Below are 55417 nucleotides of genomic sequence, written 5' to 3'. Positions count from 1 at the left end.
CGGCATGGCCACCGGTGGTGCAGCGCTATACGGGGGCGCGCAGATGCTGGCGCCCGGGATCGAGTACGGCGAGACCATGAGCCGCGTGCAAGCGCTCACCCGGCTCGACAAGAACAGCGAGCAATTCAAGGCGCTGAAGCAGCAGGCGCGCGACCTGGGCTCGAGCACGTCATTCAGTGCCAGCGAAGTCGGCCAAGGTCAGTCGTTCCTGGCCATGGCCGGCTTCACCCCAGAAGCGATCCGCACCGCGATGCCGGACATGCTCAACATGGCGCTAGCCAACGGCACCGACCTCGCCCGCACGGCCGATATTAGCTCTAACATCCTCTCGGGCTTCGGGCTCGACCCGGATCAGATGGGGCACGTTGCCGACGTGCTGACGGCGACCACCACCCGCGCCAACGTCGACCTAGAAATGCTCGGCGAGTCGATGAAATACGTGGCGCCCCAGGCGCGCCAGATGGGGCTATCGCTGGAACAGGCCGCCGCCATGACCGCCCTGCTGGGTAACGTCGGGATTCAGGGCAGCCAGGCCGGCACCACCCTGCGCGCCATGATGACCCGCCTCGCCGCCCCCACGGGCGCCGCCGCCGGCGCGCTCAAGACCCTCGGCGTCAGCGCCAAGGACGCCCAGGGCGACATGCGTGACGTGCCGGCGATCCTCGCCGACGTGGCCAAAGCCACCGAGAACATGGGCAACGCCGACCGCGCCAAGTACCTCAAGCAGATTTTCGGCGAAGAGCCCGGCGCCGGCATGGCCGAGCTGATCGCCCAGCAGGGCGCCGCCGGCATCGAGAAGTTCGTCGAGATGTACAAGAACGCCGCCGGCGAAAATGCCCGCGTTGCCCAGACGATGACCGACAACATCGGCGGCGACCTCAAAGGGCTGCGCTCGGCCTGGGAGGAGGTCGGGATTTCGATCACCGACACCAACGAGGGGCCGCTACGCGAGCTGGTGCAGAGCGTGACCGGGGTCACCCGGGCGGTCGGTAACTGGATCAAGGAAAACCCCGAGCTAGCCGGCGGCATCGCAAAGGCCGCGGCCGGCCTCGCGGCGCTGGTCGCCGTAGGCGGTGCCTTTACGGTCATGCTGGCCTCGATCCTTGGCCCCATCGTCACAGTCCGCTATGGAATGGCCATGCTGGGCCTGCGCACCGAAGGCGCCGGCGGGATTATCTACCGGTTCACCAGCAAGATTTTGCCCGCCTTGGGCAAGGGGCTGGTCGGCCTCGGCCGGGGCTTCATCGGCCTGGCTGGCGCGATCGGCAAAGCGGGCCTCGCGCTGCTGACCAACCCGATTACGTGGATCGTGCTTGGCATCGTCGCCGTGGTCGCCCTGCTCGCCGGTGCCGCCTACCTCATCTACAAAAATTGGGACGCCATCGCCGGCTGGTTTAGCGACCGTTGGCAGCAGGTCAAGGATGCCTTTAGCGGCGGCATCGGCAGCGTTATGCAGCTCTTGGCAAACTGGTCGCCGCTGGGGCTGGTGTGGAAAGGGATTACCACGGTGCTTTCCGCCATGGGCGTCGAGATCCCCGAAGAGATGCGCTCGCTCGGCAGCGCCATCAAGGCAGCGTGGAGCGGCCTAAGCGGCTTCTTCGGCGGGCTGTGGGACGGCATCAAGAGCAGCGCCAGCACCGCCTGGGGCGCCGTGAGCGGCACCATCACCACCGCCTGGGACGGCATCAAGAACCACATCGCGAACCAGTGGGAAGGGTTCAAGCAGATACCCGCGCGGCTCGCTGGCATCGGCGGCGACATCATGGATGGCCTGATCGGCGGCGTAAAAACCAAGGTCACCGCACTCAAGGACTCGATTACCGGGATCGCGGGCAACGTGAAGAGCTGGTTTGCCGACGTGCTCGGCATCAACAGCCCGTCGCGCGTGTTTGCCGAGTTCGGCGGCTGGATCGGCGAAGGGCTGATGAATGGCCTCAAGGACAAATGGAACGCGCTCAAGGATAGCGTCACCGGCCTGGCCAGCGCCGTAACGGGCTGGTTCAAGGAAAAGCTCGACATCCACAGCCCGTCCCGCGTGTTCGCCAGGCTGGGCGGCTATACCGTCGACGGCTTGAACGTCGGCCTCGATCGGCAGCGCGACGAGCCCGCTAAGCGCGTCGCCGACATCGCCAAGCGCGTCAGCCAGGCCGGTGCCGGCATCGCCCTGGGCGCCGCGACCCTGCCCGCCGCGGCGATGCCCAGCTTCGACGCCGGCGAGCCGATCCGATTCGACACCCGCCCGCCGATCAGCGCCGCCGGTGGCCAGCAGCCCGCCGACTACAGCATCCACATCGGCGCCATCAATGTGACCCCAGGCCCAGGCATGGACGAGCAGACGCTCGCGCGCTACGTCGCCCAGGAAGTGCAGCGCGCCCTGGCCGACGCCCAGCGCCAGCAGGCCGCCCGCCGCCGCTCGTCGATGTGGGATCAGGAATAGGAGAACGCCATGCTCATGGCCCTCGGCATGTTCGTGTTCGAGACGCGAACCGTGCCCTACCAGCAACTGCAGCGCGCCACCGAGTGGCGCCACGCATCGCAATCCCGCGTCGGTGACCGACCGGCGTATCAGTTCGTTGGCCCGGGCTCGGACAAGATCACCCTCTCCGGCACCCTGCTGCCGGAATTCACCGGCGGCCGGCTGGACCTCGACGACATCCGCGACATGGCGGACCAGGGCAAAGCCTGGCCGCTGGTCGAAGGCACCGGGCGACAGTACGGGCTGTGGGTCATCACCCAGGTCGACGAGACCTCGAGCACGCTGTTTCGCGACGGCGCCGCCGGCAAGATCGACTTCACGCTATCGCTCGAGCACGTCGACGACGAGCGCACCGATCTGATCGGCGACCTCGGCACCTCATCGCTTGCGCGCCTCGCCGGGGCCTACGCATGACCCGCGCGCCCGAGTACCGCCGCCCCGGCTACCGCATCACTCTCGCCGGGCAAGACATCACCCCGCGCATCAACGGCCGGCTGATCAACCTGCGCATCACCAGCCAGCGCGGCGAGGAAGCCGATCAGCTCGACATCGCCCTCACTGACTACGACGGCCGCCTGGCGCTACCGCCCCACGGCGCCACGCTGCACGTCGCGATCGGCTGGCGCGATGAGGGCCTGATCGATCGCGGCGTGTTCACCGTCGACGAGGTCGAGCACAGCGGTTCCCCCGATCAGATCACCATCCGCGCCCGCGCCGCGGACATGCGCCAGCTCCTGCCCGGCAAGCGCTCGCAGAGCTGGCACGACATCACCCTCGCCGACATCATCAACACCATCGCCAAGCGCCACAGCCTCACACCGGTAGTCGGCGAGACGCTGGCCGGCATCCGCGTGGGGCACATCGACCAGACCGACGAAAGCGACCTCAATTTCCTCACCCGGTTGGGCAAGCGCTATGACGCCATTGCCGCGGTCAAGAGCGAGCGGATGCTGTTCACCCTCGCCGGCGAAGCGCTGACGGCAAGCGGTCTCGCCCTGCCCCGGGTCACACTCACCCGCCGAGACGGCGACCAGCACCGCTACAGCCAGACCGACCGCGACAGCTATACCGGCGTGCGCGCGTTCTGGAACGACACCAGCGGCAGCAAACGTAAGATGGCCATCGCTGGCGAGGGCGAGAAATTCAAGGATCTGCGCAATACCTACGCCAGCGAGCACGACGCCCTACACGCCGCCAAGGCCGAGCTTCGGCGACTCAATCGCGGCAAGGCCGAGTTCGAGCTGACGCTATCCCACGGCCGCGCCGACCTCACCCCCGAAACCCCGCTCACGCTCACCGGCTGGAAGGCCGGAATCGACGGCGCCGACTGGCTGATTACCGAGGTGGAGGACTCGCTGAGCGAAAGCGGCTATGGCACCCGGGTGCGGTGCGAGGTGCTGGGAAAAGAGCAAGGCGAGAGCGAAGAGTGAAATAGATAGAGAAACCGCTTGCATGGTCCTACCTTGGGTAGTACCTTTAGAAGCGTAGGGCGAACGGAGCCCACACCCTGAGCGAACTGGCCCACCCCGGGCGCAGAACCAAGGAGACCTACCATGAACAACGCTATTCGCAACATCGCCGACGACACGACCCGGGCTTTCGCCGAAGCCTGCTACAACGACAACTCCATCAAGGAGCTGATGAGCGAGCCCAACGACTATAGCGATGGCGTTGACTGCAATCAGTGGGGCATCTCTATCGATCAACACCGCGAAGCATTGGCCGCGGCTCTCAATGACCGCCTGCATGACTGGGTGTTGGAGTATGTCGAGGGCTGCGAGTCCAACGGTGTCGATCCCCGCGAGCCTATCGCCGAGCAGATCAACGTCGATGTCGAGAGCGTTGAAATCGACGACGAGGGCGATATTCATGCTGGCCACTGGCTGACGATCGGGCAGATGGCCGAGTTCGTCGAGTGGCACGAGCGCACCTACAACTGATTTGAGTCTCGCCCCGGAGCCGCGGGGGCCATTGCTGCCGAGTAGGCAGCGCGCCATGCGGCGCAACCATCCTACGGGAGCAAGAACAATGGACTTCATCATCTGGAAAGACGGTGGCAATAGCGAGGCGGTAGTGATCAGCGCAGCAGATATGCCAGATGGCGTTGAGCAGGCAGCAGAACTCCTTGGCGTGGAAGCAGAACAGGTAAACATCATCGAGGCCAGTCGAATCGGGGAAGCCGATTACTATGGCGTGTCGCACGCCTTGAAAGGGTGACCACTGATACTGATGCCCCGGCACCGCCGGGGCCTTACGAACTATCTGAAAGACAGGGGATGGAAATGTATAACGGCAACGCAGTCCAACACACGCTATACGCCATTTTCGCTAACGGCGCCTACTGGGGAACCTGGGACGCTGAGAATGCAGAGCAGGCACTGAGAGATGCGGCGGGCGAAGTCGGAACAGATGGGGTGACGGAGGGGCTAGAGGCTTTTGAAATCACCGCTCAAGAGCACAAAGAAGTCGAGGAATGGTGGGAAGACGGCGCCGATGCGGCCACCACCCCCGCCTGCGTCGAACACTAACCATACACGCCCCAGCGGCCGCGGCAGCGGGGCAAGCCTGAGAAGCCAATCCATGACTGAATCACGCAAAGCCAAGCGACCGAGCATCTACCTAAGCCCGCCATTACAGAGCGTCGCGGACGCTATCAAAGAGGGGCAAAGCCTGAGCCAGCGCTTGGCCACGATCGCCGAGCGGTACGAGCTGATATGCAGACAGGTGCCGGCGCTGACTGAGGCCGAGCGGGACATGCTGGGCAATACCCTATCCGGCTCATTCGTCGAGCCGCTGCTGATCAAGCACCTCGACGCCGAACTCGAGGATAGCGATGCCGGCGACCCCTCGGCGCTGCGCGATCTGGCTGCCCGGGTGCGCGACATGAGCTATGCCGAGCGCGTCGCGATGGTCGAGTCGCTGGGGTTCTAAGGCGCCCACCTAGCACAGCCCTTGCCACCCGCCGCGGGGTCACAGGATACTGTATGTACAAACAGTAAAAAGTGACGCCGCCATGCAAGACCCCGCCCATACCCGCTGGCTCGAGCAGATGATCGAGCGCGGCTGGATCGACCGATTCAAGCACTCACCGCCCCATTACGACCGCATTGAGTATCACTCGGTCTGGAATGGCCGGATCTACTCGGGCCGCTGCACGCTGGGCGACTACCCGTGGAGCGATGCGAGCACCCCCGGGCACCACTGCTTTCTGATCGGGGCCGCGCTGCCGGTGGGCGTCGGCCCGCGCGTGTGGAGAATGGCCAAAGGCTCAGAGTGAGGAATCTATGAAGCGCCGGATCATCGTCACGCTACTCGCCGTCATGATCGCTACGCCCGCCCTGGCCGACTACGGCAGCGCCAGCGTGGCGCGGGTGACCAGCATCTACGACGGCGACACCTTCCGTGCCGACATCGACGGATGCCCGCCCATCATCGGCGAGCGTGTGCCGATCCGCGTGCGTGGGGTGGATACCCCAGAGATGCGGGGGCACTGCGAGCGCGAGAAGCGGCTGGCGCGCCAAGCCAAGCAGTTCACCGTAGCCACGCTACGCGGCGCCCAGCACATCGAGCTGAAGGAGATCGACCGCGGAAAGTATTTCCGGCTTGTGGCCAAGGTGGTCGCGGATGGCCAGGACCTGGCCACCGCGCTGATCGCCGCCGGGCTGGGTCGGCCCTATCAGGGCGGCACCCGCCAGGGGTGGTGTGACTAGCGCAGCGCTTGCTGCGTGTCGTGTAGATATTCGCTGATCGCCTCGGCGCACTGCGCGCGGTGCTGTAGCGCGCGCTCACAGTAGTCATCCCACCGCCCGCCGTGGCGCCGGCGGATCGCCCCGCGCAGCGACTCGGCGAAGCCCTCGGCCTGAACCTGAGCGCCGTGGTCCTGCAGGTAGTCGCGGCAGCAGTCATGAAACCGCCGGGCGTCCGCCGGGCTCGGCGTGCTCCACGTCGGCAGCGAGAACCAGGGCGCGAAGGCATCGACAAGCGTCTGGTCGATGCCTTCCACGGGCTCGCCATCGCCGCTGGGGTGGCGAGCCCGCCGCACCACCACGGCCGTGGCGGACACGCGCGAGGCCATCACCGGCGCCCCGCCGCCGACCGGTACCAGGCGCAGGTCGGCACCCACCCGGTGGGCGCGGTAGGCGCACAGCCGCGCGCCATCGTCCCGCGCGACCACCAGGTCGCCATGGCCAGCGACGCGCCCCTCGTCGGCGACCAGAACGTCGCCTTCGATCAGCTCCCCATCGACGCCTGCCCCCGCCACGACCTCGGCGAGATAGCAGGTCGGCGGTAGGTCGCTGACGGGCATGTGCTGGATGGCCGGATGGTCACGCACGACCAGCGCCGGCCCGAGGTAGGTCACCCGCATGCGTCAATTAACCACCAAGTACGCGACGCCCAGCAATACCAGTAGGAATGCCCCGAAAAAGCCACCCGCAAAGCACCCAATCACAAAGCTTGAAAAGCCGCCTTTGCCCTTCCGCTTCTGATCTTTCATCGCATTGATTGCGACCACGAATGCGATCGCGATGCATACGAGTACACCGGCAAACCACATAGAGACTCCAAGGCTAGATTTTTTATCGTCGAGCCCTAGGCGATATCGCCCAGGCGCGTTCTGACCCGACCCAGTACCGCGACGTCCTCCATCCGATCCGGCGGGATCATCTCGGGCTGATAGTGGGAGTTGTCGCTGATCAGCAGCATGGCGCCGCCGGCGAGACGCTGGACCCGCTTGATGCGTAGCTCGCCGCTCACCCAGATCAGGAACACCCCGCCCGGCATCCAGTGGGTGTCGGCGAGATTGACGAACGTCCAATCACCGTCGAACAGGGTCGGCTCCATCGAATCGCCGCGCACGCGCACGCCGGCGAGCCGCGCGTCGGCCAGGCCGAACTGGGCGACCAGCTCCGCCGTCAGCGGGAAGTGCCCGATCACCGTCTCATGCTCCAGCGAGCGCCCAGCACCAGCCGCCCCTTCAACGTCGTAGAGCGGAACAGAGAGGGCTTCATCTGCGGCACCGAAAGAATCCGAAATGCCCCCGCCACCGGGATTCGATCGAATCCCGGTCAATACGAACTGAACGTCAACGCCAATCGACGCCAAAGAGGACAGATAGTCACCCTTGGGGCTTCTCTGGTCTGCCTCGTAGAGGCGCTGCGTGTTTTTGGTCACGCCCGCCCGTTCCCCGATTTCGGTCTGAGTCAGCTCAAGACGAAGCCTTTCTTCGCGCAACCGGCTCCCAATAGAATCCATTTAATTCCTCAATCCTGTTGACAGGGATTCAAAGCGAGCCCTATCCTCCGTCTTACAGTCTTTAACATCTAACCGCAAAGGAAGTCACTGCCATGACTGCCCCAGCTACTACCTGCCCCCTGGGCGAACGACGCCGACTTCGCAAGGAAGAGCTAGCTCTCTTCCAGGGCACGGCATACATGCCGCAGCGCGAGAGGCCAACCGGCATCAATGTGACCAGCGTGCAGGTGATTCAGCCCCCGGAGTCAAACCTGTTGGGCGATCACGGTCACGTCTACGTGGCCAAGCACTTGGCCCGCTGCGACACCCTGGAATCCCTCTCCTGGGCGATGCGAGAAGCGGAGCACGTGATCGGCGGTTTCGTTCATGTCACCTATCGCCTGGCGGGCGCAGACGGATGTCGTAATCAGCCGTGGACGATGAGTTATGGCTCGCGTGAAGAACAGCTGTGAAGTCCATCAGCGCCAGTTCCTCAAGCGCCGCGTCGAGTTCGGACTGACCATGCATGGTGAAGACGCGGTAGACGACTTTCTTGTCGTTCTCGATGCCCAGCCGCTTTTGGGCGCCGCCTTCATCACAGGCCAGGTCCTCCATCAATGCCTCGGTCAGCGTCTCGTCATAGCTCGGAACGTCAACACCATCGATGTATCGGCTTTGCATTGCTGACCCCCTTTAAACGTCTTTAGGAGCTTAACACATGACCCAAACCCGTCGCCGCCAATCTCCCCACGGCTGTAGCTGCCCGATCATGGCCATCGTGACGCCCGAAGAGCGCGCCCGTGTCGAGCAGCTCGCCGAGCAGGAGATGCGCTCTCTCTCCGGCACGTTGCGAATGCTGATGCTTCGCGGCCTGGAGAACTACCCCAGCGCCCGCCCCGAACCGACAAACCAGACCGTCCAGTAACGCAAGGAATCGCAGCCATGTACCCCATTCACCGCGGCAACAAGAGCAAACGGGTTCAGGTCAACCTCAGCGAAGCGGAATTCGCGCTGCTGGAAGCCCTGGCCAATCTCAACGGCCTGCAGTTGGCGACCCAGCTCCGCTACCTCGTCATGAATGAGGCCCTGGAATGCCTGGGCGTGCGCGACATCCATGAATTCGATGCGATCAGTGTCGGCGATTTCGGCGTTGCCGCGAACCTTCATTGATGCGTCACCCGCGACCCACCGATGACTCATCGAGGTGAACATGCCCCATCACAAAAGCGTGAGCGTGGACATCGACCCGGACACCCAGCGGCTGCTAGAGGCGGTACGCCAGCAGCAAGGGCTAGACACGCTGGACCAGGCTGCCGAGTTCCTGACCCGGCTGCGCATGCGCAAGGCAGCGCGGCGAGCGGCCGGCCCACGGCATCTGGCACCGGTGCGAGGTAACCGGTAATGCGCAACCTCTGGACATGCCCCGAGTGCGGATCGCCGAGCCGCCTGCGCCACTCCCGGCTGATGCCGGGCGCGCCCGGCTCCTCCTACCAGCAGTGCACCGAGCCGGCATGCGGTTGGTGCGGCAATGCCACCCACGTGGCCAAGAAAACGCTCACGCCCTCGGCGCTGAGCGAAGACGACAAGACCGCCGCCCGCCGCGAGGCCGCGGCAAACCGCGATTCGAGCCGGCCCCAGTGGGAGTGCTTCGAGTGCCATTCGCGCTGTGTCGTGCGGACCTCAAAGCAGCTACTGAGCGACTACCGCGTGACCTACCTGAAGTGCACCCGAGAGGGCTGCGGCTGGCACGGCATCGGCGAGTACGTCGTCGACAAGACGATCAGCCCCAGCGGCATTCCGAACCCGGAGTATCAGCGGCGTCTTGCCGGGCATCTGCCCTACGAGTTCAAGCCGATGATGAAGCCGCCCGTCGATTTTTTCTCCGAGCTGTTGAAACCCCAAAAAATCTGAGGTGACCCCATGACGATCGACACCCTCACCGTTGGCCGTGCTGCCCAGCGGGCTCCCCAGCTCGACCCGCAGAACGCCGCCACCGCGTATCTGCTGCGCCACTGCCGCGGGCTGGACCGCGCCGCGGCGCTCGAGGATTGCACCCGGCATCTGATGAGCGAGCACGCGATGACCGAGGCGCGGGCCGAGTTGGCCGCGCTGCACGCCAGCGCCGAGCTGGAATCGCTCAATCAGGTGGCGTGGCTCGATCTGAGCGCGAGCACCGAGCACGTGGTGGTGCTGCGCACCGCCGGCGGCGCGCCGATCCCGTTCACCGTCGGCGACCTGCTCGCCGCGCGCGAGCTGGCGCGGGACCGCGGCGCGTTGCGTGTGGTCAATCACCGTCCGCTGCCGGCCGTCCAGTAACCCAGCCCCACGGGAGCCGATCATGACCGCGACCCAGCACATCACCACCACCACCCCGCCGCATCTGTCCGTCGTCCAGCCGGATGGCCGCGCCGGTTTCGGCGCGCTGCGCGCCGAGCTACATGCGCGCTGTGCGGATGAAGACCTCGCCGCGCTGTGGGCCGGCTTGAAGCTGGCCGAGCGCAAGGCGCTGGCAGCCAGCGCCGGGCTGGAAGCGCGCGATGCCCTGCGCAGCATCGAGAGCATGAGCCAGACCGACCGCGACGCGATCCGCGCCGCGATCGGCCGGATGAGCCATTACGCCCAGGGCTTGCGCGGGCAGCTCATGCCGCGCCAGGTCAGCCACCCCAGCCGGGCGCTGGCTGCCAACGCGCGCCGTGCACTGGATGACGGCGACACCCGCGCCGCGCGCCACTGGCTGGATCTGATCGAGCAGGGGGCGAAGTGAGCGCGAGCGCGATCGAACAGTCCCTCAGCTTCGGCACCGCCGAGTGCCACCGGTGGCGTCAGGCGTTCTTTGATCGCCTGCCGTCGCTGGCCGAGGATCTGGCCGCCGGCTTCGTCGAGGTCGCCCAGCGCCACGGTAATGCCGCGGGCAACCGCTGGCTGGCGCGGCATACCGGCGGGCTGATCGAGCCCGGCCATGTGTTCCGCCGCTTCGAGAGCATCGCCGACGATCTGCGCCGGGCGTTTGCCGAGATTCGCCGCCAATCCGACGCCACCCTGCCGGGGCTGGTGGCCGGGTGCGACTGGCTGGCGACTGTCGAGAAACGCCTCACGGTCGGCTCACTCAACGCCACACACGACGATGACGCCCTTGTCGACTACGCCAAGGCGCAGGCCCTGGGTGTCGAGGATGTGCGTAACGCGGTCATTGGCAACATCGCCAGCCACAACCGCCGCTTGCGCCTGGGCCTGCTGCCGCCGCCGCGCCGCTTGCCGCCGGTGCGCGGCGAGTCCATCTCCGCCCAAGCGCGCCACCTCGCGTGGCTGATCGCCCAGGCGCCCAACCCGTTGACCTCGCCGCTACCCACCATCCCGCTGCTCGCGGTGTTCAGTTGGCAGCGCGCGCCGGTCATGACCATCGCGGTAGCCGATGAGCTGGCGCTGGGGCGCGCGCGGGAGCGCGCCCGGCTGCACGGTATCGCCCCGCCTAGCCCGCGGCTCAAGCCGGCGGCACAGCTTGCCCGGCTGGGCTGCGATAAGTGGTGGCGGCGCAAGCTGCGCCGCGCCGCCGGGCGTCGTCTCGAGCAGGTCATGCGCGAGGCGCGCCGAGTGCACAAGCGCGCCGGTATCTACTGCAGCGACCTGACGGTCGAGCGTCGCCGCGCCCAGAAGGTGCGCAACCGGGCGCTGCTGGAAACCCTCGAAGCGATCAATCAGGACGACCAGACCTACACCCTGGCCGAGCTGGCTGAGCTGGGGCTGGCCAACCCGGACCACCGCCGCGCCGAGCTGATGCTGCGCATTCGCGATACCGAGGTCGAGGCCAACCGCCTGGGGCACGTCGGGCTGTTCTTCACCCTGACCACGCCGAGCCGCTTTCACCCGGTGCTGGCTGCCAGCTCGCAGCGCAATCCAAAGTACGACGGCAGCACCCCGCGCGATGCCCAGCAGCATCTGCAGGCGCTGTGGGCCAAGGCGCGCGCCTCACTGGCGCGCGATGGCCTGGGCATCTATGGCATCCGCGTGGTGGAGCCACACCACGACGGCACGCCGCACTGGCATCTGCTGGTGTGGGCGCAGCCGGATCATGTCGAGGCAGTGACCGAGACCCTACGCGGCTACGCCGAGGCGGAATCGCCGGAAGAGCTGTTCGACCGCTTCGGCCAGAAAACCACCGCGCGTTTCAAGGTCGAGGTCATCGACCGCGCCCGCGGCACCGCCGCCGGCTACGTGGCCAAGTACATCAGCAAGAACATCAACGGCGAGCAGTTCACCCGCGCCGGTGTCGATGGCGACAACCTCGACCGCTACGGCCACGACCTCGCCGACTCCGCCCCGCGCATCGAGGCGTGGGCGGCTACCTGGGGGATTCGCCAGTTTCAGTTCATGGGCCTGCCCAGCGTCACCGTGTGGCGCGAGGTGCGCCGGCTCACCGATCAGCAAGCGGACGCACTGCGCCGGTGGGAAGAAGCGACCCAGCCACGGGCGTCTATCGCCCGGGTGCTGCACCAGGTGCGCGCCGCCGCCCTGGCCGGCCAGTGGGATCAGTTCGTGCGGCTGATGGGCGGCCCGAACGCGCCGCGCAAGTTGCAGCCGATCAAGCCGTGGTCGATCCCCGCCTACCGCCTGGACAGCCACGCCGACGACATCAGCCACGCCACCGGCGAGGTGAACCGTGGGCTCATCGAGCGCGGCCGCTACGGCGACGAAATCAAGGTGCCCAAGGGGCTGGTCGTCACCGACCGCAAGGGCCGCACGGCCGAATACCTCACCCGCCTCTATCGCTGGGACGTGCGCCCCAAGCGTGCGGCGGCGGGTGGTTTTTCGGGAGGCGGCGCAGCCGCCGACCCTTGGACTTGTGTCAATAACTGTACGGCCCCCGCCCCGGGGGCCGGCCAAAGCCTCGTTCCCAAGGGCATTTTGACCCCGCGAGAACTATCGCCCGCGGAGATCGAAGCCCAGGTAGAGCGCTACCAGCAGTGGCGAGCGAGCGAAGAGATGCGCGCCGAGCTGGAAAACGCCGACCTCGAGCATCGCCACATGCGCGAAGCAGCCCAGCAGCACGCCAAACCCACCGCCCCGCCGCTGTGGCAGGGCGAGTATTTCCCCGACGGCATCTGATCAGGAGACCGACCGATGCAGACCCAACGAATGATCGACACCACCGCCCGCGATGCGGAACGCCAGCGCCTGCTGGCCCGCGACGAATGGTGCCGCCGCTTTGCGCTGCGCATCCACCGCATGACCGGCGTCGGCAACGACGCAGCCAGCCAGGTAGCGGACACCGCCTGGCGCGAGGCCGAGAACGAGCGCCAGGCGTACCCGGCCGGCGGCCAGGTCGAGCCCGAGACCGCCGCCGACGAAGAACTCAACAACTGGGAGGAATGACATGGCTGACGCAGTAGACAACGCCGGTGCCGCGATCGAGCACCACCTCGCCACCTCTCTAGCGCGCCACCGGCTGCCGGTGGCCACGCATGTCGCCGCGCACACGCCGGCGGACTGCGAGGAATGCGGCGAAGAGATCCCAGCAGCGCGGCGAGCGGCCGCGCCCTGGGCCGCTACCTGTATCGACTGCCAGTCGATCCGAGAAGAGAAGCGCCGCCATGTGCGATAACGATAGAGAAAGCCTGATCCGGCGCACCCAGGAGAAGGCGCGCCACCACTTCGGGCGGAGCGAGCAAGCCGCCCCGCGCGACCCGTCAGCGATCCCAGAGGACATCCGGCTAACGCTGGTCGCCCTGGTGACCGAACGCCTAATCCGTCTGCGCGAACGGCCGATGCGGCCGGGCAAGGCGGAAGAGTTCGAGCGACTGAAGCCCGCCGCCGAGTGGCTGCTGGGTCAAGCCGAGGGCGCGCGATGAATGCCATCACTCAACTAAAAGACTGGCACACCCAGTACGGCCTCGACTTCGACGACGGTATCAATGTCGACCTGTTCTCCGGCGGTGGAGGTGCATCGACCGGCATCGAGATGGGGCTCAAGCGCCCGGTGCATATCGCGATCAATCACGACCCGGATGCGATCAGCATGCACGAAGCGAACCACAGGCATGCAGAGCACTACCTGAGCGACGTCTACGAGGTCGATCCCAGGGCCGCCGTTCGTGGTCGCCGGGTCAATCATCTGCACGCTTCGCCTGACTGCACTCACCACAGCCAGGCCCGCGGCGGCCAGTCACGCAAGCGCGCCATCCGCTCGCTGTCGTGGGTGGTGCACAAGTGGGCGGGCACCGTGCGCCCGGCGAAAATCACGCTTGAGAACGTCGAGCAAATCCTGCAGTGGTCGCCGCTGGTCGCCAAGCGCGACAAGTCCACCGGCCGCGTCGTCACGCTGGAGACGATCACCTGCCCCGAAACCGGACGGAAAATCAACCGCGTGGCCGAGCCCGGAGAGCGCGTCCTGGTCGGAAACCAGTTCCTGGTGCCCGACAAACGCCGTAAGGGCCGCAACTGGCGGCACTTCGTCGATGGCCTGCGCGCCATGGGCTACGCCGTGCAGTGGCGCACGATGAAAGCCTGCGACTTCGGCGCACCTACCACCCGCGCCCGGCTCTATATGATTGCCCGGTGCGACGGCGTGCCGATCACCTGGCCGGCACCGAGCCATGCGGCCAAGCCGAAGCGCGGCCAGCAGCGTCACCGCGCCGCTCATGAGTGCATCGACTGGTCGATACCCTCGCGCTCGATCTTCGACCGCGAAAAGCCGCTGGCCGCCGCTACCATGCGCCGGATCGCCAAGGGCGTCGACCGCTTCGTGCTCGACGCCGCCGACCCATTCATCGTGCCGATCGCCAACTATGGCGGCAGCGGCGACCAGGTGCAGAGCATCCGCGAACCGTTGCGCACGGTCACCGCCTGGCCGAAGGGTGGCAGCTTCGCGGTGGCTGCGCCGACTCTGGTTCAGACCGGGTACGGCGAACGTGCCGGCCAAGCACCGCGCTCGCTCGATCTCGACCAGCCCCTGGGGACCGTCGTCGCCGGCGGCGTGAAGCATGCCTTGGCCACCGCGTTCATGGCCCAGATGAACGGCGGGTTCAACGAAACGCCCGGGCACGACTTGCGCCGACCGACCAGCACGGTGACCAACAAGGGCAGCCAGCAGCAGCTAGTCACCGCTCACCTGATGACGCATCGGCATCACAGCGTTGGCACGGAAGCGGGCGAACCTCTCGCTACGATTACCGCGGGGGGAGGCCATCACAGTTTGGTCGAGTGCACGCTCTCGCCTGAGCACGAAGCCGGCGCGCTGCGCGTCGCGGCGTTCCTTGTGAACTACTACGGGAAGGGCACGGCGAGAGATCTAGAACAGCCGCTAGATACAGTGACTACCCGCGACCGCCTCGCCCTGGTCACTGTGTGGATCAAGGGCACGCCCTACGTAATCGTCGATATCTGCCTGCGCATGCTGGTGCCGCGCGAGCTCTACCGCGCCCAGGGGCTCCCCGACAGCTACATCATCGAGCACGGCCACGACGGCCGCCGCTTCTCGAAGTCGAAGCAGGTCAAATTCTGCGGCAACTCGGTGTCGCCGCTACCGATGGCGGCCATCTATCGCGAGCTGAACAGACCCGCCGAGCGCTTGGCGCAGGGGGTGGCATGAGCCAGCACCACGCCCGCGCCGCGGGCATGCTCTGCCGAGATCCCGCATTCCGCCGCTACCTCGACCAGCGCGCCCGCGCCCGCGCCCGCTTCGGCGCGGACGTGCCGGACGGAACACACACCGAGGAAGACGCCGGCGACTGGCTGCGCCGCGCTTGCGGCGTCGCCAGTCGGTCGCAGATCGACGGCAACCCCAGCGCAGCCGCGACGCTGCGCATGATCCAGAACAGATTCCAGCGTTGGAGAGCCAGGGAGAACCACCAATGAAAACAGAATTCATGCTGCTGGCTTGCTACGAAAAGCCGCTCATCCCGCTCGACGTTTTTTGCCAGGACATCATGGGCGTAAGCCTGCAGACTGCAAGAAACCGCATCGCCGCAGGCACCTTTCCGGTGGCGTTGACCCGCACAGCGCGCCAGCCGATGGTGCACGTCGCAGACGCCGCCAAGTACATCGACAGCCAGCGAGGGAGCGCCGCTTAGGCGCCCCTCGCCCTCTCTTTCCGCACCAGCTCGCCAGGGCGCAGATTGACGTAGCGCTTGAGGCTCTTCCAGTCGCGATGCCCCGATACCATCGCTACCTCTTGTATCTGATAGCCGCGCTCGAAAAGGCGGCTGATACCCTCATGCCGCAGGTCATGAAAGTGCAGATCCTCGATGCCGAGAAATCGGCAGATACGACGGAAGCCGTTAGACACCGAGTCAGAATTGAACGGAAAAATCCGCTCGCCATCTCGCGGCTGCGCGCCAATGATCGCCAGGCTCTCACCCATCAGCGGCACCACCTCGTCGGTGCGCTTCGTCGGGTGTTTCCTGAGCCGGACTATCACCGTTCCGGCCGCCTCGTCCAGATCGGCCCATCGTAGCGAGCATATCTCGTCGAGCCGCATGCATGAGTCAATGGCGAAGCGGATAAGCGCGTGGTAACCAATTCTCCGCAATGCCTTGTTGTGCCGAGTGTGCGATAGCAGCTCGTCCAGCTCATCGGCCGATGGCCGCCGGTCGCGCGAATCAGGGTCGCCGATCAGCTCAGACCTTTGCAGGCCCTTGCGCCAGTTCGACATTTTGACTTGCAGCGTTGCCGGCAGGACTTCCTCGACAACACACGTCGTCACCGCACCCGAGAGAAACATGATGTCGCTTTTGACGGTCGCCGGCCTCACGCCATCGACGTTAATCCGCGTCGCACAATACTCGGCAAGGTCGGTATATTCGAGTCGACCGATCAGCGCCTCAGCATCCAGGCCCCGGCAGAGATTATTGACGGCCGTCTGATTCTTGCGGCCCCGCGACGACGTGCGCTCAAGGTGGGCGAGGTGGCGCTGCAGCGCATCCCCTATCGTCAGCGCCGGCAGTGCCCCGGCCTGCCGATTCTCGATTTCCCCCTCGGTCTCCTTTGCCCACGCCTGGGCGCGCGCTTTCGTCGAGAACGTCTTACTCTGTGAAGGGTGGCCCGTCTTCCGTACAATGGCGCGCCACCGCGTGCCTCGCCGCTGAAAAGTCGCCATGGTGTACCACCTCGCTCGCTCGAATGGGTATCAAGGGCCAACTGGTACAATCACGGTACAGTGAGCCCGGTTATCGGCGGGATTAGATGGTATCAAATAGTGGATATTTAAACAGTAGTGCGTAACGCAAGTGCCTGATATGCCGACTCAAAGCCCCGCAGACCGCGCCCGCCGCTTTTCAGTGGCGCCCATGATGGATTGGACCACGCGCGACTACCGCGCCTTCGCGCGCTGCCTGACCCGGCGCACGCTGCTCTATACCGAGATGGTCACCACCGGAGCGCTGCTCCACGGCTCGCCGCGCGAGCGCTTCCTGGGCTACAGCGAGTGCGAGCACCCGCTGGCGCTGCAGCTCGGCGGCAGCGACCCGGGCGAGCTGGCGGCGTGCGCCGAGATCGCCCAGGCGTGGGGCTATGACGAGGTCAATCTGAATGTCGGCTGCCCCAGTGACCGGGTGCAGAACAATCTGATCGGCGCCTGCCTGATGGGCCACCCCGAGAAGGTGGCGCGCGCCGTTGCCGCCATGCGCGCGGTGGTCTCGATCCCGGTGACGGTGAAGTGCCGTATCGGTATCGACGATCAGGATGAGGACGCCGATCTCGAGCGCTTCGTCGAGCAGGTCGCGGCGGCGGGCTGCGAGACCTTCGTGATCCATGCCCGCAAGGCCTGGCTGCAGGGTCTCTCACCCAAGGAGAACCGCGACGTCCCGCCGCTCAACTATCCCCGGATCTACCGTCTCAAGGCGCAGCATCCCGAGCTGCACATCGGCATCAATGGCGGCATCAAGAGCCTGGAGAGCTGCCAGGCCCACCTCGACGCGGGGGCCGACAGCGTGATGATCGGCCGCGAGGCGTACCAGAATCCGTGGCTGCTGGCGGCGGTCGATCAGGCGCTCTATCAGCGTCCTGGGCCGGCCCCCAGCCGCCATGCGGCCGCGCGCGCCTTCCGCCCCTATATCGTCGAACGCCTGGCCGAGGGGGCACGGCTCAACCATGTCACCCGCCATCTGCTGGGGCTGTTCCAGGGCTGCCCCGGCGGGCGGCGCTTCCGCCGTCATCTCTCCGAGCACGCCCATCGCGACGGTGCCGGCATTGCGGTCTATGACGACGCCCTGGGCCTGGTCGACGAAGAACGCCTGGCCGCAAGCGCCTGAGCCTCGCTCAGGCGCCGGGGGTGTCGAAGCGTGACTGGAAACTCTCCACCGCACTCTCGACTTCGTCGATCTCCTCATAGCGCGCCACATGGAAGAGCGCCTCGCCCTCATTGGCCAGCGGCAGATTGCTCATGCCGATGACGATACCGTCGGCGCTCGCCACCACCTGCGCTTCATCGTTGCCGAAGGGATCGGCGACCACGCCGAGCACTTCCCCCTTGGCGACCCGCGCCCCCAGCCGTGCCCGCGGACGCAGAATGCCGTCGATCGGCGCGCGTGCCCAGCTCGAACCGTTGGCGACCTCGGCCGCCGGCGGCGTGCGCCGCCGCCCTTCGGCCGGCAGCATGCCGATCAGCCGCATCACCCGCCGTATGCCGCGCACTCCGGGGGCGATCGCCCACTCTTCGAAACGCAGCGCCTCCCCCGCTTCGTAGGTGAGCACCGGCACGCCACGACTCTGGGCGTACTCACGCAGGCTCCCCTCACGTAGCTCGGCGTTGAGAATCACCGGCACGCCGAAAGCCTCGGCCATGGCCTGGGTCTCGGCATTACGGCGCAGCTGTGAGCGGATCTGCGGCAGGTTGGTGCGGTGGATCGCCCCGGTGTGCAGATCGATGATATGGGTGGCGCGATCGACCACCTCCTCACGCAGCAGCGCGGCGATCCGTGAGCCCAGTGAGCCACTCTCACTGCCCGGAAAGCAGCGGTTGAGATCGCGGCGGTCTGGCAGATAGCGCGACTGCTGCACGAAGCCGAAGACATTGACCACGGGGACCGCGATCAGCGTACCGCGCAGACGCGACAGCGCCGGCAGCTTGAGCAGCCGGCGTACGATCTCGACGCCGTTGAGTTCGTCACCGTGGATCGCCCCGCACACCAGTAGGATCGGCCCGGGCTGCCGGCCGTGGACGATCTCTACCGGAATGTGCAGAGGCGCGTGGGTATAGAGTTTGGCCACCGGCAGATCCACCTGTCGCCGGGTGCCGGGTTCGATGCGCTCGCCACCGAGCGAGAAAGCTTCCTGCACCATGTGAAACCTTAGCTAGTTGAGCCTTGCGGGGTCGGTATCGCTTGCAGGGCCGATCCTATAGCGAGTCGCGGGGCAAGGCGAGCCCGAGGCCGGCGGAGACTGGGTCGTGAGCTAGAGTTTGCGCGAAAAGTCAGCGAGCGAAGGCAAGACAAGGCAAAAATCGGCAAGAACGTGGAGTTTACGGAGAGTAAATGAGCAGTTTGAGCCGATTTTTAACGCCGTATTGCCGAGCGTAGGTAGTTTTCGTACAAAGTCTAGAAGACGCTGTCGCTCAATGGCGCCCCCCTCCGCCGCCACAGCCACACCAGATCACGCCCGAAGGAGAGCGCCAGCAGCGCCGCCGCCAGTGAGGTCAACGCCACTGCCCAAGCGGATGTCACCAGCGGCAGCAGGCATGCCAGCAGCGTCGCCACCTGCCACACGCAGACCGTCTTGCGCAGATAGCTGACCGGCAGCTCGCGATGCAGCCAGGGCCAGTAGAGCCCGGCACCGACGAAGGCGTAGCGGGCCAGACCGATCACCAGCACCCAGCTTCCCACCTTGTCCAGCGCCACCAGCGCCGCACACAGTACGACGATGAAAAAAGCGTCGAGCTCCATGTCGAAACGCGCGCCGAAGCGGGTCGCCGAGTGCGTATGACGTGCCACCCAGCCGTCGATACCGTCGAGCAGCAGCGCCAGCAGCGCCAGTGCGGCGATGCCCTCGGCGTGGCGCTGAATGAAAGCGGGATAGGCGATCAGTCCGGCGACCAGCGCGATAAAGACCGCGCGCAGCAGCGTGATGCGATTGGCCCAACCGATGCCCTGGCGCGCCGCTGGCCAGGCCCACAGTACCGCCGTGGCAATGGCGACATAGACCCCGCCGGCGGTGAGGCGCAACCCGCCCGGCGCGGAAAAGGCCCAGTGCACCCACTCCACCAGCAGCGCCACCAGTGCCAGTCCGGCGCCCAGGTCCACCCATCCCCACCAGCCCCGCCGCCTTTTGGGCGTCAGCGCGCCCACCCTTACCGGTCCATCCGCCATGACGTTTCTCCTTCTTCTTTCCCGGCGTCCCTGTCGCTCTCGATCCATACGTCAGCCGTACAGGTCTGGATGCACCCATGCCGGCCCGCCACCAGACCGCGAAAACGCTCTCCGAGTATTGCTATGGCAGCGATGATAAGCGTATGCAGCGGGTAGCGTCATACGGCAAAAACGATGCAGAAATAAAAAAGTGTATAGCTATTGTATAAATGACAAACTGCCATGCTCTGCCATACTCCCCTCATCAGCCCGGCGTTTCGTTGAGGCACAGCGCTAATCGGACTTGCCACCCGATTCACGGCCCGGCGCACGGAGGTGAGCCTCGGCACCCGGCAAGCATTAGAAATTATTGAACAGAAAGTTGGCCCAGGCGAGTAGCGTGCACCCTGGCCGCAGCGACAGCCGCTACAGATCGGCTCAAGGCCATAGGTCGGCTAGAGAGAGACGTTTTATGACAATCCCCTACGCACACGCCTTCTGGTCGCTTGGCGACGGCAGCGGCGAGATCAGCCAGGCTGACCTCAGCGACGCTGGCGAGTTGATGGTGCGAACCTGCTACAGCGCGATCAGCCGCGGTAGCGAAACCCTCGTCTTCAACGGTCAGGTGCCGCCCAGCGAGTACGCGCGCATGCGTGCGCCTTTCCAGAGCGGCGACTTTCCCGGCCCGGTGAAGTACGGCTACTCCAATGTCGGCGTGGTCGAACAGGGCGCCCACGACTGGCATGGGCGTCACGTCTACTGCCTCTATCCGCATCAGACCCACTATCGGATCGCCGCCAGTGACGTGGTACGTCTACCCGAAGACGTGCCGCCGCAGCGCGCCGTGCTCGGTGCCAACATGGAGACCGCGCTCAACGCCATGTGGGATGCCGCGCCCGCCGCAGGCGACCGTATCAGCGTGGTCGGCGCCGGCGTGGTCGGCGCCCTGGTCGCCTGGCTCTGCGCCAAGCTCCCCGGGGCCCAGGTGCAGTTGATCGACATCGACGAGCGCAAGCGCTTTCTGGGCAGCGCGCTGGGGGTCGAGTTCGTCACCCCGGAAGACGCCGCCGACGAGCGCGATCTGGTGATTCACGCCAGCGCCTCGGACGCCGGGCTGCAGACCGCACTGGCGATCGCCGGCTTCGAGGCGAGCGTGGTCGAACTCAGCTGGTACGGCAGCCGCGGGGTCAATCTACCGCTGGGCGAGGCCTTCCACGCGCGGCGTTTGACGCTGCGCTCGAGCCAGGTCGGCAGCGTCTCGCCCAGCCACCGCGCGCGCTGGGATCACAAGCGCCGGCTGTCGCTGGCGCTATCGCTGCTCAAGGATGAGTGTCTGGACGTGCTGATCAGCGGCGAGAGCCACTTCCGCGATCTGCCGCAGACCCTGGCTAGGCTCAGCCGCAGCGACGACGATACCCTGTGCGAGCGCATCCGCTACGCCTGAACCCGGCACGATTCTTGCCACACCGCTACCACGCCGCCGAGCCGGCACGAGGAGACAAGGAATGTTCAGCCTGACCGTCCGCGATCACATGATGATCGCCCACAGCTTCAACAGCGAGACCTTCGGCCCGGCGCAGAAGCTGCACGGCGCCACCTATGTGGTCGACGTCACCTTCAAGCGCCCGGAGCTGGATCACGACGATCTGGTGGTCGACATCGGGCTCGCCAGTGACACCTTGAAGCGGATTCTGGCCGAGTTCACCCTCACCAACCTCGATGACGTCGACGAGTTCAAGGGCCGCAACACCACCACCGAATTCATGGCCAAGGTGGTCTTCGACCGCCTGGCCACCGCCATCCGCGAAGGCGAGCTGGGTGAAGGCGGCCGGCATCTCACCGCACTCGCGGTCACCCTGCACGAATCGCACATCGCCTGGGCCAGCTACGAAGGCGGCCTATGAGTGATCTCACGCTGATCGTCGCCGGTGACCCGCAGCAGCTCACCGGCGGCTACTTGTATGACGCGCGTATCGTCGAAGCGCTGCGCCACCAGGGCTGGGCGGTCAGCGTGGTCGGCCTGGAAGGGCGCTTCCCGGAGCCCGATGCGGTCGCTTCGCATGCCCTGGATAGCGCCCTGACCGCGCTGGTCGACGGTAGTAGGGTGGTGATCGACGGTCTCGCCATGGGCGGGCTGCCGGCCATCGTCGAGCGTCACGCCGCGCGCCTGTCGATCACCGCCCTGCTCCATCATCCGCTGTGTGACGAGACCGGCCTCGGCGAGCCCGAGCGCGCGCGCTTTCGCATCAGCGAGACCCGCGGTCTGGCCGCGGTGGAGCGGGTGATCGTGACCAGCGTCTACACCGCGCGGCGGCTCGCCGATTTCGATGTCCCCGCCAGCAAGATCGCCGTGATCGAGCCCGGGGTGATCCGCGGCGAGCTGGCCCACGGCGATCTCGATCCGCCGCGACTGCTGTGCGTCGCCACGCTGACCCCCCGCAAGGGCCAGGGCGTGCTGGTCGAGGCCCTCGCCGGACTCACTCACCTACCCTGGCAGTGCGATCTGATCGGCGACCTCGACCGCGCTCCGGACTACGCCGCCCAGGTGCAGGCGGCGATCGCCCGCCATGGCCTGCAGGGGCGTATCCGCCTGCTTGGCGCCCAGCCCAGTGCGGCGCTGAGCGAGCACTACCGCAACGCGACCCTGTTCGTGCTGCCCTCGCACTACGAAGGCTACGGCATGGTCATCACCGAGGCGCTGGCCCACGGCCTGCCGGTGGTCACCACCACCGGCGGGGCGCTGGCCCAAACCCTGCCCGAGCAAGCCGGCATCAAGGTACCGCCGGGAGACAGCGCCGCACTGGGTGACGCCCTGGCCACGCTGCTGGGCGAGCCCGAGCACTATCGGCGCTGCCGCGACGGGGCGCGGGCGCTGCGTGACACCCTGGGAGACTGGGACAATGCCGCGCGCGCCTTCGCCGCCGCACTGACACGGGAGACCGAATGAACACATCATCACCACTCGCCGCCGATGCCCACTTCAGCGATACCTGGCTGACGCTGCGCGAACCGGTCGACCACCGCGCCCGCGACGCCCAGCTGACCCACGCCGCCGACCACTGGCTGGCGCAGCGCGCCAGCGCCTCCACCGCGGCGACACTGGTCGATCTCGGCTGCGGCAGTGGCTCTAACCTGCGCTATCTGGCGCCGCGCCTGCATACGCCCCAACGCTGGCGGCTGGTCGACCATGACCCCAGTCTGCTGGAGCACGCACGAAGCCGCTGCGACACGCTCGCCAGCGCCGCGGGTGAGCCAATTCAACTAACAGTGCACGAGGCCACGCTGGCACAGGCGCTGGATGAGGCACTGACAGGCGCCGACCTGGTCACGGCCTCGGCGCTGTTCGATCTGGTCTCGGCCGAGTGGATCGACGCCCTCGCCGCGCGCTGCCGCGAGCTGGGCTGCGCCGTGCTGTTCACGCTCAGCGTGGATGGCGAGATTCACTTCCAGGACAGCGCCGGCAAGACCCTGGAAGATGGCGACGACCGCTTCGTGTTCGACACTCTCGCCGCCCATCAGCAGCGCGACAAGGGCGCCGGTGAGGCGCTCGGCACCCTCGCCCCCACCTATCTCAAGCAGGCGTTCCTGCGCCACGGCTACCATCTGCGCGAAGCGCCCTCACCCTGGCGCCTGGGCCGCGAGACCTGGCCGCTGATCGACGCACTGATCGCGGGCTGGCGGACGGCGCTGCTGGAGCAGGCACCGGCGCAGGCGACACGCATCGAAAACTGGTACCGGACGCGTCTGTCGGCGCTCGACGCCGGCCGGCTGATGCTGACCCTGGGTCACCGCGACCTGCTCGCCCTACCGCCGGACTCTCCCCCGGGGATGTCGTTCGACACGTCCTTCGAAACGTCTCAGGATCGGCCAGCGTGAGATCCCGGCATGCCGCGCTGCTGCGCCTGGGGGTCACCCTGGCGCTGCTGGCCACGCTCGCCTGGCAGTTGAACACCGGCGAGATCGTGGCACGGCTCGGCGCGCTGTCGCCCCTGTGGGTCGTTGCGGGCATCGCGCTGAGCCTGCCCCAGGTCATGATTTCCGCCTGGCGCTGGCGTCTCACCGCGCACCATGTGGGCATCGCCCTGCCCTGGCCCCGCGCTCTGCGCGAGTACTACCTGGCGACCTTCCTCAATCAGGTCCTGCCCGGTGGCGTGATGGGTGATGCCACCCGCGCCTGGCGCCACGGCAGCCACACCGATGCCGGCCAGCGCGGCGCGGCGATCCGCGCGGTGGTGATCGAACGCGCCTCGGGGCAGATCGCGCTGGTGCTGGTCGCCCTGGTCACCCTGGCGGCGGCAGCGCCGCTGCGCGAGGCCATCGTCGCCAACCTGGGTAGCGCGCGCCTGAGCTGGGGATGGGCCATCGCCGCCACGGCGCTATTGGCACTGATCGCGGTGGCCAGCCTCTGGCGTCGGCGACTGGGCCGAGCGCTGGCGCGGCTGGGGCAGGATCTGCGTCAGGCGCTGCTGGGGTCCCATGTCTGGCCGCGCCAGTTGCTCAGTTCCCTGCTGGTGGTGGCCACTTACGTGTCCGTGTTCGTGTGCGCCGCCCGGGCGCTGGAGCTGCCGCGCTCGCTGGACGTGCTGCTGCCGCTGATTCCGCCGCTGCTGCTGGCGATGGCAATCCCGCTGAGCGTGGCCGGCTGGGGATTGCGCGAAGGTGCCGCGGCGCTGATCTGGCCACTGGCCGGGCTGCCGGCCCAGGAGGGGGTGACCCTGTCGATCACCTACGGCCTGCTGATCCTGCTGGGCAGTCTGCCCGGCGCCCTGGTACTGGCCCGCGACCACTGGGCCGAGCGGCGCCACGACAGTGTCGCGCCGCGGGCCGCCGTGGCCAGCGACAGGGAGATCGGCTGATGGGCGCAGAACATCGTCTGTCGGCGTCCGTGACGCTTGCCTCAGGTCGCCACACCACGGCGCAGGTCGAAGTCGAACAGCATGTCTTCGCCCAGGCTGAAGTGGCGGCAGGCGGGACGCAGCGCCCGGTCCAGCGTCTCGATCTCGGGCAGCGTCAGCGCCGGGCGGCCGGAGCCGATGATCATCGGTGCCACTACGCTGTGCAGACGATCGAGCCGGCCAGCGTCGAGGAAGCGCGAGATGGTCAGACCGCCGCCCTCGACCAGAATGCGCCGGCAGCCGCCCTCGGCCAGCAGCGCCACCACCTCGGCCGGATCGGCCCCGGCGGCATCGACACGCAGCGGCTTGACCGTGACGTGATCAGCGCCCTGGGCGGCCATCTCGGCAGTGGCCTGCGCGGCGCGCGCCGCGGCCACCAGATGCCAGGTCGGGGCCGGGTCGCGGGTGAATACCCCCCGCGTGGCGCAGACCCGGGCGCGCGGATCGAGGACCACCCGCAGCGGATTGTCGCCCTCCACGTGGCGCACCGTCAGTTGGGGGTCATCGGCGTCCACCGTGCCGGCACCGACCACCACCGCATCCACCAGCGCGCGGGTGCGGTGAAGATGAACCAGACTGAGGGGGCCGGTGACGTAGTGGGAGGCGCCGCTGACCGTGGCGATGCGCCCATCCAGACTCTGGCCGAGCTGGGCGATGAGCCGCGGACCCCGGCTGAGATCGGCGACGCACCAGGGCAGCCAGATCGACAGCAGCTGCGCCGCGTCGCTGCTCGCCTCGGCATCGCTGTGCCAGCTACCTTCGGCATCGACCTCGAGGCGCAGACCGTCTCGCTCGACCCTGCCGTCGAAACGCTGGCGTCGCGTCGCCGCGGCGATATCACGAATCCAACGCCAGGCGAGCGGCGTATCGATCATCGTGGCGCTCTCGAAACTGGTGGTCATGGGTACTCCTCGGCCAGACTGAGGGAAAGGACGCAGCGAGCGTCGTTGCGCGACACGGAGATCACGCGTGCAAGGTTAGCAAACCCTACCGCTGGCGGAAGCGCGCGAGCCGACGCCCAGCGGTGAAGCAGCAAAGGAAGCGTTGAATAAATCGTCGAACGAGATGAAGGACAAGGCGCACGGAGCGCAGACTCGAAGCAGCGCGTAGAGAACGCCCGTAGGGCGGCCCGTCAGGGCAAGTTGCCAAAGGCAACGCGTCACGCGAGACATAACTTGGGGTTAGGCGAGCCTTCGAGTACCGCGCAACGTAGTCATTCGCTCGTGCAGGCATTTAGGCAGCGGTTCCCAAACACCGGCTTGAATCATGGAAGATGCGTAAGGAGATATGAGATGCGACAGGTAGAGCGAGCGATTTTCGACCTGAGACGCGGCCTGCCGGTACTGGTACGGGCCGAGGGTAGCGATGTCATGGTCCATCCGCTGGAAGGCTGCGACGACGAGGCACTGGCGGCCCTGCAGGCGCTGAGCGGCAGCCAGCCGACCCTGGCCCTGACCCGCCACCGCCTGGCCCGGCTGGGGGTCGAGACCGAACACGCCGCAGCGCTGCTGCCGATCGACGCCGCCGACACCGCCGAGGAGGTGATCGCCTGGGCCAGCGCCGAGGACCAGCGCCTGCCCGCCGACAGCCGCCCGAGAGCGGCTTCATCCGGCGCTCAGGCGGCGCTGGAGATGATGCGTATCGGCCTGCTGATCCCGGCGGCGGTGGTGGCCGACGTTACCGCCGAGCGCCGCGCCCAGGTCGAAGCGCTGGTCGCCGAAGGCTCGGTGCTGGCGCTGCCCGCCGAGCAGGTCGCGGCCTACGCCGAGCACCGCTCGCACTTTCTCAAGCGCACCAGCGAAGCGCAGATCCCGCTCTCCCACGCCGAGGAGAGCCGCTTCGTGATGTTCCGCGAGGCCGACGGCATGCGCGAGCACATCGCCATCCTGATCGGTGACCCGCAGGCCTGGAACGATGCCGTGCCAGTGCGTCTGCACTCGGCCTGTCTCACCGGCGACCTGTTCGGCAGCCTGCGCTGCGACTGCGGCGAGCAGCTGCGCGAGAGCGTGCGCGCGATCGACGAGCGCGGCGGCGGCGTGCTGCTCTATCTGGCCCAGGAGGGGCGCGGTATCGGCCTGGCCAACAAGCTGCGCGCCTACACCCTGCAGGATGGCGGGCTCGACACCGTGGATGCCGATCAGGTACTCGGCTTCGGTGAGGACGAGCGCACCTATGGTGTCGCCCTGGAGATGCTCGAACAGCTGAAGATCCAGCGCATCGAGCTGCTCACCAACAACCCGGAGAAGCTCAACGCCATGGCCCAGGGCGGCATTGAAGTGGTCAATCGGCGCGGCGTCTACGGCAAACTGACGCGGCAGAACCGGCGCTATCTGGATGCCAAGGCCAAGCGCGCCGGCCACTGGCTGGAAGAGGTGCTGGGCCAGGAGAGCGATAGCCGAGTGGCGCCGTTCAAGCGCCCGGTGACCAAGTAACCCCCGCTTCTCACGCTCCCCCCACGCAGCGAGCGGCGCCGACCACCGGCGCCGCTCGCCCGCCAGCCTAGCGCAACGTCGAGAGATCGAACTCGGCAGCGGCCTCGATCACCTCTGCCAGTCGCGTCGCGAAGTGCACCACCAGTCGACGCCCGGTAGCGGCATCGGCCAGCGTGGCATCCCCGGTAACCCCGCTCGGGTGCAGATCCTGAGCCATCCAGGCGTAGCCGGCGTCGCCCTCGGGACCCAGCCGTGCGCCAGCATCGGCCTGACGCTGGGCCTCGGAAATCGCGTTGGTCAGCGCCTCGCGGCGCACCTTCTCCGGCGCCAGATGCAGCATCATGGCGGTCTCCAGCGCACCGCCGTGGAGGCCGTGGCGCAGCTCGGCGGCGGGGAGCGCCTCGGGCGGCGGGGCGAAGCGGAAGTAGTTGGCCTTGACCACCAGCATGGCATGGGCCGCGCGCAGCTTGAGCGCGGCCAGATCGATCACCGCCTTGTTGCCGCCGTGGCTGTTGAACAGCACCAGGCGGCGGATACCGGCCCGGCTCACCGCCTCCCCCAGCGCCTCGATCACGCCGATCGCCGCCTCCGGCATCAGGCTCAGGGTGCCGCAGAAGGCGGTGTGTTCGAGACTCGCCCCCAGCGCCAGCGGCGGCAGCACCACCACCGTGCCCGAGTTGCGCAGCTCGTGGTTGTCCAGCTCGGACGTGGCGGCTGCCAGCAGGCCCAGTCCGATATCCAGATCGGTGGAGAGCGGCAGATGCGCGCCATGCTGCTCGATCGCCGCCAGCGGCAGTACCGCCACCGTGCGTGCGTCGACCTGCGCGGCCAGCTCCGGGCCGGTCAGATCCTGCCAGTGGAGAACGCGTTGCACGTCGGTCATACCCGGTTCCTTGTGGGGTGATTGGGAGTCGCTGCTGATTCACGGCCAGTGACTCAGGGCCGCGGCGTTTCGAGCGCGCGCTCGTCTCTCTCGTGTGCGGGCGCATCGCACAACAGGCGCTCGGCGATCGCGCTCTCGCGCACCACGCGTCGGGCGATCGCCTCGCGCAGCGTGCGGCTCTGCCCGGCCCCCGCCGCCAGCGCCAGGCTCAGACGTGAACGTGCCCGGGTGACGCCAGTGTAGATCAGCTCGCGGGTGACGATCGGGTTGGCCCGCGCCGGCAGCACGAACAGCACATGCTCGAACTCCGAGCCCTGGGACTTGTGCACGGTCATGGCGAAGGCAGTGGCGGCGGCATCCAGGCGCGAGGGCAGCACCTGGCGCACGCCATCCCCCTGCACGAAGCAGACCCGCAGACGCCCCTCGGCGTCGGCCAGGGTCAGCCCCAGGTCGCCGTTGTAGAGCCCCAGCTGAGGGTCGTTGTGGGTCACCATCACCGGGCGCCCGGCATACCAGCCGTCGGTGCGCGCGATGAACCCCTGGCGAAGCAGAATCTGGGCAATGCGCGCGTTGAGCCCCTCGACGCCCCACTCCCCCCGGCGCAGGGCGCACAGCACCTGGAAACGGCCCTGCAGCGCCAGCAGCTCGCCGGCGGGCGCACCGCGGGCGAGGGCCGCGAACAGCGCCCGGTAGCCGTCCACCACGCGGCGCTCGAAGGCCGCACCCTCGCTGGCGATACGTTCGATATCGGCATAGCCCGCCCCCAGACAGTCGAGGAAGGCGTCACCCTCGCCGGCATTGGCGGCCCGCGCCAGCGCGCCAATACCGCTGTCGGCGTGGAAGCGAAAGCTGCGGCGCAGCATCGCCACATGATCGGCCAGCGGGTTGGCGCCCATCGCCGGCGGCAGCGACTCGCCACCGACCCGTGCCAGATAGGCGCGGGTCGCCTCGGTGTAGCCGACCTCACGCTCTACCCCGGCACCCACGCAGAGATCGCCGAGCACCGAGCCCGCCTCCACCGAGGCGAGCTGATCCTTGTCGCCGAGCAGGATCAGCCGCGCCTGGGGCGGCAGCGCCGCCAGCAGCGCGGCCATCATCTCCAGATCGACCATCGAGGCCTCATCGACCACCAGCAGGTCGAGACTCAGTGGCGTCTCGGCGTCGTGGCGGAAATGGCGCGTGTCCGGCCGCGCCCCGAGCAGCCGGTGCAGGGTCTGTGCCTCCTGCGGAATCGCCGCGCGCACGTGTTCCGCCACCGGTAGCTTGGCCACCGCGCCGGCGATCGACTCCGACAGCCGCGCGGCGGCCTTGCCGGTGGGTGCAGCCAGGCGGATCCGCAGCGCCGCCCCGGCGTCCAGCGCCTGCTGCTGCAACAGCGCCAGCAGCCGCGTCACCGTGGTGGTCTTGCCGGTGCCCGGGCCGCCGGAGATGATCGTCAGCCGCTGGCGCAGCGCCAGCGCGCAGGCGACCCGCTGCCAGTCGGGGCCGTGCGTCGCTGGATCAGCCGCCGAGCGCGCGTTGCCGGCGAAGAGCTCTGCCAGCGGCGCGGCCATGGCGTCGCTCACCGGGAGCGTACCGCCCAACCGCTGGCGCAGCCGCGCCGCGACCCCGCGCTCCGCCTGCCAGTAGCGGCGCAGATAGAGCCGCTCCCCCTCCAGCACCAGCGGCGTGGCGCTGGTGACGGCGGTCTCGGCGCTGGCCACCAGTGGCGAGGCTGCCAGCCGCTCACACCAGTCGGCGAGATCGAGTCCGGCCAGTAGCTGCTCCGGCAGCGTCACCGGCGTGGCCGGTGGCTCGCCGCCATCCAGTGGCGGCAGCGACAGCGCCGAGTGCGGCGCCGCCAGTGTGCGCGTTAGTGACAGGCAGACATGGCCGCGCCCCGCCTGATGGCTCACCAGCGCTCCCGCCAGCCACACCAGCGGGCCGCCGCCGGTGGTGTGATCGTTATCGTGATCGCCATCGTGGGCGGCGAGAAAGCGCGCGAAGTGGCGGTCGAGCTGACGCAGCCAGCCCAGCTCGACCCACAGTGCCAGGGCCGCGAACAGCCCCTCACGCTGCAGCACCATCGGCGCCGGCGCCGCCAGGTCGAGCGCGAACTGGCCACTCTCGCGCGGCTGCGATGTCGTGCCGCGATCCTGGGTCATGTCTCGATCTCCTCGGCCATTGCCAGCAGCGCATTGGCCGGGCCCTCGTCGCCATCGAGCCAGGCATCCAGCGCCTCGATCAGTGCCTGTGACGGGCGCCGGAAGAACACACCCGGCGCGGCGTCGGGCGCCGTATTGAAAGCCCCCGGCGCGGGGTCGGCAAGCACCTCACGGACAGCTTCTGGCGCGGCGTCGGGCGGCGTATCGGCAGGCACCTCATGGACAGCCCCCGGCGCGGGGTCGGGCGCCGTATCGGCAGGCACCTCACGGACAGCCCCCGGCGCGGGGTCGGGCGCCGTATCGACAGCCGCCGGCGCTAGTCCGCGCAGGAACACATAGCAGGCCCCGCCCATGTGGCGGGCATAGTCATAATCCTCCAGGCGCGCCGCGAGCAGCCGATGCAGCGCCAGCACGTAGAGCACGTACTGCAGATCGTAACGGTGGGCGACCATCGCCGCCGCCAGCCGCTCGCCCATATAGTCGGCGGGGTCATCGCCGAGATGGTTGGATTTCCAGTCGAGCACGTACCAGCGCCCGTGGGCCTCGAACACCAGATCGATATAGCCCTTGAGCATGCCGTTGAGCTTGCGCGGCGCCAGCCGCGGGCGCTGCCCGGGCAGCGGCTCCAGCCGGCTCACCAGGCGATCGAGGGGCGCGCTCCAGGCCGCCGTCGCCGGCAGCCAGAATTCGAGTTCGGTGCGCCACGCCGAGAGCGCGGTCAGGCGCACCTCGCCGGCGGCACCGCGCAGCAGCGGCTGGCACAGGCGCTGGGTGAGCCAGTCGCCGAGCAGCTCGGCCCAGTCCGCCTCGTAGCCGCCCAGGGCCAGGCTGCGCGCTACCTCGCGGCGCACCTCCTGGGCGTAGCCCGGCGTTGCCAGGCGGTCGAAGTCGAGGCGTTCGAGCAGGCCGTGCAGAAAGGTGCCCGGCCGTGGCCCGCGCGGGAAATCGATCAGCGTGCGAATCCGCGGCCGCGGTACCGGGTCGCGCTCCTGGCTCACCTCGACATCCAGCGTCGCCGGCAGATCCTCGCCGGCGCCCAGCCGAGCATCGGCGATCAGCGCCGTATAGGAGGCGATCCACCAGTCGTCGTCGATCGTCCCCCGGAAACGCCGCGCCGGCTTGGTCGCGCCCGCCGCCTGGGCCTGGCGCAGGCGCCAGGCCGGCGGTTCGGGAGGCGCCGAAAGCTCGAGCCAGCCGGCGCGCTGGCCGGCCTGCAGGCGCGCCAGCAGTGCCTCGCCGTCATCCTCGGCCTGGCTGCCGAGCAGCCGCCCCAGCGCGGTCTCGTGGAGACAGCCGCCGCGGCTACGCCCGCGCCCCACATGGGCGACGCCCAGGCGGCAGGCGTAGATCGCCCGGGTCAGCGCCACGTAGAGCAGCCGCACCTCCTCGTCGAGCCGCGCCAGATCGGCATCGCGCCGCTGCGTCTCGTCTGCGCCGGCGACCATCACGCTGCCCTCACCCTCGGGCGGGCGCAGCGCCAGCAGCTGGGTCTGGCGGTCGGGCTCCGCCGGGCGGTGGGAGCAGACGAACGGCAGCAGCACGATGGGATACTCCAACCCCTTGGACTTGTGCACGGTAATCACCTGCACCAGCTCCTCGTCGCTCTCCAGGCGCTGGCTCAGGGCCTGGCTGTCGAGACTCGTCTCCCCCGCCTGCAGCGCCCGGTGCCACCAGCGCAGCAGCGCCTGCTCGCCATCGAGTAGCTGCTGTGCGGCCTGGGCCAGCTCGCCCAGATGCAACAGGTCGGTCAGCGCGCGCTCGCCGTCGGCGCGGGCGGCCAGGCGCTCGGCGATGCGAAAATCGCGCATCACCGCGCGCAGCATCGGCAGCACCCCGCGCCGCTGCCACAGCCGGTGATAGTCACCGAAACGCTCGACCTCGCGCTCCCAGGCCAGCTCGTCGGCGAGCAGTGCCTCCAGCGCCGTGGGGCTGTCGTTGAGCAGCCGCGAGGCGAGCGCCGCCTTGAGCCGGGTGTCCTGACGCGGCTGCGCCACCGCTTCGAACAGCTGCAACAACTCGAACGCCTGCGGGGTATCGAACACGCTGGAGCGCTCGCTGAGATAGACGCTGCGAATGCCGCCCTCGGCCAGCGCCCGGCGCACCTTGAGCGCCTCGGGGCCATTGCGCACCAGAATCGCGATATCGGCGGGCTGGAGCCTGCGCTCGCCGTGCTCGCCGGTAAAGCGCCAGGCCCCCTCCAGCAGCCGCTGCACCTCGGCCCGAGTCGCCGTCGCCATGCGCGCCTGGTAGTCGCCCTGGGCGTAGCGTTCGCTATCCGGCCACCAGGCGCCGAGTGCCGCCACCGGTGCGCCGTCGCGGGTCACCAGACGCGTCGACTTGGCGCTGGCGTCCACCGCCACGAAAGGGATCTCGGCGCTGCCGAAGGGCTCGGGATGGCCGGCGAAGAGCGCATTGGTCGCCGCCACCATGGCCTCGGTGGAGCGGAAGTTGCGCAGCAGAGTGAAGCGGCTCGGGGTGGCCCGCCGGGCGCGCAGGTAGGTATGGATATCGGCGCCGCGGAAGGCGTAGATCGCCTGCTTGGGGTCACCGATCATCAGCAGCGCCGTGGTCGCCGGGTCGCTCTGCGGCGCGCGGTAGAGCCGCGAAAAGATGCGGTACTGTACCGGGTCGGTGTCCTGGAACTCGTCGATCAGCGCCACCGGCAGCTCGTGCCGGATGCGCGCCGCCAGGCGCCAGGCGGCGGCCTCGTCGCCGGCTCCCGCCGCCGGGGTCAGTGCCCCATCCAGATCGTTGAGCAGATCGGCGAACTCCCACACGCCCTGGCGGCGTTTCTCCTGGGCAAAGGCCTGGGCCACGCGGTCGCGGGCATGCACCAGTACCCGGGCGGCGATCGCATCGAACGGCCGGCCCTGCTCGGCCAGGCGGTCGAGCGCGGCGAAGAAGGGGTGCGCCGGCGGCGTGGCGCCCTTGCGGGTAGCGCCATCGAGCTTGGCCTGGCCCAGCCAGAAGCGCCCGCTGCTGTCGCTGATCTCCTCCGCCGCCTCGAACTCGCCGCGGGTGAGCCAGGCGGCGTAGGCCGCCAGGCGTGTCTCCAGCTCCTCGGCCTTGTAGCTGCGCTTGTTGAGCGCCCCCGTCTCGAACGCCTGTGCGAGCGTCTCGCGGATTGCCGTCTCGTCCCAGCTGGCGGCCACCTCCGCTTCGATCGTCTCGCGCGCGCCGAGCGTGCGTTCGGCGCCGGCGAACAGGGTCTCGAGCGAGGGCGGCGCGGTGACTGCCTCGCCGCCGACCCAAAGCGGCTGCGGCTGGCCATCCTTGAGCAGTGGCGCCAGCGCCGCGGCCAGTGCCTCCGGGCCGCTCCAGTGGGCGCGGATCTGACGCTGCCAGCGTGCATCGAGCGGGTAGAATTCGCGCCGCCAGTAGTCCTCGACCACCTGCGTCAGCAGCGTGCGCCCCTCCTGCAAAAGCTCAGCGGAGAAGCGTGCGCCGGCATCGAAGGCGTGGCGGGTGAGCATGCGCTGGCAGAAGCCGTGGATGGTGAAGATCGCCGCCTCGTCCATCAGCCGCGCGGCCTGATCGAGGCGCCGCGCGCCGCTGCGACAGGCCGTCTCACCCGCCGCCACCAGGGGCGACAACAGGGTCGCCAGCACCCGGTCACGGCGCGCATCCGGGCTCGCCAGCAGCCACTCGCGGGCCTGCTTGAGCCGCGCCCGGATCCGCTCGCGCAGCTCCGCCGTGGCCGCTTCGGTGAAGGTCACCACCAGAATCTCCGGCGGGGTCAGCGGACGCGGAAAGTCCAGCGTCTCGCGCCCCGGTAGCGGCCCGAGCACCAGGCGTACATAGAGCGCGGCCAGGGTGAAGGTCTTGCCGGTGCCGGCGCTGGCCTCGATCAGGTGGCGCCCGGTCAGCGGCAGGGTGTCGAGTTCGAGGGCGACGACGCGCTCGCTCATGAACGCTCTCCGGTGACGTGAATGCGCTGCGTCGCGCGCCGCATGGCGTCGAGCAGCGGCTGATAGTGGCGCACGCTCTCGCCCACCCCGCCGGCGGCGGCAAAGCTGTCGAAGTCGGACCACAGCTGCCCCAGCGCTTGTTCGCGCCGGATCAGCGCCTCGACCTGGAAGTTGCCGGCCTCGAACTCGCCCGCCAGGGTATCGCGCAGCGCCGGTGCCAACGGCTCGCCGGCGGCCAGCGCCGCCAGGGTGTCACTACCGCACTGGCCCCATAGGGTCCTGGCCAGTTCGCCGGCGGCGGGCAGCGGCGCGCACCAGGCGCGCCACCAGCACGCCAGCCAGGCGGCCAGTGTCTCGCGCGCCAGCGCCCGCTCCAGCGGCGGAAAGCGCAGCACCCGATCCTCGAACAGCGCGCTCCAGGCGGTGGCGTGCTCGCCCGCGGCATTGGCCAGCAGCCAGCGCAGATAGCCGGCGTGGAGCCGGTGCGGCTTGCCCAGTTTCTTCCACGGCCCCTCGCCCTCGGGGCGGAAGTGGCCGAAGTGGCTGGTCTCCAGGGTAACCAACTCGGCCCCCTCGTCGCCCAGGTAGAGCTCATCCAGGCGCGCCTCCAGCGCCAGTGCAGGTGTCGTGCCCGCCGCTGGTGCGGCGAAGTGCACAAGCGTCGGCTCAGCGGCGGTGAGCGTCGCGGTCAGCCCGCGCCAGCTCGCCAGCTGCGCGCTCAAGCGCTTGAGCGGCGGTTCGATCAGCGCCTGGCCGAACCCCGCCGCCGGCAGCCGCCCGGCGAGACGTAGGCGCTCGGCCACCTGCACCAGGGGTTCGCCGCGGCGGCCGGCATCGAGCAGCTCGCGCTTCAGGGTGTGGTCCTCGAGCGCGTCCAGGGTGAACGGCTCGCTATCCTCGTCGGGCACCTCGGCACGCTGGAAGCGCACGCCGAGCCGGCCGAGATAGACGCTCCACGGGCGTCGCAGCAGGCGCTGCAGATCGTTCAGCCCGAGCGCCTCTGCTGGCGGCTGGGGGATTTCCGGTGCAGGCGCGGTGGCGTCATCGGCGGTGCGCGGGTGTGCCCCGGCCTCGGCTTTCCCCGCCGCTGGCTCGGCCCCATGCAGCGGCGCCCAGCTGGCGTCATAGGTGAAGCGCGGGTCGTCGGCCAGGAAGTAGCGCCGTGAGAACGGCTGCAGCGGATGGGTCTCGATCAGGCGCTCGGCCAGGCGCCGCTCGGGGTCGTCGCCCTCAGCTGCGTCAGTGGTCCCCACCGCGGCCGGCTGCCAGCCCTGCCCGAGCATGTCGAGCAGCTCGCCGATCAGCACCGAGGGCGGCCGCGGGGTGTTGTCGCGCTGGTCGAAGCCGACCCAGGAGAGGGTCAGCCGGTCGCGGGCGGAGAGCAGCGCCTCGAGCAGCAGATAGCGGTCGTCGTCGCGCCGCGAACGGTCGCCGGGGCGTGCCCTGCCCGCCATCAGGTCGAAATCCTGCGGCTGGCGGGTGCGCGGATAGGCGCCGTCGCTCATCCCCAGCAGATAGATATGCCGGAACGGGATGGCGCGCATCGGCATCAGGGTGGCGAAGTTGACCTTGCCGGCGAGAAAGCGCTGGGCCAGGCCACCCTCGTCGAGCTCCGCCTTGAGCGCGTCGCGTACCACGCCGAGCCCGATCGGCTGGGTGAAGGCCGCCAGCTCGCAGCTCGCCTGCCAGCGGCCCAGGGCCTGATCGACCCGCGCCAGCACGTCGTGCTCGTCGAGCCCGGCGGGCTGGAACATCCGCGCCAGCAGCGCCCCCAGGCGCACCCGCCACTCGGCCGGCGTGCCCGGCGCGCAGAGTGCGGCGCGCTGCTCCTCCAGCGCCGCCACCAGCTCCGCCAGACGCCCGGCGAGATCCGCCTCCAGCCCGCCGACCTCATCGAAAGGCACGATGGCGTCGAACTGCCACGCCGCGGATTCCCTCGCGCTAGTCCCGCTGGCTTGCGGCGGCAGCGGGCCGGTCGACTCCGGCGGCAGCGGGCCGGTCGACTCCGGGGGCAGCGGGCCGGTCGACTCTGGCGGTAGCGGGCCGGTTGAATAGCCCAGCAGCATGCGCTCGAGGCCGAACGCCCAGCTGTTCTCGTGCAGCGCCGGAAAGCCCAGCGCGCGGCGATGACTGGCGGAAAGCCCCCAGCGCACGCCGCTCTCCGCCAGCCACTGGCGCAGCCGCGGCAGCTCGCCCTCGTCGATGCCGAAGCGCGCCCGCAGCGCCGGCACGTCGAGGGCATCGAGCAGCTCGCTCACCCCGAGCCGCCGCTCCGGCAGCTCCAGCAGCGCCAACACCAGCACCATCAGCGGATGGGTCTCGCTGGCCACCTGATCGGCGATGGTGAACGGCACATGGCGTGGATCGTCCGCCGCGTACTGGCCGAACACCGCCTCGATGTAGGGCGCGTAGCTGTCGATCTCCGGCACCATCACCAGAATGTCACGCGGGCGCAGCGGTGCGCCGGCAGCACTCGCCTCGTCGAACGCGGCGAGCAGGCGGTCGTGGAGCACCTCGACCTCGCGCAGCGGCGAGTGCACGCGGTAGAGCGACAGCGAGGCGTCGGCGGCGGCGAGCGTGCGCTTGTGGCCCCGCTCCCGCGCCAGCTCTCCGGGGTGGCGCAGATCGAGCACGTCCTGCTGGATCTGCGCGAGCAGCGAGGGGTCGTCATCCGTGGCCGGGTCCTGGAACAGATCGGTCTCGACGTCGAAGCCGCCATCCTGGCTCTCGAATTCGTAGAGCCCGACGATGAAGTCCCGGCCCTGGGCGCCCCAGGCCGCGAGCAGCGGGTTGGCCTGCAGATGCAGCGCCTCCTCGTCGAGCTCGGCGAGCCACGGCGCCTCCGGATGTCGCCCCTGCTGGCGCACCTGGGCGTCAGCGGAGAGCCGCCCGGCGCGTTTGATCGCCTCGCGATCGGAGACGATATCGCCCCAGTAGTGGCGGCACGGGTTGGTGATCATCAGAAAGACATCGATCACCCCGGAGAGCGCGTGCAGCGCCTCCAGCAGTTGCGCCGGCAGCGCCGAGATACCGAACACGAACAGCCTGGGCGGTAGCCCCGGTGGGCAGGTGTCGAGGGCCCGCGCGGCGCGCACGAAACGCCCGTGCAGCCGCGCGCGATGGAACTCGCGCTCGGCCGGGTCGGCATCCTCAAGCAGCGCCCGCCACAGCGCCGGCTGCCAGCGCTGGTCGGCGGGCAGATCCGCGGGCGCCGTCTCGCCCCGCTCCCACGCCGCCAGCCAGTCGGGCCGATAGTTGAGATACTGGTCGAACAGATCGGCCAGGCGCACCGCGAGCTGCCAGCGCTTGCGCTCGGCCTGCTCGGCGGCGGCATCCGGGCCGGCGGCCACGTCCGATACCGGCTCCTCCCCGGTGTCCACCGACCCAGCGCCCTCACCCACCTCCGCGCCGGAGGATAGCGCGCCTGCGGCGGACCCCGAATCAGCGGATAGCGCGCCTGCGGCGGACCCCGCGTCAGCGGAAAGATAGTGCGCCAGCGGCGCGAACACCTCCGGCTCCGCCTCGATCCGGGATTCCAGCAGACGCAGAATGCGCCACGCCAGCGGCCGCTTGTCGAACGGCGAGTGCTGCGGAATCGGCGCGCCTTCGCGCTCCAGCACCGCGCGGTAGGCGCGCCAGACGAAGCTCGACGGCAGCGGGAAGTCCACCGAGGCCGCCACGCCATCGGCCTCCGCCAGCGATAGCCGCAACCACTGCGCCATGCCATTGGACTGCACCAGAAAGGTCTCGGGGGTGAGGGGAGGCAGCCGCTGACGCTGCATCAGCGCCAGCGACAGGTCGCGCAGATCCTCGAGGTGGTTGGCGTGCAGGACACTGAACATTCACGCTCCAAAGAACAGAGACTCGGCCGAACCGATAGGCTGCCTATCCTACCCCGGCACGGCGCGCCCAGCACACGGGATCGACGCCGCGACCGCGCTGGGGCAGACTATGACAACCCTATGACAGCGTCGGCATCCGCACGCGTTAGCCGAGCAGCCGACACCAGGACACGTCGTGACCACACCCATCCTCCTCGCCGTGCTCGCCGGCGCCCTGATGCACGCCAGTTGGAACGCCCTGGTCAAGGTGGGTCTCGACCGCCTGCTCAGCCTGTCACTGATCCAGGTCGCCTGCGCGCTGATCTCGCTGGCCTGCGTCGCCTTCGTGCCACTGCCCAGCGCCGCCGCCTGGCCGTGGCTGATCGCGTCCACGTTCCTGCACATCGGCTACAACGTGTTCCTCGCCCGCGCCTATCGCAGCGGCGACCTGGGCCAGGTCTACCCGATCGCCCGCGGCTGCGCGCCGCTGCTGGTCACCGTGGTCGGGGTCTTCGCCCTCAGCGACTCGCCCACCGCCTTCGGCTACGCCGGCATCGCCCTGCTGGTCCTCGGCATCTTCAGCATGGCGCTGCGTGGTGATGCCCAGCACCGCCTGTCCCACACGGCCCTGGCCAATGCCCTGATCACCTCGGTGTTCATCGCCGGCTACACGCTCACCGACGGCAGTGGCGCGCGGGTCAACGGCAGCGCCGCCAGCTACGTAGTGTGGCTGTTCCTGCTCGATGGCCTGGGCATGCTGCTGGCGCTGGTGCTGATGCGCGGGCCGGGCGTGCTGCCGACCCTGATCGGGCACTGGCGGGTCGGGCTGATCGGCGGTGCGCTCTCGCTGAGCGCCTACGGCATCACCATCTGGGCCATGACCCAGGCGCCCATCGCCCTGGTCGCGGCGCTGCGCGAGACCAGCGTGCTGTTTGCCATCGCCATCGGCGTGGTCTGGCTCAAGGAGCCACTGCGGCGCGAACGGCTGGTGGCCGGCGGGCTGATCCTGGGTGGCGTGGTGCTCAGCCACTGGGGCTGAAGACGCGATGCGCCATCCCGCCTGTCGGCGGATCGCACTCGGGTACCTGTCATCCCGCCGCAGGCCTGCTAGGCTCTGGGTGACCGAGCTGCTCTGATGCCGTCGAATCATCGCCACGACGACCCACCCGTGGCCGCGCCACCGCGTACCGGCAAGGAGTCCGATGTGCCCCTGACAACGCCCCCGCAACCCGATAACCGCGATGGCCATGCCCGCCGTGTCGGGGTGGAGATCGAGTTCGCCGGCATCGCCCCGCTGGCCGCCGCGCGCCTGGTCGAGGCGACCTTCGGCGGCACGCTCAAGCATGACAGCGCCCATCGCCTGCGGGTCGCCGACACGCCCTGGGGCACCTTCAATATCGAGCTCGACAGCCAGTACGTGCATCCGGATGCCACCCTGCTGGCACGCGCCCGCTCGCACAATGGCCAGCCGCCGGGGATCGGCGAGCACCTGCGGGTCAGCCTGCACTCGCGCACCCGCGAATGGCTGGGCGACATGGTCGCCGGGCTGGTGCCCACCGAGATCGTCTGCCCGCCGCTGCCATGGCACGCCCTGGCCGAGCTCGACGCGCTGTTCGACGCCCTGCGCAGCCACGGCGCCGAGGGCACCGATGCCAGTCTGATCTACGCCTTCGGCCTGCATCTCAATCCGGAGATTCCGGCGCCCGAGGTAGAGAGCGTGCTCGCCCATCTGCGCGCCTATCTGATCCTGGCCGAGTGGCTGCGCGATCAGATCGAGGTCGACCTCACCCGAGACATGCTGCCGCACACCCGGCCCTTCTCCGAGACCTACGCAAGCCAGGTGCTCGACCCCGACTACCAGCCGACGCTGGCGCAGCTGATCGACGACTACCTGGCGGCCAACCCCACCCGCAACCGTGAGCTCGACATGCTGCCGCTGTTCGCCTGGTTGGCCCCGGACCACCCCAGCCCGCTGCTGCAGGAGGGTCTGGTCAAGCCGCGCCCGACCTATCACTACCGGCTGCCCAACGCCTCGCTCTCCGATCCTGACTGGGGCGCCAGCCTGGAGTGGAACCGCTGGGTCGAGGTCGAGCGCCTGGCCGCCGACCCGGTGCTCCTGGCCGAGCGCTGCACGGCCTACCGCGAGCACCTGGCGCAGCCCACCCTGAGCCGCTGGCTCGATTCGCTGCAGCGCTGGATGCGCTCCTGATGGCGAGCGAGAAACCCACCCGGCGGCCGCTGATCGGCATCACCACCTCGGACCACAAGAGCCGCATGGCGTGGTGGTGCGACTGGGTTTCGGTATGGCGCGCCGGCGGGCTGCCGCTGCGGGTGTCGCCGGCGCGCCCGCTGCGGCGCGAGCTGGATGGCCTGATCATCGGCGGCGGTGACGATATCGGCGCCCATCGCTACGGCGGCGAGATGCAGCTCGACGTGCGCATCGACCCCGCCCGCGACGAGCTGGAACTCGACCTGCTCGCCAGCTGCCTGCCACGCGGGCTGCCGATTCTGGGCATCTGCCGCGGTGCACAGATGATCAATATCCATCTCGGCGGCAGCCTGATCGGCGATATCCAGTCCACCTACCGGCATATCCGCAATCGACGCACGGTACTGCCGCGCAAGCGCGTGGAGATCGCCCCCTACAGCCGTCTGGCCGAGATCCTCAACCGCCGCTACTGCCAGGTGAACAGCCTCCACCACCAGGCGGTGGATCGCCCCGGCGAAGGGCTCAAGGTGGTGGCGCGGGATCGCAACGAGCTGGTCCAGGCGATCGAGAGCGAGCATCACGCCTTCCTGATCGGGGTCCAGTGGCACCCGGAGCTGATGCTCTTCAGTCGCTCTCAGCAGCGCCTGATCCGCGCCCTGGTGCAGGCGGCGGGGAGCACGCGGGAAAACGCTACAGCCAGCGCTGCTCGGCGGTGAAGGCGACGGTGAACCAGCGCTGCTCGGCGGGCACGCTGAGCCCGGCGGCGATCTCGGCACGAATCTCGTCGCACAAGGCGATGCCGCCATCGCGGGCGAACTCGGGGGTGGTCAGGATATGCACCTCGATGGTGTGCACGCGCCCGCTCTTGGCCACGTAGCTGTCGAACGCCAGCAGCCCCTCACGACGCATCACCGGCGCCATCGCCGCGCGCACCTCGCTGTCGAGCTGCGACGGCGCCACCATCAGTACCTCGCGCATGGCGCGATAGACGATCCGCAGCGGGATCGGCACGAACACCAGGGTCAACAGCATCACCAGGGTGGCGTCGACGTAGGGGATCCAGCCGGCATAGCGCGTGCCCTCCATTGCCCAGGCGAGCAGAAAGGCGAGCAGCAGCGCACTGGTGATGAGACCCGCCATCAGCCAGTTCTGCAGATCGATCCGCACGAACTCCGAGCGCGCGCGGCGGTTGAGCCGGCGCTCATAGAAGAACAGCGTGAAGCAGATCAGGCTCACCGCCACGGCGTAGCCCAGCGCCAGCCCCAGCTGCGGCTCGCTGCCGCCCTGGAGCCAGGTGCCGAGAGCGTTGAGAAAGGCGTAGAAGCACAGCAGCACCAGCACCGCGCCGTTGAACGCCGCGGCCATCGGCTCCAGATGCCAGTAGCCGAGCTGGAAGCGCTGGGTCGACTCGCGCATCACCAGCCGCGTCACCGTCAGCGCCAGCATCGACATCGCCGCATCGATCGACGAGAAGACGCCGTCGAACAGGATCGCCTCCGACCCCGAGATCAGGCCCAGCGTCACGCCCAGGGCCGAGACCACCAGGGTGGCGGCGATGGAGAGGGTCAGAATGCGCTGTTCCAGGGTCGCGGGCATCGCCCTGCTCCGGCTGACGCGCCCCAGGAAGCGGGGCGCGAAGATCTCAGGAGGGCATCACCGACAACCGGCGGCCACCTGGTGCCCACAGCAGGAACAGCCCGATCAGCACGCCGAGCAGCGCCAGCGCGGCGATATAGTAGGCCGGCGCCGCCGGGTGCGAGATCATCAGGGTCGAGACCACCACCGGGGTGAAGCCGCCGAAGATGGCGTAGGCGACGTTGTAGGAGAACGACAGCCCCGAGAAGCGCACCGCCGCCGGGAACGACTTCACCGCGATGGTCGGGACCACACCGACGATCCCCACGCCGAAGCCAGCCAGGCAGTAGCTCCACAGCAGCTGGCTCGGGTCCTGCGGTACGCTGTGCATCATCACCCAGTAGGCGACGCCCAGCAGCAGGCTCCACAGGATCAGGGTCACCCCGCTGCCCAGACGGTCGGCGCACCAGCCGGCGGCGATGCTGCCGAACACGGTGCAGACGATGGCCCAGACGTTGGCATAGGACGCATCGATGGCGTAGAGGCTCTTGAGCATGCTCGGGGTGAGCAGCAGGACCACCACCACTGCACCGGTGAGGATCCAGGTCACGCCCATCGACAGCACCACGCTGTCGAGGTGGCTGGCGAGCACGCGCTTCACCGGCAGCCCATCAGAGAGCGCTTTCTTGGCGCGCATCTCGGCGAACACCGGGGTCTCTTCTAGGTAGCGGCGCAGATAGACCGCGAGGAAACCGAACACCCCACCGATCAGAAACGGCACTCGCCAGCCGTAGGCGCTCATCTCCTCGGCGCTGTAGTAGGACTTGAAGAAGGCCGAGATGATCGAGCCGATCAGGATGCCGGCGACCAGCCCCGAGGCCAGGGTACCGCAGGCCAGACCGACGTCCTTGCGCGAGACGTGCTCGGTGACGAAGACCCACGCCCCCGGCACCTCGCCGCCCACCGCCGCGCCCTGCAGGATGCGCATCAATACCAGCAGCAGCGGCGCGGCGTAGCCGATCGTCGCATAGGTGGGCAGGCAGCCGATCAGCAGCGTGGGCACCGACATCAGAAAGATCGACAGCGTGAACATCCGCTTGCGCCCCAGCAGGTCGCCGAAGTGCGCCATGATGATGCCGCCCAGCGGCCGCGCCAGATAGCCGGCAGCGAAGATGCCGTAGGTCTGCACCATGCGCAGCCACTCCGGCATCTCCGGCGGGAAGAACAGCGCCCCGATGACCGTGGCGAAGTAGACGAAGATGATGAAGTCGTAGAACTCCAGCGCGCCGCCGAGGGCGGACAGCGACAGAACCTTGATGTCTCCGCGAGACAGGGGGCGCGACGGCGCCGCGTCGTACTGAGGAAGAGTGGCCATGGCTATTGTCTTGTGTCGTGGGGCATCTGAAGGAACCACTGCATAAATGCCTGCACGAGCGAATGGCTGCGTTGCGCGGTACTCGAAAGCTCTCCTAACCCCATGTTATGTCTCGCTTTCTGTGTTCCGGGCGCCTTGCTCTTCATCTCGTTCGGCGATTTATTCAGCGTTTCCTGAATCACGTGTGTCCTGTTCCCTCCCGCGCCCCGGAGGCCGGCGCAGCATGCCGGGCGGCAGACGCGGAGGTAAGCACGTTAACAGAGTCGACACACGCCGTCATGGCCCAGCGCACGGCACCTGACCGGGTGCGGAAAGCAGCGAGCCGGCCCCGAAGGCCGGCTCGCTGTGTTCAGCGCGAGGCGCTTCAGCTCTCGAGCTTGGCGTCCAGCGAGATCTTGGCGTTGAGCAGCTTGGAGATCGGGCAGCCCTCCTTGGCCTTCTGCGCAGCGCTGTCGAAGGTCGCCTGATCGGCACCGGGGATCTTGGCCACGGTCTTCAACTCGACCGCTGTGATGGTGAAGCCGCTGTCGTTCTGCTCCATGATCACGGTGGCTTCGGTCTTGATGCTTTCAGGCTCGATACCCTCTTCGCCCAGCATCATCGACAGCGCCATCGAGAAGCAGCTGGCGTGGGCGGAAGCCACCAGCTCTTCCGGATTGGTACCGGGCTGACCCTCGAAGCGAGTGTTGAAACCGTAAGGATTCTCGTTGAGAGCACCGCTCTGGGTGGATACCACACCCTTGCCTTTCTTGAGGCTGCCCTTCCACTCGGCGGAACCGGATTTCTTGATCGTCATCATCGTCTCCATGGGTCGTGTGAAGCGTACAGCGGTCGCCCGCATCCATCCGTGGGGATGGCTCGCCAGTCAGTGTAGACCATCGGCTCGAAGGCTAATCAAACTTAGGGTCTTTTTGATTCTCAACTCTCGAGCGCAGCGATCGCCGCGTCATAGTCCGGCTCGTGCTTGATCTCGCCGACCAGCTCAGCGTGGATCACCCGATCCTCTTCGTCGAGTACCACCACCGCCCGCGCGCACAGCCCGGCCATGGGGCCGCTGTCCAGAGACACGCCGTAGAGCTGGCGGAATTCGGGATGGCGGAAGCAGGAGAGCGTACTGACATCGTCGAGCCCTTCCGCCCCGCAGAAGCGCACCTGGGCGAACGGCAGGTCCGCCGACACCACCAGCACCACGGTATTGTCGAGCTGGCTGGCGCGCTCGTTGAACTTGCGCGCCGACATCGCACAGGTCTTGGTGTCGATGCTGGGGATGATGTTGAGCACCTTGCGCTTGCCGGCGTAGTCGTCGAGCTGGACGTCCTTGAGCTCGGCATCGGTCAGCGTGAACGGCGGTGCCTTGTCGCCCTTCTCGAGAAAACGGCCACTCACCTCGACGGGTTCACCGCCACGGGTAACGGTCTGCATGGTATCGCTCCTTGGAGAGCCCCGAAGGGGCCCAGTGACAACATCTGACGGCGGAATGCCAGGCTGCGCGGCATCTCCGCTCGGATCAGCCCCAGAATAGCCCCGACACGGCCTGGCAGCCATCGGCCCGGATACCGGACGCAGACGATGGGCTCGCGTCACTCGACGCTACGCGCGGCCAACCCGGCCGCCAGCGCCGCCGAGCCGGGCTCGCGCAGCCGCGCCATGTTGCGCTCGGGGATACCCTCGGGGTCGGCGTGGTTGGCGATCGCCCGTTCGAGCTCGGCCTCACGCAGAATATGCAGCATCGGCCAGGGAGAGCGGTTGGTCGCATTGGCGGGATCGTCCGCCGCCACGCCATCGAACACATAGTCCGGGTGGAAGCTGGCCAACTGATAGATGCCGACATAGCCCAGCTCCTCCATCAGCCGCTCGGCCAGCTCGAGCCAGTCCAGATAGGCGTCGAAATCGTCCATGCCCGCCGGCGCGATCAGCAGAGTGGTGGCGATATCGGCGTGGGCATCGAGATGCCGGCACTCGGCCACCAGCTCGTGAAGCAGCCCTTCCAGGTCGCTGGCCTCGGCGAGGACGTAGCGAATGCTGTCCCGGCGCATCTCGCGCCCGGCAAAGGGACAGATATCGTGGGCCACGACGAAGGATTCGACCCAGGCCCGGGTCTGACGGAGCGAAGAGGGTTCGATGGAAGTTCTCCTGAAAGCAGTAGACGATGGCCGATGCCGGGTTTGCGAAACCCGCGAGTGGCGACCAGCATAACAGCAACGCCTAAACCAAAAGGGAGTCTTGCATGCCCCGGCAGAGACCACGGATCGAATTTCCCGCCAGCGGCGACGCCCCGGCGCTGGCCTTGCCGGCCATCGGCCAGGGAACCTGGTACATGGGCGAGAATCGGGTACCTCGCCGGCAGGAGGTGGCGGCGTTGCAGCACGGCCTGGACCTGGGGCTCGAACTGATCGATACGGCAGAGATGTATGCTGACGGCGGCGCCGAAGAGGTCGTCGGCGAGGCGCTGCGCGGTCGCCGCGACGACGCCTTCGTAGTCTCCAAGGTCTACCCCTGGAACGCCGGTCGCGACAGCGCCATCGCCGCCTGCGAAGGCAGCCTTGCGCGGCTGGGGATCGAGACGCTCGATCTCTATCTGCTGCACTGGCCCGGCGGCATCCCGCTGGACGAGACCTTCGAGGCGTTCGAGCGACTGCGCGATCAAGGCAAGATCCGCCGCTTCGGCGTCTCCAACTTCGATGCGGGTAACCTCAGAGCCATGGAAGCCCTGCCGGCCGCCGCCGATTGCGCGACCGACCAGGTGCTCTATCACCTCGGCTCCCGCGGCATCGAGGTCGATGTCCTGCCGTGGATGCAGGACCACCATCTGCCGGTGATGGCCTACTGCCCGCTGGCCCAAGGCGGCCGGCTGCGGGCCAAGCTGCTCTCCTCGACGGTGGTCAACGAGATCGCCGACAAGCATGGCGCCAGCGCCGCCCAGATTCTGCTGGCTTGGGCCATCCGCCCCGCCTGCTCTCAGCACGAGCGGCCGAGGCCGGTGGTCGCCATTCCCAAGGCGTCGACTCTGGCGCACGTCGACGCCAACGCCGCCGCCCTCGACATCGACCTCGACGCCGATGACCTCACCCGGCTCGACAACGCCTTTCCGGCGCCTCGGGAGCCGGTATCTTTGGATATCGTCTAGGCAGCCAGGCAATGCCCAGCGCACAGGCAATACGCCACAGCGCGGCTACAGCGACAGCTGCCCGCTGACCGCCACTTCGCCCTTTCTCGATGCCAGCCGATCCGCCAGCCGGGTCGGCTCCGGCAGCTTGGTGCGCCCCAGGCAGCGCACCACCCAGTCGACCGCGGTGGAGAGGCCGAGACGGTGCCCCGGTGACACGAACAGCGGTTTCACCCCCTCCCGCGAGCGCAGCACCGCGCCGATGGTGACCCGGCCGCGCGCATCCACGGCGACATCGGCGGGGTCCTCGTCACGCCGCCGGTCGGTCAGCGGCGTCCACTCGCCCTTGCCCGGCGGCACCTCGCCGAACTGGCCGCACAGCCGGCTCTTGCCCACGCCGATGGTCGGCAGATCGAGCCACAGCCCCAGATGCGAGGCGATGCCCAGACGCCGCGGATGCGCGATGCCCTGGCCGTCGACCATGATCAGATCCGGGCGCTGGGACAGCCGCTCGAAGGCCCCCAGCGCCGCGGGTATCTCGCGAAACGACAGCAGCCCCGGCACGTAGGGCATGCGCGTCGGCTCGCGGTGCACCACCTGCTCCACCAGGGTGAGCGAGGGCCACTCGAGCAGCACCAGCGCGGCGCGGGTGGTCTCCCCGCCATCTTCGAAGCCGATGTCCATGCCGGCGATCAGGCCCACCTCGCCCAGCGCATCCTCGCGCCTGACGCCGGGTGCCAGCCGCTTCTGCAGGGCGATCGCCGCCTCCGGAGTCAGATTCCAGTCATGTAGTGCCATCGCCGTCTTGCCCTCCCGTGCTGTCGACGTCCAGAAGCCTAGTCACGGCGTCCACGTCTCTCCAATGCAGCGCAAGTTAGATCTTTCCCATGGCCGCTCTTTTCCTCCGCCGATCTTCTCCGAGGCGGTCGTCGCGTTACACTTGGCATCGCTTTTTCCGCTTCACCCTCTCAGAGGGTGTTTTCAAAATGTCTGCGCTCGACAATACGGCGTTGAAATCGACCTAAAAATGCTCATTTACCCCGTGTAAACTCCGCTTTTTCGGCCGATTTCGCCTTGTCTTGCCTTCGCTCGCCGAATTTGTAAACACCCTCTCCGACGTCACAAGGCGCCACATCGTGAAATTTTTCCACACCGCCGACTGGCATCTGGGCCAGTCCTTCCATGGCCAGGAGCGCCATGTCGAACAGCGCGCCTTCCTCGACTGGCTGCTGGCGGCACTCGCCGAGCGCCAGCCCGACGCGCTGCTGATCGCCGGTGACATCTTCGATGTGGTCAATCCCTCGCTGCGGGCCCAGGAGCTGCTCTACGACTTCATCGTCGCCGCCCACGCCGCGCTGCCCGCGCTGACCGTGGTGATGATCGCCGGCAATCACGACAGCGGTTCGCGCATCGAACTGCCGGCGCCGCTGATGAAGCGCCTCAAGACCCATGCCCTGGGGCGGGTGCACTGGCTCGAGGATGGCAGCCTCGACAGCGACCACCTGCTGGTGCCGCTGCCCGACGCCACCGGGGAGATTCGCGCCTGGTGCCTGGCGCTGCCCTTCCTGCGCCCGGCCGAGGTCACCGGCGGCGACGTCGACGACTACCGCGAGGGCATCGCCCGCGTCCACCGCGAGCTGGTAGAAGCCGCCGAAGCCCGCCGCGAACCCGGCCAGGCGCTGGTGGCGATGAGTCACGCCCACCTGCAGGGCGCCGCCGTCTCCGAAGCCAGCGAACGGCCGATCGTGATCGGCGGCGAGGAAGCGATCTCCGCCGCGCTCTTTCCGCCCTCGATCGCCTATGTGGCGCTGGGCCATCTGCACCGGCCACAGCAGGTGGGCGAGCCGCGCATCCGCTACAGCGGTTCGCCGCTGCCGCTGGACTTCAGCGAGAGCCACTACCCCCACCAGGTACTCGAAGTGACGTTGAACGGGGCCGAGCTCGACGCCGTCGAAAGCCTGCCGATACCCCGCCACGTGGCCCTCGAGAGGGTCGGCCCGGGTAGTGTGGAGGCGGTCGAGGCCGAGCTTTTGGCGTGGCAGCCCGAGCCCAGCTCGCAAGACACGCTGCCGCGCGAGCGCTGGCCGTGGCTGGAGGTACGCGTGGCGCTCGACACGCCGCAGCCCGATCTGCGCGCCCGGATCGAGGCGGCGATCGCCGACAAGCCGCTGCGGCTGCTGCGCATTCACAGCCACTATCCCAATGCCGGGAAAGACCCCGCAGAGCACGTCGCGATCGATCTCGACAGCCTCACCCCGCAGGAGATCTTCGCCCGCCGCTGGCAGGCGGAGTATGGCGAGACGCCGCCGGAAGCGGTGGCAAAGGATTTCGCCACCCTGGTGCAGGAAGTCCAGGACGCGGAGGGTGAGGCATGAAGATACTCGCCATCCGCCTGGAAAACCTGGCTTCGCTGGCCGGTCGCCACGAGCTCGATTTCACCGCGTCCCCCCTCGCCGACCAGGGGCTTTACGCCATCACCGGCCCCACCGGCGCCGGCAAGAGCACCCTGCTCGATGCCCTGTGTCTGGCGCTCTACGGCAGCACGCCGCGACTGCGCCAGGCACCGGTACGCGACTCTCAGGTCGCCGACGTGGGCCGCGACACCCTGACCACCGCCGATGCCCGCACCCTGCTGCGGCGCGGCTGCGCCAGCGGCTTCGCCGAGGTCGATTTCGTCGGCCGCGACGGCCGCCGCTACCGCGCCCGCTGGGGCGTACGCCGGGCCCGCGACAAGCCCGACGGCAGCCTGCAGAAGATCGAGCAGTCGCTCACCGATCTCGACGCCAATCAGCTGCTGACGGCGCAGAAGCGCGAATTCGACCGCCTGCTGCCAGAGCGCCTGGGGCTCAACTTCGACCAGTTCACCCGCGCCGTGCTGCTCGCCCAGAGCGAGTTCGCCGCCTTTCTCAAGGCAGACGACAATGCTCGCAGCGAGCTGCTGGAGCGGCTCACCGATACCCAGCACTACTCTGCCATCTCGCGCGCCGCCTTCCAGCGCGCACGCAGGGCCCGGGGCGCGCTGGAGGCGATCGAAGCGCGGCTCGCCGACGCCCTGCCGGCGGCCGCCGAGGCCCGCGCCGAGCTGGAGCAGGAGGCCACGACACAGCAGCAGGCCCTGGACGCCCTGCAGACCCGGCGCGAGCGGCTGCAGGCCGAGGGTACCGAACTCGAGCGCCAGGCCCGGCTGAGCGCCGACTGGCAGCAAGCCGAGACGACGCTGCAGGCGGCCGAGGCGGCGATCGCCGCCGCCCAGGAGGAGCGCCATACCCTCGCCCAGCTCGACGCCCTCGCCCCCTGGCGCGAATCGGTCCGCCAGCGCCGCAGCCTGGCCGAGACCTTGGCCCGGCGCGAACAGCAACTGACCGAAGCACGCGCCGCGCTCGAACGCTGCGACGGCGAACGCCGAACCCTCGCCCCCGAGCTGGAGGCGGCCAGCGCCGCCCGCGAGCGCACCGCCGCCGCGCTGCGCGACGCCCAGCCCGAGCTGACCCAGGCGCGCGAGCTCGAGAGCGAGCGCGCAAGGCTCCAGCAGCAGCGCGATCAGCAGCGCGCGGAGCAGACGCAGCTCACTGCCACCGCCGCCGAGGAAGCCCAGCGCCAGGCGCAGCTGCAGCAGCAGATGGCCGAGCAGGCGCAGCAGATCGAAGCACAGCGCCAGCATCTGGCCGCGCTGCTGGAGACCGCCACCGCACAGACCACCGCCGCCGACCTGCGCGCCGCCCTCAACCAGACGCGGGACAAGGCCCAGGCCCGTCTCGATGCCCTGGACGGCCTGACCCAGGCGTGGCGCGAGCGCCAACGCCTGGATCACGAACAGGCGACGCTGCAGCAGCAGCTCGCGCAGAGCCGCGAGCGGCTGACCCAGCTCGAACAGGCGGGCCAGCAGGCCAAGCGCGATCTCGCCGCCGCCGAGCAGCGCCACGCCCAGATCGGCGAACAGATCGAGAACGCCCGCGCCGCGCGCAGCGACGCGGTCGCGCGGCTGCGCCAGCAGCTACGTGAAGAGACGCCGTGCCCGGTATGTGGCGCCACCGACCACCCCTACCGCGAAACGCCGCCGGCGCATCCGGGAGAGGCACTGGTGGCCAGCATCGAGGCCCAGGAGCGCCAGCAGCTCGATCAGGAGACCCAGCGCGTGGCAGCCGCCCGCGAGCAGCATCAGGAGCTGAGCGTCGAGTGGCGCAGCTGCCGCCAGACGCTGCTGGCTGCCGAGCAGCTTCAGCAAGCGCTGGCGCCGGCCCGTGAGGCCGCAGCCAGTAACCTGGCCGACCACCCGCTGAGCGCCGAGTTGAGCGCCGCCGAGCAACCTGGCGAGTGGCTCGAGAACCAGCGCGAGCAGGCGCTGAGTGAGCGCCAGCAGGCCAGTGAGCGGCTGCAGCGGCTCGACACCATCGAGCGCACCCTCGACCCGCTCGAACGCCAGCGCCAGAGCCTGGCCCTGGAGTTGGGCAAGCGCGAGACACGCCAGGCCCTCGACCGGGCGCGTCTGGAGACACTCGCCGCCTCGCTGCCCGAGCTGGAGCAGGCGCTGACGCGTACGCATCAAACACTCGCCGTGGTGCTGGGCGAGCACGCCTCGGCCCAGGCCTGGCAGACCGCGCTGGAGGAGCAGCGCCAGCAGGCGCAGCAGCAGTGGGAGGCGCAACAGACGCAGTGGCAGACCCTGGAGAACACTCACACGCGGCTGACCCAGCAGATCGCCGATCTGGCCCAGCGCCAGCAGGAGGAGCAGACGACCCACGCCGAGCTCGACCGCGCCTGGCAGGCGTGGCGACGCACCCAGCCCGAGCTCGACGAGGCGCGGCTGGAAAACCTGCTGGGCTACACCGAGGCCGCGCATCGCCAGCTGCGCGAGGCCTGCGAACGGCGCGAGCGCGAGCGCGACGCGGCCCGGGTCGCGGTCGCGGAGCGCCGCCGCGCCCTGCTCGAGCAGCGCCGTCTGCTATTGCCCGAAGTGGCTGACGCCCAGTTGCTCGACGCCGAACACGCGCAAACGTTGAGCGCGCGCCTCGCCACCCAGCGTGAGGACTTGCAGACGCTGGAACGTGAGTGCCAGGACCAGCAGCAACGCCGCGACGACGCCCAGCAGCAGCTCGCCGAGGATGATCGCCGCCGCCGGGTACAGCAGGAGGGGGCGCGCCAGCGCGAGGCGGCGGCGCAGGAGGTGCAGCGCTGGGAGCGGATCAACGGCCTGATCGGCAGTGCCGATGGCAAGCGCTTCCGGCGTATCGCCCAGGCCTATAACCTCGATCATCTGTTGACCCACGCCAACCAGCATCTGCGCGCCCTGACGCCGCGCTACCGTGTGGCGCGCGGCGGCAGCGAACTGGGCATTCTGGTGATCGACGGCGACATGGCCGACGAGCGGCGCTCGGTGCACTCGCTCTCCGGCGGCGAGACCTTCCTGGTCTCGCTGGCGCTGGCGCTGGGGCTGGCCTCGATGGCCTCGCACCAGCTGGCGATCGAGTCGCTGTTCATCGACGAGGGCTTCGGCAGCCTCGACCCGGCGTCGCTGGCCCTGGCGATGGATGCCCTCGATGGCCTGCAGGCCCAGGGCCGCCGGGTCGGCGTGATCTCCCACGTGCAGGAGATGCACGAGCGCATACCGCTGCAGATCCGGGTCGAACCCAAGGGCAACGGGGCCAGCGAGGTGCGCGTGCAGCGCAACTGAGCGCGACGCTGACCGCGTTCGGCGCTCGCGGCCGTCGGGCGCGGCTCACACCTCGATCGCGGCGCGTGCCATGACCTGGGCGGCGGCACCGCGGGCGGCGGTGAAGGTGCTGTCCTCGATCACCTTCACCGGCACACGCTGCGACTGGCGCAGCAGATCGTTCTGGTGGGCATCGAAGTAAGCCAGCGCCGGTGCCACCAGCGGCGCGCCGAGGCGCATCAGCGAGCCGCCGAGAATCAGCATCGAGGGGTTGAGGGTGTGGTGCAGATTGAGCATCAAAAGCCCCAGCGCGCGCCCGGCCCGCGCCAGCGCCGCGCGGACCTCGGGCTCGTCGAGCCGTGCCAGCAGCGACGCGCTCAGGCTGGCATCGGCCGCCACGCCGAGGGATTCGCGCAGCATCCAGCCACTGACCAGGGTTTCGGCACAGCCGTGATTGCCACAGTGGCAGGGCGCCCCTTCCGCCACCAGCACGGTGTGGCCGATCTCCCCCACCAGCCCCTGGTGCCCCCGCGGAATCACCGGGAAGTGCTCGCCGCTGACCACCCCGCAGCCGATACCGCTACCCGCGCTGAGATAGGCGATCGACTCCGGCGGCGAGCCCTCGATGAAGTAGAACTCGCCGAAGGCGGCGGCGTTGGCCTCGTTGTCGAGCAGCCACACCCCCGCCGGCAAGTCGAGCTCGGCGCGTAGCAGCGCCAGGAAGTCGACATCGACCCAGCCCAGGTTGGGGGCAAGCCGCAGGATCGGCGCCTGCGGCGCCACCGGCCCCGGCAGCGCCACCCCGAGCCCCAGACAGGGCCGCGCCGCAATCGCCGGATCGCCGAGCAGCGACTCGATCAGCCGCGCCAGCACCGCCGCGGTCTCTTCCGGCGTGGTGGGCGAGACGTCCAGGCGCTGGCTGGCGAGCCGTTCGCCGAGGAGATTACAGGCCACCACGCGCAGCCCCTTCACCCCCACCTCGGCGCCGAGCATCACATGCTGCTCGCCGTCCAGATAGAGCGAACGCCCCGGGCGCCCGCCGCCGCGCGCGTGCAGCTCGCCCTCGCGCAGCCAGCCGCGCTCGCCGAGCACGTTGACCACACTGCCCACGGTGGCCTTGGTCAGCCCGGTACGCACGGCGATATCGGCACGCGACAGCCCCGGATAGCGGCGTACCGTGCTCAGGATCGTGCTGCGATTGAGGCTCTTCAGGTAGTTGAGGTCGCCGGCGGCATGGGGCGTGAAATGATTGGGCATGGGCAGCTCGGCACGGAAGGCAGTGCTGGGACTATATCAGAGCCACCGACAGCCGCACCCACCGCCAAGCCTGCGGCCTGCCACCCCTGATCCCCTCTTACCACCAATGGCCAATGGCCAGCCTTCGGCCCCCGGCGCATGCTGAGATCCATAATTAGTTAATGCTATTTACTAACCCTTCTCGAACTCGATCCTTTCTGAACAGCGAGCGTGCGATGTCCACAGCGATCTATCCCAGTCTCCAGGGCAAGCGTGTCGTCATTACCGGCGGCGGGTCCGGCATCGGTGAAGGGCTGGTGCGTGCCTTCGCCGCCCAGCGCGCCGAGGTGCACTTCCTCGACATCCTGGACGACGCCGAGGCGCTGGCCGCCGAGCTGGGCGACACGGTGCACTACCACCGCTGCGACCTCACCGAGCCGACGGCACTGGCCGCCACCCTGGAGGCGATCGGCGCGGTGGACGTGCTGGTCAACAACGCCGCCAACGACGACCGTCACCGGCTGGAGGACGTCACCCCCGAGTACTGGGACGAGCGCATGAACGTCAATCTACGCCATCTGGTGCTGGCGGCACGCGCGGTGGCGCCCGCCATGCGCCGCCAGGGCCGGGGGGCGATCGTCAATCTCGGCTCGATCAGCTGGCACCTGGGTCAGCCGGGCATGCTGCTCTACGAGACCGCCAAGGCTGGCATCGAAGGGCTGACCCGAGCGCTGGCGAGCGATCTGGGCAGCGACGGTATTCGTGTCAACTGCGTCATCCCCGGCAACGTCAAGACCCCGCGCCAGTCGCGCTGGTACACCCCCGAGGACGAAGCGCAGATCGTCGCCGAGCAGAAGCTCAAGCTGCGCATCCACCCGGAACACGTGGCGGCGATGGTGCTGTTCCTGGCCTCCGACGATGCCGCCGCCTGCACCGCCCACAATTATTGGGTCGACGCCGGCTGGCTGTGAGCGGCCCGGGCTCGCCCCATGATTCACGCCCGTATCCATACCGAGTGATACGCCTGGACACACGCCAACGGAGCTAGACAATGCCAACATCCAGCGCTTCGCAACATCCTTTCGTGGTCATGCTGATCTGCTGCGTCGCCGCCATCGGCGGCTTTTTGTTCGGATTCGACAGCGGGGTCATCAACGGCACCGTCGACGGCCTGCAGCAGGCGTTCCACTCGGAGAGTGTGGGCACCGGCTTCAACGTCGCCTCGATGCTGCTCGGCTGCGCCGTGGGGGCGTTCTTCGCCGGGCGCCTGGCCGACCGTTTCGGCCGGCGTACGCTGCTGATCGTCGCCGCGGTGCTGTTCCTGATCAGCGCCTGGGGCTCCGGCATCGCCGGGGGGTCGCTGGAGTTCGTCATCTATCGCGTGCTGGGCGGTCTGGCGGTGGGTGCCGCCAGCGTGATGTCGCCGGCCTATATCAGCGAGATCGCGCCCTCGCATCTGCGCGGCCGGCTGGCGACCATTCAGCAGGTGGCGATCATCGGCGGGCTGTTCTTCTCGTTTCTCAACAACTACGCCCTGGCCAATATCGCCGGCGGTTCGACCGCCCCGCTGTGGTTCGGCTTCGAGGCGTGGCGCTGCATGTTCTGGATGGAGCTGGTACCCGCCGGCATCTTCTTCGTGGCCCTGCTGTTCATCCCCGAGAGCCCGCGCTTTCTGGTCAGCGCGGGGCGTGAGGCCAAGGCCGAGCGGGTGCTGCGGCTGGTCTACGATGCCGCCACCACCGAGCGCCGCCTGGGCGAGATCCGCCAGTCGCTCTCCACCCGCCACCAGCCGCGCCTGTCGGACCTGATCAACCCCGCCACTGGCAAGCTGCTCAAGCTGGTGTGGGTGGGCATCGGGCTGGCGGTGTTCCAGCAGTTGGTGGGGATCAACGTGGTGTTCTACTACGGCGCCGTGCTGTGGCAGGCGGTAGGGTTCTCCGAGAATGACGCCCTGATGATCAACGTGATCAGCGGCGCCGTGAGTATCGCCGCCTGTCTGGTCACCATCGGCCTGATCGACCGCATCGGACGCAAGCCGCTGCTGTGGGCCGGCTCACTGGGGATGACGCTGACGCTGGCACTGCTGGTCTACGCCTTCTCCACCGCCGACATGGTCAACGGCAGCCTGGCGCTCTCCAGCGGCAACGGGGTGCTCGCGCTGATCGCCGCCAACGTCTACGTGTTCTGCTTCAACGTCTCC

Annotated in this window: 56 protein-coding genes (2 of these 56 running past the window's edge); 37 read left to right on the top strand and 19 right to left on the bottom strand. The window is 68.4% G+C overall.

The window, feature by feature from the left end; translation table 11 throughout:
- From ABV408_RS06705 to ABV408_RS06665, 9 genes are all read left to right on the top strand, one after another.
- On the top strand, positions 1 to 2437 hold the 3' portion of the coding sequence (locus ABV408_RS06705) for a phage tail tape measure protein (protein ID WP_353981682.1). Its footprint begins 578 nt before the window's first position; only the last 2437 of its 3015 coding nucleotides appear in the window; its start codon lies off the left edge, out of view; it ends in the stop codon at positions 2435 to 2437.
- A gap of 9 nt (positions 2438 to 2446) precedes the next feature.
- The gene (locus tag ABV408_RS06700; protein ID WP_353981681.1) at positions 2447 to 2890 is read left to right on the top strand and encodes a phage tail protein; all 444 of its coding nucleotides are present in this window, start codon (positions 2447 to 2449) and stop codon (positions 2888 to 2890) included.
- A complete protein-coding gene (locus tag ABV408_RS06695; RefSeq protein ID WP_353981680.1) occupies positions 2887 to 3906 on the top strand; it encodes a contractile injection system protein, VgrG/Pvc8 family in 1020 nt (339 codons plus the stop codon). The genes ABV408_RS06700 and ABV408_RS06695 overlap by 4 nt, the downstream gene beginning before the upstream one ends.
- Before the next feature lie 123 nt (positions 3907 to 4029).
- On the top strand, positions 4030 to 4416 hold the full coding sequence (locus tag ABV408_RS06690) for a hypothetical protein (RefSeq protein ID WP_353981679.1): 387 nt from the start codon (positions 4030 to 4032) through the stop codon (positions 4414 to 4416).
- Between the two features lie 88 nt (positions 4417 to 4504).
- Positions 4505 to 4693 carry a hypothetical protein gene (locus ABV408_RS06685; RefSeq protein ID WP_353981678.1) on the top strand — a complete coding sequence of 63 codons (189 nt, stop codon included), beginning with the start codon at positions 4505 to 4507 and terminating at the stop codon, positions 4691 to 4693.
- Between the two features lie 59 nt (positions 4694 to 4752).
- Positions 4753 to 5004 (top strand): hypothetical protein, encoded by a 252-nt coding sequence (locus ABV408_RS06680; protein ID WP_353981677.1) that lies wholly within the window; start codon positions 4753 to 4755, stop codon positions 5002 to 5004.
- A gap of 52 nt (positions 5005 to 5056) precedes the next feature.
- A complete protein-coding gene (locus ABV408_RS06675; protein WP_353981676.1) occupies positions 5057 to 5407 on the top strand; it encodes a hypothetical protein in 351 nt (116 codons plus the stop codon).
- An 82-nt stretch (positions 5408 to 5489) separates the two neighbouring features.
- Positions 5490 to 5753 carry a hypothetical protein gene (locus ABV408_RS06670; protein WP_353981675.1) on the top strand — a complete coding sequence of 88 codons (264 nt, stop codon included), beginning with the start codon at positions 5490 to 5492 and terminating at the stop codon, positions 5751 to 5753.
- A gap of 7 nt (positions 5754 to 5760) precedes the next feature.
- A complete protein-coding gene (locus ABV408_RS06665; protein ID WP_353981673.1) occupies positions 5761 to 6186 on the top strand; it encodes a thermonuclease family protein in 426 nt (141 codons plus the stop codon).
- Here ABV408_RS06665 and ABV408_RS06660 read toward each other — a convergent pair.
- From ABV408_RS06660 to ABV408_RS06645, 4 genes are all read right to left on the bottom strand, one after another.
- Positions 6183 to 6842: a hypothetical protein gene (locus ABV408_RS06660; RefSeq protein WP_353981672.1), complete on the bottom strand. Its 660-nt coding sequence runs from the start codon at positions 6840 to 6842 to the stop codon at positions 6183 to 6185. The genes ABV408_RS06665 and ABV408_RS06660 overlap by 4 nt on opposite strands.
- Before the next feature lie 3 nt (positions 6843 to 6845).
- Positions 6846 to 7031 (bottom strand): hypothetical protein, encoded by a 186-nt coding sequence (locus ABV408_RS06655; protein WP_353981671.1) that lies wholly within the window; start codon positions 7029 to 7031, stop codon positions 6846 to 6848.
- Between the two features lie 35 nt (positions 7032 to 7066).
- Positions 7067 to 7729 carry a S24 family peptidase gene (locus ABV408_RS06650; protein WP_353981670.1) on the bottom strand — a complete coding sequence of 221 codons (663 nt, stop codon included), beginning with the start codon at positions 7727 to 7729 and terminating at the stop codon, positions 7067 to 7069.
- Positions 7730 to 8098: 369 nt separating this feature from the next.
- Positions 8099 to 8389, bottom strand: a complete 291-nt coding sequence (locus tag ABV408_RS06645; RefSeq protein WP_353981669.1) for a hypothetical protein — start codon at positions 8387 to 8389, stop codon at positions 8099 to 8101.
- 37 nt (positions 8390 to 8426) lie between these two features.
- On the opposite strand from ABV408_RS06645, the gene ABV408_RS06640 reads away from it, so the two are divergent.
- From ABV408_RS06640 to ABV408_RS06580, 13 genes are read left to right on the top strand one after another with little or no spacing between them, the layout of a single operon-like run.
- Positions 8427 to 8633 carry a hypothetical protein gene (locus tag ABV408_RS06640; protein ID WP_353981668.1) on the top strand — a complete coding sequence of 69 codons (207 nt, stop codon included), beginning with the start codon at positions 8427 to 8429 and terminating at the stop codon, positions 8631 to 8633.
- A gap of 17 nt (positions 8634 to 8650) precedes the next feature.
- Positions 8651 to 8878 carry a hypothetical protein gene (locus ABV408_RS06635; RefSeq protein ID WP_353981667.1) on the top strand — a complete coding sequence of 76 codons (228 nt, stop codon included), beginning with the start codon at positions 8651 to 8653 and terminating at the stop codon, positions 8876 to 8878.
- Between the two features lie 40 nt (positions 8879 to 8918).
- The gene (locus ABV408_RS06630) at positions 8919 to 9110 is read left to right on the top strand and encodes a hypothetical protein (protein ID WP_353981666.1); all 192 of its coding nucleotides are present in this window, start codon (positions 8919 to 8921) and stop codon (positions 9108 to 9110) included.
- Positions 9110 to 9619 (top strand): ogr/Delta-like zinc finger family protein, encoded by a 510-nt coding sequence (locus tag ABV408_RS06625; protein ID WP_353981665.1) that lies wholly within the window; start codon positions 9110 to 9112, stop codon positions 9617 to 9619. Before ABV408_RS06630 ends, ABV408_RS06625 begins: the two co-directional genes overlap by 1 nt.
- A gap of 9 nt (positions 9620 to 9628) precedes the next feature.
- Positions 9629 to 10024: a hypothetical protein gene (locus ABV408_RS06620; protein ID WP_353981664.1), complete on the top strand. Its 396-nt coding sequence runs from the start codon at positions 9629 to 9631 to the stop codon at positions 10022 to 10024.
- A gap of 22 nt (positions 10025 to 10046) precedes the next feature.
- Entirely contained in the window at positions 10047 to 10472 is a 426-nt protein-coding gene (locus ABV408_RS06615; protein WP_353981663.1) for a hypothetical protein, read from the top strand.
- Positions 10469 to 12811 carry a replication endonuclease gene (locus tag ABV408_RS06610; protein ID WP_353981662.1) on the top strand — a complete coding sequence of 781 codons (2343 nt, stop codon included), beginning with the start codon at positions 10469 to 10471 and terminating at the stop codon, positions 12809 to 12811. The genes ABV408_RS06615 and ABV408_RS06610 overlap by 4 nt, the downstream gene beginning before the upstream one ends.
- A 15-nt stretch (positions 12812 to 12826) precedes the next feature.
- Positions 12827 to 13078, top strand: coding sequence for a hypothetical protein (locus ABV408_RS06605; protein WP_353981661.1), 252 nt, complete (start codon positions 12827 to 12829; stop codon positions 13076 to 13078).
- 1 nt (position 13079) lies between these two features.
- Positions 13080 to 13307: a TraR/DksA C4-type zinc finger protein gene (locus ABV408_RS06600; protein WP_353981660.1), complete on the top strand. Its 228-nt coding sequence runs from the start codon at positions 13080 to 13082 to the stop codon at positions 13305 to 13307.
- Complete coding sequence (locus tag ABV408_RS06595; RefSeq protein ID WP_353981659.1) at positions 13297 to 13554, top strand: hypothetical protein; 258 nt, start codon at positions 13297 to 13299, stop codon at positions 13552 to 13554. Before ABV408_RS06600 ends, ABV408_RS06595 begins: the two co-directional genes overlap by 11 nt.
- Entirely contained in the window at positions 13551 to 15293 is a 1743-nt protein-coding gene (locus tag ABV408_RS06590; RefSeq protein WP_353981657.1) for a DNA cytosine methyltransferase, read from the top strand. Before ABV408_RS06595 ends, ABV408_RS06590 begins: the two co-directional genes overlap by 4 nt.
- Positions 15290 to 15559: a hypothetical protein gene (locus tag ABV408_RS06585; RefSeq protein ID WP_353981656.1), complete on the top strand. Its 270-nt coding sequence runs from the start codon at positions 15290 to 15292 to the stop codon at positions 15557 to 15559. Before ABV408_RS06590 ends, ABV408_RS06585 begins: the two co-directional genes overlap by 4 nt.
- On the top strand, positions 15556 to 15774 hold the full coding sequence (locus tag ABV408_RS06580) for a pyocin activator PrtN family protein (protein WP_353981655.1): 219 nt from the start codon (positions 15556 to 15558) through the stop codon (positions 15772 to 15774). Before ABV408_RS06585 ends, ABV408_RS06580 begins: the two co-directional genes overlap by 4 nt.
- Here ABV408_RS06580 and ABV408_RS06575 read toward each other — a convergent pair.
- Positions 15771 to 16799, bottom strand: coding sequence for a site-specific integrase (locus ABV408_RS06575; protein ID WP_353981654.1), 1029 nt, complete (start codon positions 16797 to 16799; stop codon positions 15771 to 15773). The two genes, ABV408_RS06580 and ABV408_RS06575, sit on opposite strands and share 4 nt — an antisense overlap.
- 139 nt (positions 16800 to 16938) lie before the next feature.
- On the opposite strand from ABV408_RS06575, the gene dusA reads away from it, so the two are divergent.
- A complete protein-coding gene (gene dusA, locus ABV408_RS06570) occupies positions 16939 to 17952 on the top strand; it encodes a tRNA dihydrouridine(20/20a) synthase DusA (RefSeq protein ID WP_353981652.1) in 1014 nt (337 codons plus the stop codon).
- A gap of 7 nt (positions 17953 to 17959) precedes the next feature.
- On the opposite strand, the gene ABV408_RS06565 is transcribed toward dusA, so the two are convergent.
- Both ABV408_RS06565 and ABV408_RS06560 read right to left on the bottom strand, forming a co-directional pair.
- Positions 17960 to 18982, bottom strand: a complete 1023-nt coding sequence (locus tag ABV408_RS06565; RefSeq protein WP_353981651.1) for a succinylglutamate desuccinylase/aspartoacylase family protein — start codon at positions 18980 to 18982, stop codon at positions 17960 to 17962.
- Positions 18983 to 19236: 254 nt separating this feature from the next.
- Positions 19237 to 20004: a CDP-alcohol phosphatidyltransferase family protein gene (locus ABV408_RS06560; RefSeq protein WP_353981650.1), complete on the bottom strand. Its 768-nt coding sequence runs from the start codon at positions 20002 to 20004 to the stop codon at positions 19237 to 19239.
- Between the two features lie 451 nt (positions 20005 to 20455).
- Here ABV408_RS06560 and ABV408_RS06555 point away from each other — a divergent pair, with 451 nt between their 5' ends.
- The 5 genes from ABV408_RS06555 (at position 20456) to ABV408_RS06535 (ending at position 24839) form a co-directional block, all read left to right on the top strand.
- Positions 20456 to 21427, top strand: coding sequence for a zinc-binding alcohol dehydrogenase (locus ABV408_RS06555; RefSeq protein WP_353981649.1), 972 nt, complete (start codon positions 20456 to 20458; stop codon positions 21425 to 21427).
- Between the two features lie 61 nt (positions 21428 to 21488).
- Complete coding sequence (locus tag ABV408_RS06550; RefSeq protein WP_353981648.1) at positions 21489 to 21887, top strand: 6-carboxytetrahydropterin synthase; 399 nt, start codon at positions 21489 to 21491, stop codon at positions 21885 to 21887.
- Positions 21884 to 22930, top strand: coding sequence for a glycosyltransferase family 4 protein (locus ABV408_RS06545; RefSeq protein WP_353981647.1), 1047 nt, complete (start codon positions 21884 to 21886; stop codon positions 22928 to 22930). Before ABV408_RS06550 ends, ABV408_RS06545 begins: the two co-directional genes overlap by 4 nt.
- Entirely contained in the window at positions 22927 to 23859 is a 933-nt protein-coding gene (locus ABV408_RS06540) for a class I SAM-dependent methyltransferase (RefSeq protein ID WP_353981646.1), read from the top strand. Before ABV408_RS06545 ends, ABV408_RS06540 begins: the two co-directional genes overlap by 4 nt.
- A complete protein-coding gene (locus tag ABV408_RS06535; RefSeq protein ID WP_353981645.1) occupies positions 23856 to 24839 on the top strand; it encodes a lysylphosphatidylglycerol synthase transmembrane domain-containing protein in 984 nt (327 codons plus the stop codon). The genes ABV408_RS06540 and ABV408_RS06535 overlap by 4 nt, the downstream gene beginning before the upstream one ends.
- 41 nt (positions 24840 to 24880) lie before the next feature.
- Here the strand turns inward: ABV408_RS06535 and ABV408_RS06530 are convergent, their stop codons facing one another.
- The gene (locus ABV408_RS06530) at positions 24881 to 25780 is read right to left on the bottom strand and encodes a RibD family protein (protein ID WP_353981644.1); all 900 of its coding nucleotides are present in this window, start codon (positions 25778 to 25780) and stop codon (positions 24881 to 24883) included.
- 390 nt (positions 25781 to 26170) lie between these two features.
- Here ABV408_RS06530 and ribA point away from each other — a divergent pair, with 390 nt between their 5' ends.
- Positions 26171 to 27310 carry a GTP cyclohydrolase II RibA gene (ribA, locus tag ABV408_RS06525; RefSeq protein ID WP_353981643.1) on the top strand — a complete coding sequence of 380 codons (1140 nt, stop codon included), beginning with the start codon at positions 26171 to 26173 and terminating at the stop codon, positions 27308 to 27310.
- A 67-nt stretch (positions 27311 to 27377) separates the two neighbouring features.
- Here the strand turns inward: ribA and ABV408_RS06520 are convergent, their stop codons facing one another.
- From ABV408_RS06520 to ABV408_RS06505, 4 genes are read right to left on the bottom strand one after another with little or no spacing between them, the layout of a single operon-like run.
- A complete protein-coding gene (locus ABV408_RS06520; RefSeq protein WP_353981642.1) occupies positions 27378 to 28193 on the bottom strand; it encodes a creatininase family protein in 816 nt (271 codons plus the stop codon).
- 53 nt (positions 28194 to 28246) lie between these two features.
- Entirely contained in the window at positions 28247 to 30337 is a 2091-nt protein-coding gene (gene recD, locus ABV408_RS06515; RefSeq protein WP_353981640.1) for an exodeoxyribonuclease V subunit alpha, read from the bottom strand.
- A complete protein-coding gene (gene recB, locus ABV408_RS06510) occupies positions 30334 to 34245 on the bottom strand; it encodes an exodeoxyribonuclease V subunit beta (protein WP_353981639.1) in 3912 nt (1303 codons plus the stop codon). The genes recD and recB overlap by 4 nt, the downstream gene beginning before the upstream one ends.
- The gene (locus tag ABV408_RS06505; protein WP_353981638.1) at positions 34242 to 38087 is read right to left on the bottom strand and encodes an exodeoxyribonuclease V subunit gamma; all 3846 of its coding nucleotides are present in this window, start codon (positions 38085 to 38087) and stop codon (positions 34242 to 34244) included. The genes recB and ABV408_RS06505 overlap by 4 nt, the downstream gene beginning before the upstream one ends.
- Positions 38088 to 38262: 175 nt before the next feature.
- Here ABV408_RS06505 and ABV408_RS06500 point away from each other — a divergent pair, with 175 nt between their 5' ends.
- The 3 genes from ABV408_RS06500 to ABV408_RS06490 all read left to right on the top strand — a co-directional run bounded on the left by ABV408_RS06500 (position 38263) and on the right by ABV408_RS06490 (position 40991).
- A complete protein-coding gene (locus ABV408_RS06500) occupies positions 38263 to 39105 on the top strand; it encodes an EamA family transporter (RefSeq protein WP_353981637.1) in 843 nt (280 codons plus the stop codon).
- Between the two features lie 165 nt (positions 39106 to 39270).
- A complete protein-coding gene (locus ABV408_RS06495) occupies positions 39271 to 40275 on the top strand; it encodes an amidoligase family protein (protein WP_353981636.1) in 1005 nt (334 codons plus the stop codon).
- Positions 40275 to 40991, top strand: a complete 717-nt coding sequence (locus tag ABV408_RS06490) for a type 1 glutamine amidotransferase (protein WP_353981635.1) — start codon at positions 40275 to 40277, stop codon at positions 40989 to 40991. The genes ABV408_RS06495 and ABV408_RS06490 overlap by 1 nt, the downstream gene beginning before the upstream one ends.
- On the opposite strand, the gene ABV408_RS06485 is transcribed toward ABV408_RS06490, so the two are convergent.
- The 5 genes from ABV408_RS06485 to ABV408_RS06465 all read right to left on the bottom strand — a co-directional run bounded on the left by ABV408_RS06485 (position 40966) and on the right by ABV408_RS06465 (position 45297).
- On the bottom strand, positions 40966 to 41871 hold the full coding sequence (locus ABV408_RS06485; protein WP_353981634.1) for a cation transporter: 906 nt from the start codon (positions 41869 to 41871) through the stop codon (positions 40966 to 40968). The two genes, ABV408_RS06490 and ABV408_RS06485, sit on opposite strands and share 26 nt — an antisense overlap.
- Positions 41872 to 41917: 46 nt before the next feature.
- Positions 41918 to 43225, bottom strand: a complete 1308-nt coding sequence (locus ABV408_RS06480; protein ID WP_035476561.1) for an MFS transporter — start codon at positions 43223 to 43225, stop codon at positions 41918 to 41920.
- 364 nt (positions 43226 to 43589) lie between these two features.
- Positions 43590 to 44021: an OsmC family protein gene (locus ABV408_RS06475; protein WP_353981633.1), complete on the bottom strand. Its 432-nt coding sequence runs from the start codon at positions 44019 to 44021 to the stop codon at positions 43590 to 43592.
- A gap of 122 nt (positions 44022 to 44143) precedes the next feature.
- A complete protein-coding gene (gene tpx, locus ABV408_RS06470; protein WP_035476555.1) occupies positions 44144 to 44647 on the bottom strand; it encodes a thiol peroxidase in 504 nt (167 codons plus the stop codon).
- 158 nt (positions 44648 to 44805) lie between these two features.
- Complete coding sequence (locus ABV408_RS06465; protein ID WP_353981632.1) at positions 44806 to 45297, bottom strand: DUF1415 domain-containing protein; 492 nt, start codon at positions 45295 to 45297, stop codon at positions 44806 to 44808.
- A 155-nt stretch (positions 45298 to 45452) separates the two neighbouring features.
- Between ABV408_RS06465 and ABV408_RS06460 the strand changes: the two genes are divergently transcribed.
- Positions 45453 to 46352: an aldo/keto reductase gene (locus ABV408_RS06460; protein ID WP_353981631.1), complete on the top strand. Its 900-nt coding sequence runs from the start codon at positions 45453 to 45455 to the stop codon at positions 46350 to 46352.
- A gap of 45 nt (positions 46353 to 46397) precedes the next feature.
- Here the strand turns inward: ABV408_RS06460 and nfi are convergent, their stop codons facing one another.
- Positions 46398 to 47129, bottom strand: a complete 732-nt coding sequence (gene nfi, locus ABV408_RS06455; protein ID WP_353981630.1) for a deoxyribonuclease V — start codon at positions 47127 to 47129, stop codon at positions 46398 to 46400.
- Positions 47130 to 47467: 338 nt separating this feature from the next.
- Between nfi and ABV408_RS06450 the strand changes: the two genes are divergently transcribed.
- Together ABV408_RS06450 and ABV408_RS06445 are read left to right on the top strand one after the other, a co-directional pair.
- Positions 47468 to 48706, top strand: coding sequence for an exonuclease SbcCD subunit D C-terminal domain-containing protein (locus ABV408_RS06450; protein ID WP_353981629.1), 1239 nt, complete (start codon positions 47468 to 47470; stop codon positions 48704 to 48706).
- Positions 48703 to 52002: an AAA family ATPase gene (locus ABV408_RS06445; RefSeq protein WP_353981628.1), complete on the top strand. Its 3300-nt coding sequence runs from the start codon at positions 48703 to 48705 to the stop codon at positions 52000 to 52002. The genes ABV408_RS06450 and ABV408_RS06445 overlap by 4 nt, the downstream gene beginning before the upstream one ends.
- 45 nt (positions 52003 to 52047) lie before the next feature.
- Here the strand turns inward: ABV408_RS06445 and ABV408_RS06440 are convergent, their stop codons facing one another.
- Positions 52048 to 53238, bottom strand: coding sequence for an ROK family transcriptional regulator (locus tag ABV408_RS06440; protein WP_353981627.1), 1191 nt, complete (start codon positions 53236 to 53238; stop codon positions 52048 to 52050).
- Positions 53239 to 53453: 215 nt separating this feature from the next.
- On the opposite strand from ABV408_RS06440, the gene ABV408_RS06435 reads away from it, so the two are divergent.
- Positions 53454 to 54188: an SDR family oxidoreductase gene (locus ABV408_RS06435; RefSeq protein WP_353981626.1), complete on the top strand. Its 735-nt coding sequence runs from the start codon at positions 53454 to 53456 to the stop codon at positions 54186 to 54188.
- 80 nt (positions 54189 to 54268) lie between these two features.
- A protein-coding gene (locus tag ABV408_RS06430) for a sugar porter family MFS transporter (protein WP_353981625.1) crosses the window boundary here: on the top strand, positions 54269 to 55417 show its 5' portion. It continues 258 nt past the right edge of the window; the window shows 1149 of its 1407 coding nt (coding positions 1–1149); the start codon lies at positions 54269 to 54271; its stop codon lies beyond the right edge, outside the window.

Origin of the sequence: Salinicola endophyticus (assembly GCF_040536835.1) — a bacterium.
GTDB lineage: Bacteria > Pseudomonadota > Gammaproteobacteria > Pseudomonadales > Halomonadaceae > Salinicola > Salinicola endophyticus_A.
This window is presented reverse-complemented; position numbering and strand designations above follow the sequence as displayed.

Bases quoted from the DNA above. Each gene is read 5' to 3' on its own strand.
- ABV408_RS06700 (WP_353981681.1), top strand. From the start codon at position 2,447: ATGCTCATGGCCCTCGGCATGTTCGTGTTCGAGACGCGAACCGTGCCC.
- ABV408_RS06695 (WP_353981680.1), top strand. From the start codon at position 2,887: ATGACCCGCGCGCCCGAGTACCGCCGCCCCGGCTACCGCATCACTCTC.
- ABV408_RS06690 (WP_353981679.1), top strand. From the start codon at position 4,030: ATGAACAACGCTATTCGCAACATCGCCGACGACACGACCCGGGCTTTC.
- ABV408_RS06685 (WP_353981678.1), top strand. From the start codon at position 4,505: ATGGACTTCATCATCTGGAAAGACGGTGGCAATAGCGAGGCGGTAGTG.
- ABV408_RS06680 (WP_353981677.1), top strand. From the start codon at position 4,753: ATGGAAATGTATAACGGCAACGCAGTCCAACACACGCTATACGCCATT.
- ABV408_RS06675 (WP_353981676.1), top strand. From the start codon at position 5,057: ATGACTGAATCACGCAAAGCCAAGCGACCGAGCATCTACCTAAGCCCG.
- ABV408_RS06670 (WP_353981675.1), top strand. From the start codon at position 5,490: ATGCAAGACCCCGCCCATACCCGCTGGCTCGAGCAGATGATCGAGCGC.
- ABV408_RS06665 (WP_353981673.1), top strand. From the start codon at position 5,761: ATGAAGCGCCGGATCATCGTCACGCTACTCGCCGTCATGATCGCTACG.
- ABV408_RS06660 (WP_353981672.1), bottom strand. From the start codon at position 6,842: ATGCGGGTGACCTACCTCGGGCCGGCGCTGGTCGTGCGTGACCATCCG.
- ABV408_RS06655 (WP_353981671.1), bottom strand. From the start codon at position 7,031: ATGTGGTTTGCCGGTGTACTCGTATGCATCGCGATCGCATTCGTGGTC.
- ABV408_RS06650 (WP_353981670.1), bottom strand. From the start codon at position 7,729: ATGGATTCTATTGGGAGCCGGTTGCGCGAAGAAAGGCTTCGTCTTGAG.
- ABV408_RS06645 (WP_353981669.1), bottom strand. From the start codon at position 8,389: ATGCAAAGCCGATACATCGATGGTGTTGACGTTCCGAGCTATGACGAG.
- ABV408_RS06640 (WP_353981668.1), top strand. From the start codon at position 8,427: ATGACCCAAACCCGTCGCCGCCAATCTCCCCACGGCTGTAGCTGCCCG.
- ABV408_RS06635 (WP_353981667.1), top strand. From the start codon at position 8,651: ATGTACCCCATTCACCGCGGCAACAAGAGCAAACGGGTTCAGGTCAAC.
- ABV408_RS06630 (WP_353981666.1), top strand. From the start codon at position 8,919: ATGCCCCATCACAAAAGCGTGAGCGTGGACATCGACCCGGACACCCAG.
- ABV408_RS06625 (WP_353981665.1), top strand. From the start codon at position 9,110: ATGCGCAACCTCTGGACATGCCCCGAGTGCGGATCGCCGAGCCGCCTG.
- ABV408_RS06620 (WP_353981664.1), top strand. From the start codon at position 9,629: ATGACGATCGACACCCTCACCGTTGGCCGTGCTGCCCAGCGGGCTCCC.
- ABV408_RS06615 (WP_353981663.1), top strand. From the start codon at position 10,047: ATGACCGCGACCCAGCACATCACCACCACCACCCCGCCGCATCTGTCC.
- ABV408_RS06605 (WP_353981661.1), top strand. From the start codon at position 12,827: ATGCAGACCCAACGAATGATCGACACCACCGCCCGCGATGCGGAACGC.
- ABV408_RS06600 (WP_353981660.1), top strand. From the start codon at position 13,080: ATGGCTGACGCAGTAGACAACGCCGGTGCCGCGATCGAGCACCACCTC.
- ABV408_RS06595 (WP_353981659.1), top strand. From the start codon at position 13,297: ATGTGCGATAACGATAGAGAAAGCCTGATCCGGCGCACCCAGGAGAAG.
- ABV408_RS06590 (WP_353981657.1), top strand. From the start codon at position 13,551: ATGAATGCCATCACTCAACTAAAAGACTGGCACACCCAGTACGGCCTC.
- ABV408_RS06585 (WP_353981656.1), top strand. From the start codon at position 15,290: ATGAGCCAGCACCACGCCCGCGCCGCGGGCATGCTCTGCCGAGATCCC.
- ABV408_RS06580 (WP_353981655.1), top strand. From the start codon at position 15,556: ATGAAAACAGAATTCATGCTGCTGGCTTGCTACGAAAAGCCGCTCATC.
- ABV408_RS06575 (WP_353981654.1), bottom strand. From the start codon at position 16,799: ATGGCGACTTTTCAGCGGCGAGGCACGCGGTGGCGCGCCATTGTACGG.
- dusA (WP_353981652.1), top strand. From the start codon at position 16,939: ATGCCGACTCAAAGCCCCGCAGACCGCGCCCGCCGCTTTTCAGTGGCG.
- ABV408_RS06565 (WP_353981651.1), bottom strand. From the start codon at position 18,982: ATGGTGCAGGAAGCTTTCTCGCTCGGTGGCGAGCGCATCGAACCCGGC.
- ABV408_RS06560 (WP_353981650.1), bottom strand. From the start codon at position 20,004: ATGGCGGATGGACCGGTAAGGGTGGGCGCGCTGACGCCCAAAAGGCGG.
- ABV408_RS06555 (WP_353981649.1), top strand. From the start codon at position 20,456: ATGACAATCCCCTACGCACACGCCTTCTGGTCGCTTGGCGACGGCAGC.
- ABV408_RS06550 (WP_353981648.1), top strand. From the start codon at position 21,489: ATGTTCAGCCTGACCGTCCGCGATCACATGATGATCGCCCACAGCTTC.
- ABV408_RS06545 (WP_353981647.1), top strand. From the start codon at position 21,884: ATGAGTGATCTCACGCTGATCGTCGCCGGTGACCCGCAGCAGCTCACC.
- ABV408_RS06540 (WP_353981646.1), top strand. From the start codon at position 22,927: ATGAACACATCATCACCACTCGCCGCCGATGCCCACTTCAGCGATACC.
- ABV408_RS06530 (WP_353981644.1), bottom strand. From the start codon at position 25,780: ATGACCACCAGTTTCGAGAGCGCCACGATGATCGATACGCCGCTCGCC.
- ribA (WP_353981643.1), top strand. From the start codon at position 26,171: ATGCGACAGGTAGAGCGAGCGATTTTCGACCTGAGACGCGGCCTGCCG.
- ABV408_RS06520 (WP_353981642.1), bottom strand. From the start codon at position 28,193: ATGACCGACGTGCAACGCGTTCTCCACTGGCAGGATCTGACCGGCCCG.
- recD (WP_353981640.1), bottom strand. From the start codon at position 30,337: ATGACCCAGGATCGCGGCACGACATCGCAGCCGCGCGAGAGTGGCCAG.
- recB (WP_353981639.1), bottom strand. From the start codon at position 34,245: ATGAGCGAGCGCGTCGTCGCCCTCGAACTCGACACCCTGCCGCTGACC.
- ABV408_RS06505 (WP_353981638.1), bottom strand. From the start codon at position 38,087: ATGTTCAGTGTCCTGCACGCCAACCACCTCGAGGATCTGCGCGACCTG.
- ABV408_RS06490 (WP_353981635.1), top strand. From the start codon at position 40,275: ATGGCGAGCGAGAAACCCACCCGGCGGCCGCTGATCGGCATCACCACC.
- ABV408_RS06485 (WP_353981634.1), bottom strand. From the start codon at position 41,871: ATGCCCGCGACCCTGGAACAGCGCATTCTGACCCTCTCCATCGCCGCC.
- ABV408_RS06480 (WP_035476561.1), bottom strand. From the start codon at position 43,225: ATGGCCACTCTTCCTCAGTACGACGCGGCGCCGTCGCGCCCCCTGTCT.
- ABV408_RS06475 (WP_353981633.1), bottom strand. From the start codon at position 44,021: ATGACGATCAAGAAATCCGGTTCCGCCGAGTGGAAGGGCAGCCTCAAG.
- tpx (WP_035476555.1), bottom strand. From the start codon at position 44,647: ATGCAGACCGTTACCCGTGGCGGTGAACCCGTCGAGGTGAGTGGCCGT.
- ABV408_RS06460 (WP_353981631.1), top strand. From the start codon at position 45,453: ATGCCCCGGCAGAGACCACGGATCGAATTTCCCGCCAGCGGCGACGCC.
- nfi (WP_353981630.1), bottom strand. From the start codon at position 47,129: ATGGCACTACATGACTGGAATCTGACTCCGGAGGCGGCGATCGCCCTG.
- ABV408_RS06445 (WP_353981628.1), top strand. From the start codon at position 48,703: ATGAAGATACTCGCCATCCGCCTGGAAAACCTGGCTTCGCTGGCCGGT.
- ABV408_RS06440 (WP_353981627.1), bottom strand. From the start codon at position 53,238: ATGCCCAATCATTTCACGCCCCATGCCGCCGGCGACCTCAACTACCTG.
- ABV408_RS06435 (WP_353981626.1), top strand. From the start codon at position 53,454: ATGTCCACAGCGATCTATCCCAGTCTCCAGGGCAAGCGTGTCGTCATT.